Here is a 57671-nt window from a genome sequence, read left to right as displayed (position 1 = left end):
TCCGGGGCGTTGGACGAACAGGGGGTTACCAGGCGTCTACATAGCGGCGCGGCGGGATGTCGCGCGGGGCGGGTTCCAGCCCTGCCAGCAGCCAGCGGCGTGTCTCGGCGGGATCGATCACGGCGTCGATCTCCAGCCCGGCGGCGGCGTTGATCGCGTGGCCGCGCTCGTACATTTGCGCTACCAGCTGTTGATAGAGCGCGTCGCGCTCGGGGCCTTCGGGCAGCGCCTCCAGTTCCTTGCGGAAGCCKAGCCGCACGGCGCCCTCCAGCCCCATCCCGCCGAACTCGCCGGTGGGCCACGAGATGGTGAAGGCCGGCGCGCGGAAGCCGCCGGCTGCCATCGCCATCGCACCGAGTCCGTAGCCCTTGCGCAGCACCACGGCCATGAACGGCACGCGCAGCTTGGCGCCGAGCACGAACAGGCGGGACACGTGCCGCACCTGCGCGCGCGCCTCGATCTCGGGGCCGACCATGAACCCCGGCGTGTCGATCAGCGAGACGATGGGCAGCCCGTGGGTGTCGCACAGCTGCATGAAGCGCGCGGCCTTGTCGGCGGCGTCCACGTCGATAGCGCCGCCGAGGTGGCGCGGGTTGTTGGCGACGATGCCGACCGGGCGCCCCGCGATGCGCGCGAGCGCCGTATGCACGCCCGTGCCGTAGCCGGCGCGCAGTTCGAGCAGGCTGTCCACGTCCGCAATGCCCTGCATGGCCGCCCGCGTGTCGTAGACGCGCAGGCGGTTCTCGGGCACCACGCCGCGCAGCAGCAGCGGGTCGGGCGCCTGCCAGTCCTGCGTGCGGCCCTGGAACATCGACAGATAGTGCTTGGCGGCCTGCACGGCAGCGGCCTCGTTGTCGACGAGCAGGTCCACCACGCCGTTCTGGAACTGCACGGCAGCGGGGCCGATGTCCTCGGGGCGATACACCCCCAGCCCGCCGCCCTCGATCATCGCCGGGCCGGCCATGCCGATGTTGGCGTCGCGTGTGGCGATGATGACGTCGCAGCAGCCGAGCAGTGCGGCATTGCCGGCAAAGCAGCGGCCCGCCGCGATGCCGATCACCGGCACCTCGCCGCTCAGGCTGGCGAACGCCGCGAACGACGGCTGGTAGAGCCCGGCCACGGTCGGGAAATCGACATCGCCGGGCCGGCCGCCGCCGCCTTCGGCAAAGATCACCGTGGGCAGCTTCTGGTCCGCGGCGACTTGCAGGATGCGGTCAGTCTTGATGTGGTTGCGCTTGCCCTGCGTGCCGGCCAGCACGGTGGCGTCATAGGCCAGCACCGCGCAGCGGGCTGCCTCGGGTGCGAAGCGGGCGCCGTTGACGCGCCCCGTGCCGGTGATCAGGCCATCGGCAGGGGTGTTGGCGATCAGGTCCTCGGCGCTGCGCCGGCTGGCCTGCGCCGCCACCGCGTAGGCGCCGTACTCGACGAAGCTGTCGGCATCGCACAGGTCCGCCACGTTCTCGCGCGCGGTGCGCTGGGCACGGGCATGGCGCTTGGCCACGGCGTCCGGGCGGGCGGCGTCGGCGAGGAAGGCGTCGCGGTCGAACACGCGCTGCAGGTCTGGTCGTACGGCGCGCGGATCGGCGCCTGCGGTGCGGTGCTGCGCTGCACCGGTGGTCTCCATCGGCTCCAGCACCAGCAGGATCTGGTTCTCGGTGGTCTGCGCGCCGGCGCCGAGGCGCACGTCGATCACGCGGCCGGCGGCCTCGGCGACGATGGTGTGCTCCATCTTCATGGCGTCGAGGATGGCCACGGTCTGGCCCGGCTGCACGATGGCGTCCTCGTTGACGCGCATCTCGACCACACGGCCGTTCATCGGCGCGCGGATGGCGATGAGGCCTTCGCCGGGCGCTGCTTCACTGCCCGCAGCCAGCGCGCTGGCCGGTACGCCGGCGGGCTGGCCGCTGGTGGCATCGCGGGTGGCAGCCGTGGCAGCGATGCGCCTCGCGTGCTCCAGCAGTTCTGGCAGGATCGCCTCGAAATGGCGCGTATGCACGTGCTGGGTGGCGAAGTCCTCGCGCGCGACCAGCGCCCGCAACAGGTCGATATTGGTCGGCACGCCGTCGATGCGGAACTCGGCCAGCGCGCGGCGCAGTCGGCGCACGGCGTCGTCGAAGCGCGGCGCGGCGGCGGTGACGATGAGCTTGGCCAGCAGTGAGTCATAGCCCGGCGGCGGGGCATAGCCGGTGTAGCCGTGGGTATCCACGCGCACGTCCGGGCCGCTGGGCGGATCGAAGCGCTCGAGCCGGCCCTGCGCGGGCCGCGCGAGACCCTGGGCGTCGGTGGCCTCGGCGTTGATCCGTAGCTGGATGGCATAGCCGCGCGGGGCGGGCGGCGCCTGCGGATCGAGCCCCGCCTCGCGCAGCGAGCGGCCCTGCGCGAGGGCAAGCTGCGTCGCCACCAGATCCACGCCGGTGACCTGCTCGGTTATCGTGTGCTCGACCTGAAGGCGCGGGTTCGCTTCGATAAAGACGAAGCCGCGCGGCTCRCCGGCTTCCGTGGTCTCCACGAGGAACTCGAACGTSCCRAGGCTGCGATAGCCCACCTCGCGCGCCATTACGGTGGCGGCATGGAGGATGCGCTCGCGCAGGCCCGCCGTGAGCACCGGGCTCGGGGCGATCTCGACCAGCTTCTGGAAGCGCCGCTGCAGCGTGCAGTCGCGCTCGCCCAGCGCCACCACGTCTCGCCCATCGCCCACGATCTGCACTTCGATATGSCGCGCGCGCTCGACCAGCCGCTCCGCGTAGATCTCGTCCACGCCGAAGGCGCTGCGCGCTTCCGAGCGGCAGCGCGCGTAGGCTTCCGCGAGCGCCTCCGCCTCGCGCACGATGCGCATGCCGCGCCCGCCACCGCCGCCCACGGCTTTCAGCACGATCCCGTTGCCTTGCTGGGCGTGGAAGAACGCCGTGATGGCGTCAAGCGTGGCACCACCGGGCGTGGCGGGCATGACCGGCACGTCGCAGCGCGCCGCCAGTGCCARCGCGCGGCCCTTGTCGCCGAACAGCCCAAGCTGCTCGGGCGTGGGGCCGACGAAGACGATGCCCGCATCGGCGCACGCCTGCGCAAAGTCGGCCCGCTCGCTCAGGAAGCCGTAGCCGGGGTGAATCGCATCGGCGCCGGTGGCGCGCGCGGCGCCGAGCATCGCGTCGATATCGAGGTAGGCCGCCGGGCCGCTGCCCGGTAGYGCCACCGATTCGTCGGCCAGCATGCGGTGGCGGCACTGGGCGTCGTCGGCGGCGTAGACGGCCACCGTGGCGATGCCAAGATCCTGGGCCGCCCGTTGGACACGCAGCGCAATCTCGCCGCGATTTGCAATCAGAAGCTTCTTCACTGGCTGGATTCCCGAGGTTGACGACGTGGGATGCAAGCCAGACTGTAAGGGGCGGCGGCCACCGGTCACAACGTGAATCGGACACGCATGGCGCAAGTTTCATTACGGCCATGCACGGCCTGTATGACCGGTGCTGCGCTGCGGAACGGCGCTAGCCGTCCTGCATCATGCCCCGCGCCACGGTGGTGAAGTGCTGCACGTGGCGGTCATCGGCGCCCTCGCGCGTGGCCAGCGCAATGCCGATGCGCGCGGCGGGCCGGGGGCTCGACAGCCGCAGGAAGCGCACGCGCCGATTGGTGTAGCGGGCCGTCACGCCGGGCACCAGCGCCACGCCCAGGCCGCTTTCCACCAGACTGACCATGGTCTGCACCTGCACCGCCTCCTGCGTCACGCGCGGCACGAATCCGGCCTGCTGGCACAGCAGCATCGCCACGGCCTGCTGGTTGGGCACCTCGGCGCTSGGATGCATGATGAAGGGCTCGTCRGCCAGTGCCTTGAGCGCGATGGACTCCTGCGCGGCGAAGCGGCTGTCGGCCGGCACGGCGGCCACGAAGGTGTCTTCCTCCAGTGGCGTCAGCGTGAAGGGGCCGGCGCTCAGGATCGGGAAGCGCACGAGGCCGGCATCCACCTGSCCGCGTTCGAGCCGGTCCAGGATCGAGGCCGATGTCGACTCATGCAGGATCAGTTCGATGCCGGGATGCGCCGCGCGGAAGGCCGGAATCAGCCGGGGCAGCAGCGCGTAGGTAGCCGAGCCGATAAAGCCGACGCGCAGCGCGCCGCGCTCGCCATGTGCGGCGGAGAGCGCAGCCGCCCGGGCCTGATCGGCGTGGAACAGCGCGCGCCGGGCATCGGCCAGCGCCGCCTCGCCGGCCTGCGTGAGGCGCACGCCGCGCGTGGTGCGCACGAACAGCGGCGTGCCCAGATCCGCCTCCAGCTTGCGGATGGAGATCGAGAGCGGCGGCTGCGCCATATGCAGGCGCTCGGCCGCCCGGTGGAAGTTGCCGGTTTCGGCGAGCACGACGAATTGCTGGAGTTGGCGCAGGTCCATGGCGAGATGGTGATATCTAATCGATATCGGTTCCTAAAAAACTAATATTAGACGGAAAGGGTTCGCCAGCGGTAACCTCGTCACTCAAAGCCAAAAGATATAAGGAGACGCCCATGCTGCCGCTGTCAGGCATTCGCGTGGTAGACCTGTCCACGGTCGTGATGGGCCCGTACGCCAGCCAGTGGCTGGCCGACCTGGGCGCCGAGGTCATCAAGGTGGAGCCGCCCGAGGGGGATTCCACGCGTCGCACCGGCCCCGCCACCGAAGACGGCATGTCGGCCATCTTCCTGGGCGTGAACCGCAGCAAGAAGAGCGTGGTGCTGAACCTGAAGCTGCCCGCAGCGCAGGCCGCGCTGCACCGGCTGCTGGCCACGGCGGACGTCTTCATGCACAGCATGCGGCCGCAGAAGCTGGGCAAGCTCGATCTGGACCCCGCCAGCGTGATGGCGCGGCATCCGCAACTGGTCTATGTGAGCCTGCTGGGCTTTGCGGAGGATGGCCCCTACGGCGGGCGCCCCGCGTACGACGACATCATCCAGGGCCTGTCCGGCAATGCCGCGCTGATGGCCGCGCAGACCGGCACGGTGCGTTACTTCCCGACCATCGCAGCGGACAAGACCAGCGGGCTGGTGGCGGCGCTGTCGATCTCGGCGGCGCTCACCGGGCGCGCGCGGCAGGGCGGCAAGGGCTCGATGGTGGAAGTRCCGATGTTCGAGTCGATGGTGGCCTTCAATATGGTCGAGCAYCTCTACGGCCAGCATTTCGAGCCGCCGCGCGGCACCGCCGGCTATCCGCGCGTACTGGCGCCGCTGCGCCGGCCCTACCAGACCGCCGACGGCTACGTCTGCATGATGCCGTACACCGACGCGCACTGGCGCGACTTCTTCCGCAGCGCCGGTCGCGACGATCTGGCCGCCGACGCGCGCTTCACCGACATCGCGGCGCGTACGCGCCATATCGAAACCCTCTACGAAATCACCGGCGAACTGGTGAGGGAACGCTCCACGGACGACTGGATCGAGATCTGCGAGGGCCTCCAGATTCCTGTGGCGCGCGTGAACGACCTCGACGAGCTGATYGATGACCCGCACTTGAAAGCCACCGGCTTCTTCGAGCAGGTTAGCGATCCGTCGATGGGCACGCTGCGCTTTCCGGGCGCGCCGGTGCGCTTCGACGGCGAGCGCGCCCGTGCGGCGCTGCCGCCCCGGCTCGGCGAGCACACGCGCGCCGTGCTCGGCGAGGCTGGGCTGGACGCGCAGGACATCGACGCCCTGACGCGCGACGGCGCGGCGTTCGCAGCCAAGCCGCGCTGATACCCCCATTCCAAACAAGATCCACAAGGAGACGAACATGACCCAAGCACAGCCCAAGCGCCTCGGGCAGGGCTACTACTGGCAGGACATCGAGGTCGGGCAGGTTTTCGAGACCTTCCGCCGCACCGTGACGGAGACCGATCTGGTCAACTTCATCTCCACCACCGGCATGCTGGAGGCCATCTTCATCGAAGCCGGCTACGAGGGCGGTGCGATCCAGGGCCGMCCGGTGCCGGCCGCGCTGACCTACGCGCTGATCGAAGGCTTCATCCTGCAGACCATGATCCAGGGCACCGGGCTGGCGATGCTGGAACTGACGCAGAAGATCCACGGCCCGGTGGTGGTAGGCGACACGATCCGCGCCACCGTGACCGTGACCGGCATCCGCCCGACGTCGAAGAGCGGCCGCGCGGTGGTGGATTCGAGCATCGAGGTCTTCAACCAGCGCAACGAGCTGGTGATGACCTACACCGCGCGCCGCCTGCTGGCAGGGCGCTAGCCCGCCGGCGGCGGCCCCCACGCATACCCAGGAGGAGACAACATGCCAGTTCAGAGCAAAAATGCCAGGCATCACCCCACGCTGCGACGCGTCTGCGCCGTCGCCGCGCTGGTCTGCGCGCCGGTCGCCATGTCGGCGCACGCGGCGGAATTTCCCGATCATCCGATCAAGCTCGTGGTGCCGTTCCCGCCGGGCGGCCCGACCGACCTCGTCTCGCGCGTGATCGCCAAGAAGATGTCGGAAGACCTTGGCCAGCAGGTGGTGGTGGACAACCGCCCCGGCGCCAACGGCAATATCGGCGGCGAGATGGTCGCCAAGGCGCCCGCCGATGGCTACACGGTGCTGTACAACACCTCGTCCATCGCACTGAGTCCGGCGCTGTACAAGAAGCTGCCCTACGACGTGAAGCGCGACTTCGCGCCGGTGGCGATGACCGCCATGGTGCCGCTGGTGCTGGAGGTGAACGCGAAGGTGCCTGCGAACACCGTGGCCGAGTTCGTCAGCTGGCTCAAGGCCAACCCCGGCAAGATGACCTACGGGTCGGCCGGCAACGGTAATGTCACGCATCTGGCCGCTTTCCTGTTCCTGCAGGCCAACGGGCTGGACGCGGTCCACGCACCCTACAAGGGCAGCGCGCCGGCCCTGACCGACCTTGCCGGCGGRCAGGTGCAGTTCATGACGGACACGATCAACTCGTCGCTGCCATTCATCCGCGACAAGCGCATGAAGGCGCTGGCGGTGACCAGCCTCACGCGCAGCTCGCAACTGCCGGACGTGCCGACCGTGGCCGAAACCGTCATGCCGGGCTTCGAGGTGGGCGCCTGGCAGGGCATGATGGTGCCGGCCAAGACGCCGCCCGAGATCGTCAAGAAGCTCAATGCCGCCACGCTGAAGGCRCTGGCCGCGCCCGAGGTRCGYGCCAGCCTGGCCGCGCAGGGCGCCGAGCCGCGCGGGACCAGCCCCGAGGCCTACGGCAAGTACGTGGCCCAGGAGCTGGATCGCTGGCGCAAGGTGGTCAAGGATTCCGGCGTCACGCTGGACTGAAACAGGAGTTCGATGTGAGTGCGCTGTTCGCAACGTTCCAGCTCACGGCGCTGCCGCCGCAGGCTGCGGCCTTCCGTGCCGAGGTCAAGGCCTTYCTCGCCGAACATCTGCCCGCGCTGCCGCCCGATGTGCGCGCGCGCTCGTGGATGGGCTTCGACGCCAGCTTCAGCCGTGCGTTGGCGCGGCGCGGCTGGGTRGGGATCACGCTGCCGGCGGCCTACGGCGGCGCCGGRCTCGACGCCTTTTCGCGCTTCGTGCTCGTGGAGGARCTGCTGGCATGCGGCGCGCCGGTCTCCGCGCACTGGATCGCAGACCGGCAGAGCGGGCCGCTGATCCTGCGCTACGGCAACGACGCCCAGCGCGCCTTCTACCTGCCGCGTATCTGCCGCGGCGAGGCGTTCTTCTGCATCGGCATGAGCGAGCCGAACGCCGGCTCCGATCTCGCCAGCGTCAGCACGCGCGCGGTGCCGCTGCCGGAAGGCGGCTGGCGGCTGAACGGCCGCAAGATCTGGACGACCAATGCCGACCGCTGCCAGTACATGCTGGCGCTGGTGCGCACCTCGGGCGAGGTGGGCGACCGCCAGAAGGGCCTGTCGCAGGTCATCGTGGACCTTGCCGCSCCGGGCATCACGATCCGGCCGATCCACGACCTGGCTGGCGACGCGCATTTCTCGGAAGTGAGCTTCGAGGATGTGACCCTGCCGCCCGATGCGCTGGTGGGGCWGGAAGGCGCGGGCTGGGAGCAGGTSAACGCGGAGCTGGCTTTCGAGCGYAGTGGCCCGGAGCGGCTCTATTCGAGCGTGGTGCTGCTCGATGCATGGATTGCCGCGCTGCGCCGGCTGCCGTCGATCCGGCGCGACACGGTCACCGTCGGRCGGCTGGTCGGCCGGCTCGCCACGCTGCGCGCGATGTCGCTGGCGGTGACGGCGCGGCTCGCCGCMGGGGAAAGCCCGCTGGTGGAGGCCGCGCTGGTCAAGGACCTCGGCACCGAGCTGGAGCAGTCGGTGGGCGCGCTGGCCGAAGCGGCGCTCGGGGAGGATCCGGAACTGGCCGCCGACACGGCGCTGTATCGCACGGCGGCCTACGTCAGCCAGATTTCGCCGACCTATTCGCTGCGGGGCGGCACCCGCGAGATCCTGCGCGGCATGATCGCGCGCGGGCTTGGCCTGCGCTGAAGGAGTTTCGAGATGGATAACGCCTATTCCGACGCGCTGACGGCCCTGCTGCGCGACCACTGCACGCCGGCGCATGTGCGCGCCGTGGAAGCGGGGCAGGGCGCGGCGTCGCTGTGGAACGTGCTGCGCGACAGCGGCTTTGCGGACTGCCTGCTGCCCGAGGACGCCGGTGGCGCGGGGCTCTCGCTGGCGGACGTCGCCCCGCTGTTCTTTACGATGGGCTGGCACGCGATGCCGTTGCCGCTSGCGCAGACGATGTTCGCGCGGGCCGTGCTGCACCGGGCCGGCATCGAATTGCCGGAAGGGCCGATCGCGCTGGCGACGTTTGACGGCGCGCCGCGYACCCATGCGCCGGGTGGGGCGACTGCCGCGTGGTTCGTCGTGCAGGACGGCGGTCAGGGCGCGCTGGTCGCCCGCGAGGCAGCGGACGTATCCGAGACCGGCGTGCACGGCGACCTGACGGTCTCCATCGGCCGCTCCCCGTCAACRACCTTTCCGCTGGCGCCGGGGCTGCTGCGCACGTTGGGCGCCTGCCTGCACGCCGCGCAGATGGCCGGCGCGATGGCGCGCGTCTTCGACATGACCTTGCAGTACGCCAACGACCGCGCGCAGTTCGGGCGGCCTATTGGCAAGTTCCAGGCGATCCAGCATCAGGTCAGCGTGATGGCCGAGCAGGTGGCGGCGGCGCGCGTGGCRGCGCAGATCGCGTGCGCGTCGGACGACGCCTGGCCGGACCGCATGCGCGCAGCGGTGGGCAAGCTCAATGCCAGCGAGGCGGTGACCCCGGTGACCGGCAGCGCCCACGCCGTGCACGGGGCGATGGGCGTGACCGAGGAATACGACCTGCAACTGTTCACGCGCCGCCTGCACGCGTGGCGGCTGGCCGATGGCTCGGAGCGCTACTGGGGCCGGGAGATCGGCGAAGCGGCCTGCGCGGCGGATGCCGGCACGGTCGACCTGATCCGGTCGTGGAGTACCGACGCGGCTTGACCCCGGACTTCGCTTGAGGTGCCCGCCCTCTCCCCCGGCCCCTCTCCCGGAGGGAGAGGGGAGGAACACCGCCGGTTTGCTCCCCTCGCCCGCTTGCGGGAGAGGGGCCGGGGGAGAGGGGAGGAACACCGCCGGTTTGCTCCCCTCGCCCGCTTGCGGGAGAGGGGCCGGAGGGAGAGGGGAGGAACACCGCCGGTTTGCTCCCCTCGCCCGCTTGCGGGAGAGGGGCCGGGGGAGAGGGGCAGCGCGTCAAACTGACGGCACGGTCTCGCGCATCGACGCGCGCTGGTCGAATGTGGCGAACCATTGCGCCAGCGCTGGCGCCTGCGCGCGCCAGTCACGTTCCTGAAAGCGGAAGTCGAGATAGCCCAGCGCGCAGCCGATGGCGACATGCCCGAGCGATACGGCTGACTCGCGCAAGGTGGCCGCTTCGCCGTCGAGCACCGCCAGTGTCGCCGCCAGCTTGGCGGCCCAGGCGTCAAGGATGGGTGCCGATTGCTGCGCCGTCGGGCGTAGCCGCTCGTTGCGCCACAAGACCAGCAGATCGGTCAGCCCATGGCCGATGCCGTGCCAGCGCAGCGCGCGCAGGCGGGCCGCGCGCTCCTGCGGCACCAGCGCCGAGCCGGCAGCGAGGTATTCGCAGATCAGCGTCGATTCGGACAGCACGCCGCCGTCCTCCAGCACCAGCGTCGGGATCTTGTTGAGCGGGTTCACGCCCATCACGTCTGCGTTGCAGGCGGTCATGGCCACCACGGCGTCCGTGCAGCGGATGCGGTCGGCGATGCCCAGTTCGTGCGCGGTCACCATCACGCGCCGCACGAACGGCGAGCGGGGCGACCAGTACAGCGTCATCGTGCTCATGTCATTCTCCGTGGATGTTGTGTTCCTTGACCACGCGGCCCCACTTGGCGGTGTCGTTGCGGATCAGCGTGGTGAACTCGGCGGCGCTGCCAGGGGCGGGGACCAGACCAAGTTGTTCAAGGTTTGTGCGCACGCCGGGGTTGTCCAGCGTGCGGCGCAGGGCCTCGTTCACGCGCTTCACCACATCAGGCGGCGTGCCGGCTGGCCCCATCATCCCGTACCAGTTGCTGGCCTCTACGTTGGCGATGCCCAGCTCGCCGAGCGTCGGCACATCGGGCAGGAAGCCGAGCCGCTTCGGCGCCGCCACGCCAATCGGCCGCAGCCGCTTGCTGGTGATGAACGGCATCAGCCCGGACGCATCGCCAAAGAACGCATCCACCTGACCGCCGAGCGTGTCGGTGATGGCCGGTGCGGCGCCCTTGTAGGCCACGTGCAGGAAGTTCACGCGCGTGGCTGCCTTGAACAGCTCGATGGTCATATGCGGCATGCTGCCGACGCCGGTGGAGGCCAGGCTCGGCGGCTTGGCCGCCTGCTGCGCCTGCTTGACGAATGCCGCAGCGTTGGCGGCGGGCGCGTCGGGCTTCACGACCAGCACTTCGGGCGTGTTCACCACCAGCGAGATCGGCGTCAAGTCCTTCTGCGGGTTGTAGGGCAGGCTGGCGTAGAGCGACGGGTTGATGACGATGGCCCCGGCGCTGGTCAGGAACAGCACCGAGCCATCGGTGGGCGACTTCGCCACGAAGCTCGCCGCGATGGCACCGTTGGCGCCGGGGCGGTTGTCGATGACGACGGTCTGCTTRAGTTCGAGTTCCAGCTGGCGCGAGATGGCGCGCGCCAGCGAATCAGCAGGGCCGCCGGCCGGGAATGCGACAACGAGCCGCGTGATGGGCGCCGCGTGGGCGACGGGTGCAGTGGCAAGGGTGGCCAGCGTGGCCAGGGCCGCGAGCGCGAACGCCGGGGCAAGCATGCGGATGCGCATGGGGGTCTCCTCCAGATTGACAGGGTCGGTGGCGCGCGGGTCTAGCCGCCCACGGCGCCTTGCGTGTTGACGTACAGCGAATAGATCGACGTGCAGGACGCCATGAACAGCCGGTTGCGATGCCGCCCGCCGAAGCAGAGGTTGGCGCAGCGCTCGGGCAGCGAGATATGGCCGATGGCCTCGCCCTGTGGCGAGAACACGCGCACGCCGTCCAGGTCCGGCGTGCCCATGCCCCAGCCGCACCAGAGGTTGCCGTCCACGTCCACGCGGAAGCCGTCCGGCGTGCCGGGGCCGGCATCGACCAGCACGCGCGACTCGCCGAGCCGGCTGCCGTCGCCGCTGACCTGGAAGGCGCGGATGCGGCGCGGGCGGGCGCGCGATTCGATCACGTACAGCGTGGATTCGTCGGGCGAGAAGGCCAGGCCGTTCGGCCCGCTGACGTCGTCGGCCATCACGGTGGCGGTGCCGGTAGCGGGATCAAAGCGGTAGATGCGCTCCGGCTGCTCGGCTTGCGCGCGCTCGCCCTGGTAGTAGCCGGCGATGCCGAACGGCGGATCGGTGAACCAGATCGAGCCGTCGGACTTCACCACCACGTCATTGGGCGAGTTGAGCGGCTTGCCGTCGACGCTGTCAATCAGCACCGTGATGCGCCCGTCATACTCGGTGCGCGTGATGCGGCGGCCACCGTGCTCGCAGGTGATCAGGCGGCCCTGGCGGTCACGCGTGTTGCCGTTCGCATGGCCGGAGGGCGCGCGGAACACGCTTACCGCGCCGGTTTCTTCCTCCCACTTCATGATGCGGTTGTTCGGGATATCGCTCCAGAGCAGGTAGCGGCCATCGCCGAACCAGACCGGGCCTTCGTTCCAGCGCCCGCCGGTGGCAATACGCTCCACGGCGGCCAGCACCAGGCGGTAGTGCTCGAAGGCGGGCTGCAGGACCTGGACGGCGGCGTCCGGATAGCGGCCGATSGGCATGCGGTCGTTGTCGTGCATGGGGGTTCCTGTKTCAGGCATAGAGCCGGGCGGGGTTGTGGCGCAGCACGGCGTCGGCGGTGGCGGCGTCGCCGCACAGCGCGCGAATCCAGGCCAGCAGTTGCGCCTCGTCGGGCCGGGGATAGCGGATGTTCGGGTGCGGCCAGTCGGTGCCCCAGATCGCGCGGTCCGGCGCGGTGTCCAGCAGGGCGCGCGCYACGCGCACGGCATCGAGATAGGGCGCGATGCCGTCGGTGATGCGGTCAGGCCCGGAGAGCTTGATCCACAGGTGGGGCAGGGCGAGGGTCTCCTGGAGCCGCGCGAAGCTGGCATAGGCCACGCCGTCGCGCGCCTGCACGCGTGCCATGTGGTCGATCACGAGCGGTACGCCCAGCGGGGCCAGCACCGCGAGCGCGCCCAGTACATCGTCGATCTGGCCGTGTAGCAGCGCGTGCCAGCCGTACGGGCGAATCCGCTCCAGCACGGCGCGCATCTGGCCCATGTCCGGCGCGCCGCCGAGGTGGGACATCAGGCCGAGGCGGATGCCCCGTACACCGCGCGCCGCCATGTCGGCAAGCTGGGCTTCGTCGATATCGGGATCGATGGTCGCAATGCCGCGATAGGCCCCGTCGGTCGTATCCAGCGCGGCAAGCAGCGCGCTGTGATCGTTGCCATAGCAGGCGCCCTGCACGATCACGCCATGGGCGATGCCGAGCGCGGCGTGGATCGCCCGGATCTCGGCAAACGGCGCGGGCGGCGGCGTGTAGATGGGGTTGGGKGGCAGCGGATGGGCGTCGTAGGGGCCAAAGATATGGAAGTGGCAGTCCCAGATGCCCGAGGTGCTGGCGGCAGAAGTCGGCATATTGGTGTCAGTCGGAGCGCGCGCCGGTTTCCTTGACCACGCGGGTCCAGCGCGCATATTCGTTGCGGATCAGCGCGCCGTACTGCTCTGGCGTGCCGCCGGTGGCTTCGGCGCCCTGCGCGTGCAGCGCGGCGAGCGTGTCGGGGTCCTTCAATACGGCGGCCACCTCGCGGTGAATCCGTGTAACGACGGTAGTGGGCAGGCCGCGCGGCGCCACGATGCCCTGCCACGTGCCGGAGTCGAACCCGGGCGCGATGGTTTCGGCCAGCGTGGGCACATCGGGCAGCACGGAGACGCGCCGCGCCGTGGTGGCCGCAATCGCGCGCAGCCTGCCGTCCTGGATGAACGGCAGCGCGGCGTTGAGGCTGCCGGACATCATGAAGTCCAGCCGGCCGGAAAGCAGGTCTGGCAGCGCGGCGGCGTTGCCCTTGTAGGGGATATGGTTGAACTGCGTGCCCGTGCGCGCGGCAAACAGCACGCTGGTCAGGTGGTCGATGGTGCCGTTGCCGGACGAGCCGAAGCTCATCTGCCCGGGCCGCGCCTTCAGTTGTGCGAGGAAGTCCTTGGGCGTGCGGATCGGCGAGGCGGCGTTGACGATCACCACCAGCGGCACCGTGGCCACGTACGCCACCGGCGTGAAGATCTCGGTCGGATTCAGCGCGGGCTTCTGGAACAGCGCCGGCGAGATGGCGATCGACGAGCTGTTGTAGAGCAGCGTGTAGCCGTCCGCGGSGGACTTGGCGACCTGCTCCGCCGCGATATTGCCGCCCGCGCCGGGCCGGTTCTCGACCACGACCTGCTGGCCCAGCCGCTCGCCAAGCTTGCGCGCGATCACGCGGGCGATGATGTCGGTGGGGCCGCCCGGCGAGAACGCCACGACCATGCGGATCGGCTTGTCGGGGTAGGTGTCGGCCTGGGCGGCCTGCGCGAAAGAGGGAAGGCCGAGGCTGGCCGCCAGGAACGYGGCCAGCAGGATGCGTCGCCGGGAAGCGGCGGCGCGCGGTGTCGATGCCATGAGCGGGTGTCTCCTCTATCTGTTTTTATATGCGGCGCGTCTTGTCGCTCAGTCGCAGCGCACGCTCATCCCGCCATCGACGACGATCTCGGTGCCGGTGACGAAGCGTGCTTCGTCCGAGGCGAGGAACAGGGCTGCGTTGGCGGTGTCGCGCCCGTCGCCCATGAAACCGAGCGGGATGCGGGCCTGGCGCTGGGCCAGCAGGGCGTCCACGTTGCCGCCGGCGCGCTGGCCGGCCAGGCGGGCTTCGACCATCGGCGTATGCATCTGGCCGGGAATCACGGTGTTCACGCGTACGCGCTTCGGGGCGTACTGCACGGCCACCACGCGCGAAAACTGGATCACGGCGGCCTTGGCCGAGGCGTAGCCCACCTGCGCGGCGCCAGTCCAGCGGATGCCGGASGTGGACGCGGTGTTGACGATGGCGCCGCCGCCCTGTGCCTCCATGTGCGGCAGCACGGCCTTGCAGGTCAGGAACACGCTCTTGAGGTTGAAGTCGAGCTGGGCGTCCCAGGTCTCCTCGCTCAGTTCCACGGGGCCGCCCTTGGCCGAGCCGCCCACGTTGTTGACCAGCACGTCCACCCGGCCGAAGCGGGCGATACAGGCATCGACCATGGCGTTGACYGCGGCGGCGTCGGTCACGTCGCAGCAATGGGCTTCCACGTCGCCGTCGATGGCGCGCACGCGCTCCAGGGTTTCGGCCATGGCGTCGGCGCTCTTGTCGACGGCGAAGATGCGCGCGCCTTCCTCGGCAAACCGCACGGCAACGGCGCGGCCGTTGCCCCAGCCCGGGCCGACGCAGCCCGCGCCGGTCACGATGACGACTTTGCCTTCGAGTCTCTTGGACGATGTGGATGACATGTTTCGGGATTCCTGTTCAGAGCGGATCGAGTTCGCTGGGCGTGCCTTCGGGCGGCACCACCTCGAACGCGTTGATGGTCATCGAGATCAGCGTGTAGTAGCCGGCGAGGCCGACGAGGTCCACCACGCCGTCCTGGCCGAGCACGTCGATGGCGTGCTTGTAGAGCGTGTCGGGAATGCGGCGCGTCTGGTCGAGGCTCTGCATCACGGCATGGACCACGGCCTCGTCCTCGTTGGCGAAAGCCGGGGTGCGGCCGGTGCGGATGGCTTCGACCACCTCAGGCTGCACGCCGGCCTTCAGCGCCAACGGCTTGTGGGCGTACCACTCGTACTCGGCGCGCCAGGCGCGGGCCATGCAGAGGATGGCCAGCTCGGACAGGCGCGGCGGCAGGGAGGAGTCGTAGCGGCAGTACTGGCCCAGCGCCTGGGCGGTGGCGGCGAGCTGGGGGCGTTGCAGCCAGACCGCCAGCGGTCCGCGGACGCCACCGCGCGGGCCGCCGGCAATGGTGTCGTGCACGGCGCGCTGGGCAGGGGTCATGGCGTCCAGCGCCAGGKTGGGGATGCGGGGCATTGCGCCTGTCTCCGGAATTGTAGGGTTGTCTTGGAATCCGGCCATTGTGCAAATGGCGTTTGGATGCGTCCAATATATTTTTGGGAACAGACTGATTCCAAAATAGAATGACTGGCGCCGCTGTCCGGTGGCGCACGCAAGGGGGCGGGGAAGCATGAAAGCGACGATGGAGATTCGGGACCTGCGCATGTTCATGGCGCTGGCGGAGGAACTGCATTTCGGCCGCGCGGCGGAGCGGCTGCGCATCTCGCAGCCGCCGCTGACCAAGCACATCCAGCAGCTCGAGGAACAGCTTGGCGTGATGCTGTTCGACCGCAACAAGCGCAGTGTGCGGCTGACGCCGGCCGGCGCGGCGCTGGTGCAGGAGGCGCGGCGCATCCTGAATCAGGCCGAGGTGGCCTTGCAGGTGGTGCGGCGCGCACAGCAGGGCGAGACCGGCACGCTGCGCATCGGCTTCGTGGCGGCAGTGGTCTACATCGGCATCGAGGCGCTGTTCGCCCGGCTGCATCGCGAACTGGCGGGCGTGGAAACGGTGTGGGAGGAGATGGGCTCGTCAGAGCAGGTGGAGGCGCTGCGCAAGGACCGCATCGACCTGGGCTTCGCGCAGGTGCCGATGGGGGTGGGCGAGATGGCGGCGCACCTCGTGGCCAGTGTGCCGCTGGCGGCGGCGCTGCCCGCCACGCACCGGCTGGYCGGTCGGGCGAAGATCGATGTGGCGGCGCTGGCCGACGAGCCGTTCATCGTGATTCCCCGGGAGAGCGCGCCGGGCTACTTCGACCTGACGGCGGCCACCTGCCTGGCCGGCGGCTTCAGCCCGAACTTCCGCCACTACGCCAAGCACCTGCTGTCCGTCATCAGCCTGGTGGCGCTGGGCCGGGGCGTGGCGCTGGTGCCGCGCACGCTCGGCACGGCGGCGGTGCCCGGTGTGGTGCTCAAGCCGCTCACCGGGGCGCCGGCGCACGCGCAGTACTCGGCGATCTGGCATCCGGGGAACCCGTCGCCGGTGCTGGCGCGTGCGGTGGAWTTGCTGGGGGCGGGCGGCCTCAGATGATCGTATCGACCACGCCGCCATCCACCCGCAGCGCCGCGCCGGTGGTGGCCGATGCCTGCTTCGAGCACGCGTAGACGATGATATTGGCCACTTCCTCCACCGTGGCCGCGCGCTGGATCAGCGACGAGCTGCGGTGCGCCTTGACGAAGTCGGCCGCCACTTCCTCGGCGCTCTTGCCGGTCTTGGCAATCTCGTCCTTGAGCATTGCCTCCACCCCTTCGGACAGCGTCGGCCCCGGCAGCACCGCGTTGACCGTCACGCCGGTGCCCGCCAGCCGCTTGGCCAGCCCACGCGAGATGGCCAGCTGGGCGGTCTTGGTGACCCCATAGTGGATCATTTCCACCGGGATATTGATCCCGGACTCCGACGCGATGAACACGATCCGGCCCCATTTCCGGGTGGCCATGCCTTGGGCGTAGGCGCGCGAGAGCCGCACGCCGGTCAGCACGTTGACGTCGAAGAAGCGCGTCCATTCGCTGTCGGGGATGTCGAAGAAGTCCTGCGGCTGGAAGATGCCGAGGTTGTTCACGAGGATGTCGAGGTCGGGATGGGTGCCGACGAGCTTGTCGCACACCGCCGCATCGACCAGATCGCCGGCAAAGCCTACCGCCTGGGCGTCTGGCACGGCGGCTTTCAGCTTGGCCAGCGCCTGTTCCACGCTGGCGCTGCTGCGGCCGTTGACGATGACGCGCGCGCCGGCCTCGGCGAGCCCCTTGGCCGTGGCAAAGCCGATGCCGGCCGTGGAACCCGTGACGAGGGCGGTCTTGCCCGATAGATCGATCTTCATGGCGACTCCATTCAACTGGGTGGAAAGAAAGGAACGGGCCCCACGCGGGGCAACCCGACAAGTGTAGGAGGAAATGAAAAGGGCCGCGTTGCCGCGGCCCTTCCGTCACTGAGTCACTGGCTGTCCGGTATTAGTGGAACAGCTTCAGCGCCTGGGTGATGGTGTTGGACACCCCCCAGACCAGCGGCACCAGCACATAGAGCCAGAACACCGCCAGCAGACCCGTATTGGTCGGTTGCGCGTTGAGAGATTGGTTTTCCATGGATGACTCCGTTCTAGATACTTAGTGCGCGCCGCCCGCCACACCGGCCATGCCGGCCACGTCGGCGTCGCTCATGTGGTGCTTCTCGCTGACGCGCGAGACCAGCAGGTTGGCCAGGAAGCCGATAACCAGCAGGGCGGCCATGATGTGCAGCGTCATCGTGTACGCCGCGCCACCGGTCACGCCGTGCGCCACCTGGTATTCGCGGATGTAGTTCACCAGCACCGGACCGGCGATGCCGGCGGCGGCCCAGGCGGTCAGCAGACGGCCATGGATGCCGCCCACGTAGGCCGTGCCGAACATGTCGGCCAGGTAGGCCGGGATGGTGGCGAAGCCGCCGCCGTACATCGACATGATCACGCAGTAGGCCAGCACGAACAGCGCGATGCTGCCGGCGCCACCCAGTTGCGGCACCAGCCAGTACAGCACGGCACCCAGCGCGAAGAACACGAAATAGGTGTTCTTGCGGCCGATCCAGTCCGACGACGAGGCCCAGAAGAAGCGGCCGCCCATGTTGAACAGCGACAGCAGGCCCACGAAGCCCGCGGCGGCAGCCGGGGTGACCGAGCCCTTGAAGCTTTCCTGGATCATCAGCGAAGCCTGGCCGAGCACGCCGATGCCGGCGGTCACGTTCAGGAACAGCACCACCCACAGCAGGTAGAACTGGGGCGTCTTCAGCGCCTGGTCGATGTGCACGTGGTTACGCGTGATCATCTTGTTGGTGGTGACCGGCGGGGTCCAGCCAGCGGGCTTCCAGCCGGGCGGCGGGACGCGGATGGCCAGCGAGCCGATGGTCATCGAGATGAAATAGCCCACGCCCATGACCAGGAAGGTCTGGGTCACGCCGACCGAGGTGGYGCTCTTGAAGGTGTTCATCAGCGCCACGGACAGCGGCGCGGCGATCATCGCGCCGCCGCCGAAGCCCATGATGGCCATGCCGGTGGCCATGCCGCGGCGGTCCGGGAACCAGCGGATCAGCGTGGAGACCGGCGAGACATAGCCGAGGCCGAGCCCGATCCCTCCGAGCACGCCGTAGCCTAGGTARAGCAGCACGATCTGGTGCGTATAGACCCCGAGGGCCGAAATCAGGAAACCGCCGCCGAAGCAGCAGGCCGCCGTGAACATGGTCTTGCGCGGGCCCACGCGTTCCAGCCATTTGCCGGCGAAGGCGGCGGAAATGCCGAGGAAGAAAATGGCCAGCGAGAAAATCCAACCCAGCGTGGTCAGTTTCCAGTCGTCAGSCGCRGATTCGGWAATACCGATGACCTTGGAAAGGGGGGCATTGAATACCGAGAAAGCATAGGCCTGGCCAATGCAGAGGTGCACCGCCAGCGCGGCGGGCGGGACCATCCAACGGGAAAATCCCGGTTTGGCGTAGGTCGCTTCCTTGGAAAAGAACGGCGCTCGCCCGTAGGACGGGCTGCCACCATCGTTGATCACGCTGCTCATGTTGAACATTCTCCGGGACATGGGAATACCGGGTAGTTCGTCCCCACTGGCCTGGCGCGCCCGGCTGCTCTGGCGGCAGCGCGGTTGACCCCGTCACGCCCTGGACGAATTACCCCCAGAAATGTCGGTGCCCCCGGGCTTTGAGAGGGTTTGTGGCCCCGGGGCGGTCCGACAATTACTACACGGTGGAAACGGGGGCCGCACACACCGGACGTGCGTGCGCAACGGACCTGGGGGGGCCGGCATCGAGGGCGAAGGAAGGCGTGCTGCGTCCCGTTTCGAAATGACTCATTTGGATTTCCAGATTGGGGCGTGCAATATATGTCGCGAATAACATATATCACCGTGGAAAATATTATTCGCCGAACCTTATCCGCCCTTATTCAGGACTTCAATAGGCTAAAGATGACATATTCCCGTTGCGCGTGAATTGCGGGCGTTGATCGGGAATTGGACTGGATGGTGCCCTGGGGGCGTGGGATTTTTGCCACATGACCGGGCCACCCGGCAGTGCGGATGGCCCGGGTACATCAGGACATCAACCCAGCTTGACGCTGGTGGCATCCGCGGTCAGGTAACCGACGGCGGAGCCGAACTTGTCCTTGTAGTTGGCACGCACGAGCGGATCGAGCGTGGTCTTCACGCCGGCGGGCATGGTGCTGATGAATTCACCCGCGTGCTGGAAGTTGCTCATGATGTAGGTCCAGCCGTTGAGTTCGTCCACGGCGTGCAGGCCCGTCGACTCGCCGCCAGACGGCACCGACATCAGGCGGCTCAGCTTCTTCGTATCGATGTTGTACGCCCACAGGAAGTTGTTGGCGTGCTGGCCGCTGTCTTCGCCGATGAACAGCGTGCGCAGCTTTTCCGAGAACTTCAGGTTGTCCGGGTTGCCGATCGTTTCCGGATCCGCCGTGTTGCCCAGCGCGTCAGCGGCGATGTCCTTGCCGGCGATCAGCGCCTTGGTGTGCACCGGCACCCATTCGCTGCTGATGGCAGCGCCGCTGGTGTCRGTCTGGCCACCGGTCAGGTTGTGCTGCATCACCACGCCGGCCTTCAGCGCGGCCGGCACGCTGATGTTGCTGGCGGCGTTCCAGCCCTTGGCGTTGTTCAGCACCATCGAGTCCTGAACGTTCTGCAGGGCGGAATAGGCGATCTTGTCCTTGATGTTGACCGTGGTGCCTTCCATCTTGGTGAAGCCCATGCTGCCGCCGGCCAGGTAGGCGTAGCGGTGGGTTTCCAGGAACGCGGCGACGTGCTCCTTGCCCGGCACGACCTTGACCCATTGGGCAATGCCGTTCGCGAAGATCTTGGTGTAGCTGGCGTCCACCGGGTCCGCCCACTTCACGTCCATGATGTCCTGCGGACGGTGCGACTTGGCCATGGCTTCCACTTCGGCGCTGGTGGCGTGGCCGAGCTTGATCCAGGTCAGCGCGGCGCCAGCGGCGGCCGGATCGACCGAGAAGCCCGAACCCACCTTCGCCACGTACAGCGTGCCGGCGGACAGGTCCTTCTCCTTGTCGGCGATGAACATGAACATGGCGCTGTTGGTGGCGTCATCGCCCATCARCACGGTGCGGTTGTCCGGCATCACCTGCACGAGTTCGTGCGAGATGCGGCCCAGGCAGTAGTGCTTCTTGATCGAGCCYGTGCCGTCCGCGTTCACCGTGACTTCCGGCAGGTGGCCGTACAGGTACGGGTTCAGCGGAATGCTCGCGTTGCCGTACAGGTTGGTGGAGTACTTGGCGTACTGCGCGATCAGGGCGGCGTCCGTGGTCCACGGGTCCGGCTCGTACTCTTCGCTGGAAAGGTGGGTGTTCCACGGCGACAGGCTCGCGCCGCAGGTAATCCACAGGCCGTTGGCGCTGGAGGTGTCGACGTTGTGGTACTTGACCAGCGACAGCTTGCCGGTGGTCGGGTTCTGGTCGAGCGTGAGGATGGCGATCGGCGACGGCAGGCAGCCGTAGGTGCTCACGCCGGCCTGGTCGGCCGTGTTGTATTCGAACTGGACCACGGCGAACACGGTGTTGCCGGTCACGCCGGCCACCTTGGCGCCATCGATCTTCAGCAGCGACGTGCCGTCCGGCGAGTCGGAGAAGAACTGGCGTTCCTTGCCGGCCACCGAGACGTCCGTGATCGGCTGGTTATTGATGTTGACGTAGCCGCCGGCCAGGATCTTGCCGCCGTTGCCGTCAGGCACCTGGTCGCCGGTGATGAAGAACGGCTGGTAGGCCAGCTTGTAGGTCTGGCTGGTGCCGTCGCTCATGGTCACCTTGAGCGACGAGCCCACCGTGGTGGTGGACATCGCGGCCGGATCGGCCAGCGTCGGCGCGGCCATGCCCGTGAATTCGGCGGAGGCGAACGTCGCGGGGGTGGCGCCCGGCGTGGCGGGCGTGTTCGGCGTACCCGGCGTGGCAGCGTCGCTGTCGCCGCCGCAACCGGCCAGCAGGGAAATGGAACCCATGCCCAGCGGCAGCATCGGCGCGCCGGCGAGGAGTTTCAGGGCCTTGCGGCGCGATGCGTTGAGTTTGTCCAGCATTTTCTCGTCCTTTTTTGTGTGGTCGGCAACCCGATGGCAAGGCTCGCCATGTCGCCGAGTGGGAACGACCTCTAATCGTTCAGGCCGGACGCCATGCTATGAACGGAGTGTGACAAGGTGTTGAAAGCGCAATAACCATCACTTGATTGCGCACCCGGGGCGTCGCAAAAGTGCAAAAAAGGTGGGCGATCATGGTCGCCCCAAATGTCTCTCAACCTGGAGTGGCGGGTATGCATTGATGTACAGACATGATGTAACGAAACCGTCATTTGTGATCGCTAGTATCTGCCCCGGCAAGTCGCCGCCGGGACAACAGAAGCCCGGCGGTCTCCCTGACAACTGGAGGTCTCTACTCATGTCGTACATCACCGATAAGTTCCGCGCACCGCGCCGCGAAGCCCAGGGCTCGGTCACCGTGCCTGGCCAGACGCTGGAGGAAATCGTTGCCGCCAACCCCGAGCGCCGCAAGGTGCTGCGTGGCGGGCTGGGCCTGTCGCTGCTGTCGGCATTCGGCAGCGGCAGCCTGCTGGCGGCCTGTGGTGGCGATGATGATCCCGCTCCGGCTCCCGCGCCGGCGCCGGCTCCTGGACCCGGCGCGGCCCCAACGCCGACCCCGGTGCAGCCGCTGGACTACAGCATCAACTTCACGCCGGTGGCCGACAAGGTGACCGCCGACACCGTGACGCTGCCGACCAACTATTCATATACCGTGCTGTTCTCGGCGGGCGACCCGGTGGAAGCGGGCTCGGTGGGCTACACGGGCGCGTTCCAGTCGTCGGCCGAAACCGAGCGCCAGGCCGGCGGCAACCACGACGGCATGCACTACTTCGAGATCCCGGGCACGGACCCGCAGAAGGGCGGCCTGCTCGTGATGAATCACGAAGCCATGGATAGCGCCATCCTGTTCCCGGGCTCGTACAACGCCGGCACCGCCACGCCCGAGCAGAAGCGCCTGGCGCTGTCGTCCGTTGGCGTGTCCGTGATCGAGGTCGAATTCGTCGCCAACGCCTGGCAGGTCAAGAAGAATTCGACGTACAACAAGCGCTACACCGGCAACTCGCTGTATCGCGTCTCCGGCCCGGCCGCCAGCGTGGTGGGCGGTACCGTGGTCGGTACGCTGAACAACTGCTCCAGCGGCCACACGCCGTGGGGCACCTACCTGACCTGCGAAGAAACCACCGATAACTACCTGGACCCGACGCAAGCCGAGGAAGGCTACGGCTGGGTGGTGGAGATCGATCCGCTGCAGCAGATCTCGGGCATGCCGGTCAAGCGCACCGCCATGGGCCGCTTCGACCATGAGAACACCGCGTTCATGACCGATTCGAGCAATCGCGTGGCGTTCTACATGGGCGACGATGGCACGCCGGGCTGCATCTACAAGTTCATCCCGAGCGCCGCTTTCGACGCGACCAATCGCCTGAACAACGCCAGCCTGCTCGACAACGGCACGCTGTACGTGGCCAAGTTCAATGCCGACGGGTCGGGCGACTGGATCGAACTGACCCAGGGCAAGAATGGCCTCGTGGCGGGTGCCTCGGACCCCGGCAATTTCACGCAGTCGGTCGTGCCGCCGGCGCCGGTGGCAATCGACTTCAATACACAGGCCGACGTGCTGATCAACACCAAGGCCGCCGCGCGCGTGGCCGGCGGCACGCTGATGGACCGCCCGGAGTGGATCACGGTGGGCCTGGACCGGACGATCTACTGCACGCTGACCAACAACGGTGGCCGCCAGGTGACCGACGCGGCCAACCCGCGCGTGACCAACTCGCACGGCCACATCGTCCGCTGGAAGGAAACCGGCGATTCGCCGCTGGCGGTCAAGTTCACGTGGGAAATCCTGCTGCTGGCCGGCGACCCGTCCATCGCGGCGGCGAACCTGAAGGGCAACATGGTGGGCGACACGTTCTCGAGCCCGGACGGCATCCGCGTGGACCCGAAGGGCCGCCTGTGGGTGCAGACCGATGCGGGCACGGGGACCAGCGTGACCAACATCTTCGGCGCCAATTCGATGCACTACGTGGATCAGCTCACGCGCGAGGTGAAGCGCTTCCTGGTCGGCCCGCACGGCTGTGAAATCACCGGTCTCGCGTACACGCCGGATCTGACGACGTTCTTCGTGAACATCCAGCATCCGAACGACAAATGGCCGAGCGCCAGCCTCCCGGCACGCTCGTCCACGGTCGTCATCCGGCACAACGAAGGCAAGCCGATCGGCGCCTGATACAGGCGCACGGGCGGCATAGTGGGTGCCGCCCGATCGGCACATTGACACGCCGCGGTCCGCAGGGATCGCGGCGTTTTTTTAGGTTCGGCACGCTTAGAACTTGTGGCGAACCCCCACACGCGCCACCACCTGTCGCGTCGTGGACGACTGGCTTCCCGTTGCGCCGTCATAGACATCGGCCCGGGCACCACCTGCGGATTGCTGATAGATGCCCATCAGATAGACGTCGGTGCGCTTCGAGAAGTAGTAGTCCAGCAGTGCGTTGAGCTGATGGTACTTAGGGCTCCCGCCCGTGGCGTCGACCTTGGCCCGTGTAAAGGTGTATCCGAGCGTCGTCTGCAGGACTGGCGTGAAATAGTATCGACCCCAGATTTCGTAGTTGTCGAACTTCACGGTATTGCCGGTGACGCCGTTGGCATCGTCAAAGCTGACATGCGAGAAGTCCATGCCGATAAGGCCGGCCTGGCCGAACGAATAGGTGCCGCCGGCCGCGTACGTTTCCATGTTCGAGGGATTGCCGACATAGCCGAACGGCCCACGACCCGATACGCCAGGATTCGTCGTGCTGGGGGCCCAGTTGCCATCGGGAAACTGGGTCGCCGGGTTGCGTGCGTAGAAGTATGCGGCGCCAAGATAGACGGGGCCGCTGCCATAGCTGGCGCCCGCGCCGACCGTGCTGTTGCCGCGATAGTTGCCCGCCTGCTCGCCGAATGCGTAGAGTGCCTCGAAGGTAAGCCCGCCCAGCGGCGCGGTGACGTACTTGACGGCGTTACTGACGCGGAAACCGTTGTTGCTGTTGTCGATGTCACCCGCATGGGAGAAGAAGGCGCCGCTCGAGCCGTTCATCACAGCCGGCTGCACCAGGTCGGCAACGGGATCGTACTGGCGGCCGACAGTGACGGTACCGTATTTGCTGTCGGATAGCCCGACATACGCCTGCCGGCCGAAGATCAGGCCACCTTGTCCAAGCTTGCCGGTATCGACATTGAAGCCGCTTTCGAGTTGAAAGATCGCCCTGACGCCCTGGCCGAGATCTTCCGCGCCCTTTATCCCCCAGCGACTCCCCTGGGCCACGCCGCTCTGTACCTGCCAGAACTGGTGCCCGCCTGCATTGTTGGTAAAGGTGATGCCTGCGTCGATAATGCCATACAACGTCATGGCATTTTGCGCCGACACGGGGCTCGCCGCTGCACTCATTAATCCCAGTGCGATAAGCGACTTCTTCATATTATGGTCCTCCGAGATACTAGTGGAAAGGTATGCGCGCAAGCATCCGGGAGAGATGTACCATTATGGAGTGCCGTTCCATAATGGTGCAGGTGTTGTGGGCGGATGCACCGGATTTGAGCTTCTCTTTTCTCTTGAGCCTTGTCCGGAGAACGGTTATCCAGAAAATCTCGATGCCGTCTTGTGCGTGGCCGGATTTTTCACGTCCCCATATTCGCAGTCCACTCATTTACCTTCTTGATACAGAAGCGGAGCTTATAGGTGTATATCAGGGAAATTGAGGCATTTCGGGCGGTCATCACGTCGGGATCGACCGGCAAAGCGGCCCGGTTGCTTGGGGTGTCCCAGCCGGCCGTGAGCCAGGCCATCCGCAAGCTTGAGGAGTTGGCCGAATTGCGTCTGTTCGACCGGATTGGCGGCCGCCTGCAGCCGACCCAGGAAGCGCACGCGCTGATGACGGAGGTGGACAAGTTTTTCGTCGGCTACGAGGCTATCGAACACCGCATCCGAAGCCTGAGAATGTTCGGCGTCGGGCGGCTATCGGTGGCCTCGTACCCAGCCTTCGGCGTTTCCTTCGTGAGCCGGGCAATCGCCGCCTTCGCGCCGCAAAAGCGAGATGTGCGAATGTCTCTGCAGGTCGGCAGTTCGAAGGAGGTCTTCCAGCTCGTCTCCGCTGGCCTGGTTGATTTCGGGCTCATGAATGATGAGGTGGCGACCCAGAGTGTCGAACATTCGGTGTTTTCGACGTTTTCCGGCGTGGTTGCCATGTCGCCTGAACACCCGCTGCGCGTGCGGCGGGTGATTCAACTGGGCGACCTCGCTTCGGACGCCTTCATCGACATGAACCCGGAGGATCTGGGTAGGACTCGCCTCGAGAGCGCGCTGGTCGAACATGGCGTGACGCTCCGCCGTGTCATCGAGACGCCGCTCTCGGCGACTGCCTGTGAGTTGGCACTGGCGGGAGTTGGCCTGGCGCTGGTCAATCCGATTGCGGCGCTGGACTATATGGCGCGCGGACTTGTGGTCCGCCGCCTGGCAGTGGCGATCGATGCGCGCACGCTGCTCATCATGCGACCGGGGCGGCCGGTTTCCACGAACGGGCAGGAGTTCCTGAGGTACCTGCGCCTGCAACTTCAGTCTGAGACCGACAAAATCAACAGATATCTGGATGCCTAATCCCACCCCGGGCCGGAAAGCTTATCCAATACCCTGATGGGGATTCCACTGATTGCGATATTCCAGATAGCGAATATCTGGATTTTCCCGGGCGCAAGGCAAGGTGATATGGCTCATTGGCCAATAAGCCAGGCTTCTCGATTGAAAAGTCCCGCAGGTGGATGGATTTGAAATCGTGGTGAAAAATGCTGGCACATATTCACTGGCATTGAAAAATGAGCACGCCACCGGCCGACTACCGTAACCAACCTTTTGAGAGTCTTTCTCCTGGTGTATTCAGGGCGTCCACGATCGTATTCGATTCGTATGAAGATTTCGTTGCGCGAAAATCACGCCAGCCAGATGGATTCAGCTACGGGGTGACTGGTACCCCGACCCACCGCGAGCTGGAGGGCAGGATCGCGGCGCTGGAAGGCGCCAGCCACTGCGTCGTTGTTCCGTCTGGGCAGGCCGCGCTGGTCAGCGCGATCATGCCATTCGTCAAAAGCGGCGACCACATCCTGATTTCCGACGCGTGCTATGGCGGCCTGAAGGCCTTCGCGGGCGACTGGCTGGCCCGGCTCGGTGTGGATGTCGATGTCTATCCGGCCGACATCGGCAGCGACATCGCTTCCTACATCCTGCCGTCGACACGGATGATCTGCCTCGAGTCTCCGGGGACGGTGTCGATGGAAATGCCCGATGTACCGAAAATTGCCGCCGAGGCCCGGCGGCGCGGCATCCTCACCATGATGGACAACACCTGGGCGAGTCCGCTTGGGTTCCAGCCGCTCCTGCATGGTGTGGACATGAGTATCGAGGCCGCCACGAAGTTCTTCGGCGGGCATTCCGACCTGCTGATGGGTGCGATCAGCACGAACGACTTCACGCTGTACGAAAAACTGCGCGAGGCGCAAGCCACCCTGGGCCTTGCCGTGAGTGCGGACGACTGCTTTTTGGTGTCGCGCGGTCTGGAGACGTTCCCCTTGCGCTTCGCCGAGCAGGGCAGGCGCGCACTGGAGGTGGCGCAATGGATGCGGCACCACCCAGTTGTCGATCGCGTGCTGTTCGCTGCCTTGCCAGACGACCCCGGGCATACGATCTGGAAGCGGGACTTCACGGCTGCCGGGTGCCTATTCTCATTCGTGCTCAAACCTGCCCCGGAACAGGCGGTCGCAGCGTTCTTCAACGCGCTCAAGGTGTTTTCGATCGGTGCAAGCTGGGGCGGGACGCATAGTCTGATCGCGTTCTACCCGGCAGGGATCCAGAAGGCTCGCAGATTCCCACCCACCGACCAGCCGATCTTCCGCGTGTCCATTGGTCTTGAGGACACGCAGCGACTCATCGCCGACCTTGAGCACGGCTTCGAACAGTATGCTGGCCATCGGCCGGTCTGATTTCTCCCCCCCCCCCCCCACACACACTCACAGCAACAGGATAAAAAATGAAACGTTGGCCTCTGACAATGCGACTCAGGCAGGCACTCTTGGTGGGTGTGATGATGGGCCTATGGCCGGCCGCTCACGCTACCGATCTCCTTCCGAAGATCAAGGCAGACAACGTGCTGCGTGTGGCCAACACCCAAAGCAGCCCGCCGTGGAGCATGCTCGACGAGAAGAACCAGCCTGCCGGCTACGACGTCGAGATCGCCAAGGAAGTGGCACGGCGCATGGGTGTACAGAAGGTCGTGTTCATCGCCGACTCGGGAAAGAACTTCATCGAAGGCCTGAAGGCGGGTAAGTACGACGTGGTCATGAACGACCTGACCCCGACGGTCGAGCGCAGCAAGCAAGTGGACTTCGGCACGCCGTACGGTGCGGAGGACTTCCGGATCTTTGTGCGTGCCGACACTACGACCATCAAGGGACGTGGCGATCTCGGCGCGAAACGCGTCGGCGTGACAACGGGCTCCAGCAACGAATCCTGGGCACGCAAGCATCTCACGTCTTCCGAACTGCGCTCCTACGACAACGGCGGACTGCTGTTCAGCGATCTCGCCAACGGGCGCATCGATGCGGTGATCGTGTCGCATTTTGGCGGGCTGCGATACGCGACGGTCAACAAGCTTCCCCTGAAGGAGGTCGGCGAACCGCTGACCTACCAGCTCTCGGCGCCTGCGCTCGCGAAGAACCAGCCAGCCCTGGCGGCGGCGATCAACAAGGCAATTGGCGAGATGCTGGCGGATGGCACGGTCGACCGGCTGGCGAAGCGGTGGGTAAGTCATGACTATGACATGCGTGGTGCCATTGCCAGGGCAAACGAAGACAAGGAGTAAGTGATGGGCGAGCTATTCCTCCGTTCGCTGCCACTGCTCAAGGACGCCGTCCTGATGACGCTGTTCCTGGGGCTCGGCGCGTTCACGCTCGGGTCGATCCTCGGCCTGCTGCTGGCCCTCGCCCGGCTCTCCCGCTTCGTTGCACTGCGGGCATTGGCCTTCGCTTACGTGTCGGTTTTCCGGGGCACGCCGCTGCTCGTACAGATCCTGCTGCTCTATTTCGGATTGCCGCACTACGGTGTGACGCTCGACCCGATTCCCGCTGCACTGCTTGCACTCACGCTGTTTGCCGCGGCCTATCTGAGCGAGAACTTCCGGGCGGGTATCGGCGCGGTGGACAAGGGCCAATGGGAAGCCGCGATGTCGCTCGGCATGGGGTACTGGAAGGCCATGTCGCGCGTGATCCTGCCGCAGGGTCTTCGCATTGCCATTCCGCCCGTGGGCAGCCGCATGATCGCCCTGATCAAGGATACCTCGCTGGCGTCGACGATCACGGTGGTGGAATTGACCCGGGTCGCCGAGCAGGTCGGCGCGACCACCTTCCGGTACATGGAAATGTTCCTGATGGTCGGGCTTATCTATTGGGTAGTGAACCAGATCCTGACGATCCTGCAGACAGTGCTGGAAAGCAGGGCGTCGAAGCGTTATCTATGAACAATACGGAAGCAACAATCTGCGTACGTGGCCTGACCAAATCATTCGGTGGAACGCCGGTACTCCTTGGCGTCGACTTCAGCGTCGCCAAGGGCGAGGTCGTCGTGATCATGGGACCCTCCGGGTCTGGCAAGACCACGCTGTTGCGCTCGCTGAACTTTCTCGAGCAGCCCGACGCCGGATCCATACGGGTCTGCGGCACGGAAGTCGAGTGCTTTCCGAATCGGGAGCTCTCGCGCGAGAACAGGAAGCGGATCGCCGCGATCCGCCAGCGATCCGCGATGGTGTTTCAGTCGTTCAACCTCTTCCCGCATCGCACGGTTATCGAGAACGTGATCGAAGGCCCGGTGAGTGTCAAGAAGGTCGACCGCAAGGTGGCCATGACACGGGGAATGGCGCTGCTGGAGCGTGTAGGGTTGAGTGCCAAGGCCAATGAGTATCCGTCACGCCTGTCCGGTGGCCAGAAGCAGCGCGTGGCCATTGCACGCGGCCTGGCCATGGATCCCGATGTGATCCTGTTCGATGAGCCAACGTCCGCACTCGACCCCGTGCTCCGCGAGGATGTGCTCGTAGTCATGCGCGAACTGGCGCGGGAAGGCATGACGATGCTGGTGGTGACACACGAGGTGCGTTTCGCTCAGGACGTGGCTGACCGCGTCGTATTCATGGAAGGTGGCGTGGTAGTGGAAGATGCGCCTCCGCAGCAGTTCTTCCGCGGCAACGACAATCCTGGCGTGCAACGGTTTCTGAATCTCATTGCGAGTTGAGCCGGCGCTGGCCGCGACACGCGGGAGGAGATCGACCCGCCAGGCGCCGCCAGCTCAGGGCTTTCTCCCCTTGACCGCCCCTGCCTTCACCTTCCACCSCGAAAACACCACATCCAGACACTCCAAAGACGTACACGCATCCCGCTGCTTGCGGAACGCCGCCACATCCGCGTCCGTAATCTTCTGCTCCCGCAGCAACCGCTGCTGGTCCGCGAAGATCCGGCGGTAGCCCATGGATAGCAGCGCGTGGTCGCAGATCAGGCGGTGGGCGGGGAGGGCGGTGGCGGCCAGGGCGGGGTCGCAGTCGAGGTCGATGCCTTCGGCGTGGGCGGCGAGGGTGCCGGTGGCGAGGCTCAGGAAAATGGTCAGCCGGATCAGCGATCTACGGAAAATTCGATGCATATGACGATGGCGGCGCGTGCGTGCGCCGGCGCGCTGCGGGTTCCAAAGCGGCGATCGTAGCACCGCTGCGGGGGATGACCGCGGGCATCGGGGCGACGGTCTTAGGGGAACTACTACCCCGTCTGACCAGTCAATTGTTGCGTTCGGTTACAATGCTGTACCGCAGCAACGCCGGTACTGGTGCGTGTTCTGCAAGAACCCCAGCGCCGTCCCGGTGCGTGCCCCCAATCGCCCCAACGCCCATCGCGCCCCCGTTTTGAGACGTTTCATCCTCTTCGTGCTGACTGCCCTGTGCTTGTCCGCGCTGTCCTTTACGGCAGCGGCGGGTGCGCTCGCGGGCACGCCGAAGGTGGAGGCGGCCATGCCGGACTATGACGCGATGCTGGCAACCGGTGACGACCTCGCCCAGATCGTCCTGCCCGGCGATGCCGCGCTGGAGGCCGAGGCGCTGTTCGACAACGCGCCGCCGCCCGGCTACTGCAATATCTGGTCGGCCGATCTGCTCGACCCGCTGGACCTGCTCGATGAAATCGAGGAATCCAGCGCGCTGTTCGATCTCCCCGACATGAAACTGGCCCAGTCGATCGACGACGTGGCGCCCATCCTGCCGGGACGCTCCGCGTCCCAACCGGACGGCCTGTTCCGGCCGCCCAATCTCCTCGCCTGATCTCCCGGGCCACCCCGCGCGCTGTCTCTGACACGGTCGCCTCTGTCTTCATGGCATTGAGCGACTACTCTTAACCAGCCGTCCGTCGTCCCGTCCATTGCCCCTGAGCGCCCCCAAGCGTCCGTGATCCGAGCCGTCACGGCGTGATGCCATGCAGGTCCTCTCGCGCCCGCCGCAGCCGAGGACGCGCCTGGCCATCGTGGCGGCGTCGGGCAGTTGTATCGCTCGATTGATTCCGACATGACTATCAATAAAACGCTGACCTGGGTCGCGTCGCTATCGCTGGTAGCGGCGCCGGCAATGGCCGCGCAGCCTGTGCCCGGTGGCTCCGCCGCCGCGCCCAAGGTGGCGCAGTCCGCCACCACCAAGCCTGCCGCGCCGTCCGGCCCCGTGACGCTGCCGCGCGCCGCCTCACCGGCCACGATGGCCGCTGCCGACAGCTTCGACCTGCCTTACCTGCTCTCGCTGGCCCAGTCCACCAACAAGGGCGTGGAGGCCGCGCAGGCCAATGTCGATGCCGCGTCCGCGGCCATCAGCACCGCGCGGGCCTATCCGAATCCTCAGGTCGAAGTGATGTACGGTCGACTTCACGGCAAGGAGGCCGGTGTCGCCAGCGGCAACGCGCCGTCCTACGCCTTCGTCCAGAAGTTCGACTATCCGCAGCAGCGCAGCCTGCGCCAGGAGATGGCCGGACGCGGGTTCGAAGCCTCGCAGGCCGTGCGCCAGGGGTTCCGCAGCGACCTCTCCGCGCGCGTGAAGACCTCGTACTACCAGGTGCTGCGCCGCGAGACCGAGCTGGCCGCCGCGCAGGAAGACCTGTCCCTGATGCGCCAGATCCATTCCCGCGCCAAGGTGCGTGTGGACGTGGGCGAAGCGCCGCGCTACGAGCTGATCAAGGCCGAGACCGAACTGCTGGCCGCCCAGAAGACGCTCCAGACCACCGAGCTGCGCGTCGAGCAGGCCAAGACCGCGCTGCGCCAGCAGGTGGGCGGGGCGCTGCCGTCGAACTTCCGCCTGACCGGCACCCTGGGCAACGCGCCGGATGTGCCGAACCTGCCCGTGCTGCGCGACACCATGCAGGCCGGCAACGCGGAACTGGCCCAGCGCCGCATGGAGCTGGAGCGCGCCCGGCTGGGTGTGGACTACCAGCGCTCGCTGCGCTGGCCGGAAGTGGCCGTGCGTGCCAGCACGGATCGCCAGCCCGACAACAACGTGTCGCAGATCGGCCTGGTCATGACGATTCCGCTGTGGGACCGCCGCAGCGGCCCGGTGGGCGAGGCGGCGGCGCAGGCCACCCAGGCCCGCACCGCGCTGGAGGCGCGCGAGTTCGAGCTGAACCAGGAGCTGGAAACCGCCTACCGCCAGTACGAGATCACCCAGGCGCAGGTCACGGCGCTGGAGTCCGGCATCGTGCGCGAGGCCGAGTCCGCGCTGGGCGTGGCCGAGGCCGCCTACCGCTTCGGCGAGCGGGGCATTCTCGACTACCTGGACGCGCAGCGCGTGCTGCGCAACGCCCGCAGCGAACTGATTTCCGCGCAGTACGAACTCCAGGTTGCCGCCATCCAGATTGAAAAGCTTATGTCGACCGCCCCCGGCACCGCTGCCGGTGTCGCACCCGGTGCGCCCGGTGCACCCGCTGCGCCGTCGATGTCCGACTCCCCGAATCCGCCGACTCCGAACTGATCATGCGCCCCCATCATCCCTATCGTCCACGTGGCCTGCTTTCCCTGATCGCCGCCGCGGTCATGCTGATGGCCGTGGCCGGCTGCTCCGATAAACCCGAGCCGACCGCCGAGGCGCCCAAGTTGCCGCCCGGCATCGTCAAGCCCGAAGAGAACCTCCAGAAAACGCTGAAGGTGGCGCCCGTCGCCACGTCCCCGTTCAGCGAGATGCTGCGCGTGTCCGGCCGCATCGATTTCGACGAACAGCGCGTGTCGCGCATCGGCGCCAGCGTGACCGGCCGGGTGACCGACCTGTACGGCATCCTCGGCCAGGAGGTCAAGGCCGGCCAGGTGCTCGCCCGCCTGCACAGCAGCGAGCTGGGCGCCGCCCAGATGGCCTTCCTGAAGGCCGAGGCGCAGAGCACGCTGCAGGCCCGCAATGCCGAGCGCGCGCGCCAGCTGTTTGCCGCCGACGTGATCGGCCGCGCCGAACTGCAACGCCGCGAGAGCGAATACGCCATCGCCGCCGCCGAGATGCGCGCCTACCGCGACCAGCTGCGCGTGCTCGGCATGTCCGCGGCGTCGATYGCCACGCTGGCCAARAGCGGCAGCATCGACTCGTACTCGCCGGTCTACTCCAGCATCCAGGGCACCGTGGTGGAGCGCAACGTGGCCCAGGGCCAGGTGGTGCAGCCCGCCGACGCGCTCTACACCGTGGCCGACCTCTCGCACGTCTGGGTARTCGCCGAGGTGCCCGAGCAGCAGGCCGCCCAGGTGGCCGAGGGCCAGAGTGTCGATATCGATGTGCCGTCGGTGGCCAATGGCGCCGGCCGCATCACGGGCAAGCTGATCTACGTCGGCCGCACCGTGAACCCGCAGTCGCGCACGGTGCTGGTGCGCACGGAACTCGAGAACAAGGAAGGGCGCCTGAAGCCCGCCATGCTGGCCAGCATGCTGATTGCAGGCAAGCCGGTGGACCAGCTCGTGGTGCCGGAGTCCGCCGTGGTGCGCGATGGCAACGACGAGCAGGTCTACGTGGAGACCTCCCCGGGCCAGTACCGCATCACCAAGGTCAAGCTCGGCGCCGAGAGCGACGGCATGCGCGTGGTGCAGGGCGGCATCAAGCCGGGCGACCGCGTGGTCGTGGAGGGCGCGTTCCATCTGGACAATGAACGCAAGCGCCTGGAACAGGGGTAAGCGGCCATGATGACATCCCTAGTTGAAGCCGCTATCAAACAGCGGCTGGTGGTGTGCGTGATTGCCGTGGTGTTGTTCTTCTTCGGCCTGCGCGCTGCCAGCAAGCTGTCGGTCGATGCGTTCCCGGACGTGACCAACGTCCAGGTGCAGATCGCCACCGAAGCCACCGGGCGCTCGCCAGAGGAGGTGGAGCGCTTTGTCACGGTGCCCATCGAAATGTCGATGACCGGCCTGCCCGGCCTCGAGGAAATGCGCTCGCTGAACAAGGCGGGCCTGTCGCTGATCACGCTGGTGTTCACGGAGAAGACCGACGTCTACTTCGCGCGCCAGTTGGTGATGGAGCGGCTGATCGAGGTGGGCGGGCGCATGCCGGCGGACGTGACGCCGGTGCTCGGCCCCGTTTCCACGGGCCTGGGCGAGGTCTACCAGTACACGCTGGATCGCGCCGAYGAYGGCAACCGCGAACTGACGCAGGARGAGCTGGCCGAGCGCCGCATCGCCCAGGACTGGGTGGTGCGGCCGCTGCTGCGCTCGATCCCCGGCGTGGCGGAAATCAACTCGCAGGGCGGCTACGTGCGGCAGTACCAGGCACTGGTCAACCCGGAGCGGATGCGCCACTACGGGGTCAACATCCAGCAGGTCTACCAGGCGCTGGCGCGCAACAACGCCAACTCGGGCGGCGGCGTGCTGCCGCACTATGCCGAGCAGTACCTGATTCGCGGCGTGGGCCTGGCCAAGGGCGTGGACGACATCGGCAGCATCGTGCTGAAGGAGGTCAACGGCACGCCGGTCTACCTGCGCGACGTGGCGCAGGTGACCATCGGCCACGAGGTGCGACAGGGCGCGCTGGTCAAGAACGGCCAGACCGAGGCCGTGGGCGGCATCGTGATGATGATGCGCGGCGGCAACGCCAAGGAAGTGGTCAGCCGCGTGAAGGCCCGCGTGGCCGAGATCAACGACCGCGGCATGCTGCCCGGCAAGCTGCAGATCGTGCCGTACTACGACCGCAGCGAACTGGTGGACGCCGCGCTCTGGACCGTAACCAAGGTGCTGCTCGAAGGCGTGGTGCTGGTGGTGATCGTGCTGTTCCTGTTCCTTGGGGACGTGCGCTCGTCGGTGATTGTGCTGGCCACGCTGGTGCTCACGCCATTGATGACGTTCATCGTCATGAACAAGGTGGGGCTGTCGGCCAACCTGATGTCGCTCGGGGGGCTGGCCATCGCCATCGGCCTGATGGTGGATGGCTCCGTGGTGGTGGTGGAGAACGCGTTCGAGCGGCTGGGCCACGCCGAGAAATCGGGGCTGACCCGCACCGAGATCCTCGTCAAGGCGGTGCAGGAGGTGGCCACGCCGGTGATCGTGGGGGTAGGCATCATCATCCTGGTGTTCCTGCCGCTGATGACGCTGTCCGGCATGGAAGGCAAGATGTTCGCGCCGCTGGCTTTCACGATCTCGATTGCGCTGGCGATCTCGCTGTTCCTGTCGCTGACGCTGTCGCCGGTGCTGTCCGCCTACCTGCTCAAGGGCGGCGCCGAGCATGACACCAAGCTCATCGCGTTCATGAAGCGCAACTACCTGCGYATGCTGCACTGGGCGCTGCAGAACAGCAAGACCACCGTGCTGTCGGCGGTGGGGCTGTTCGTCGCGACGATCCTGATCGTGCCGCTGCTGGGTACCTCGTTCATCCCCGAGATGAAGGAGGGCTCCATCGTGCCCGCCATCGACCGTGTGCCGAACATCTCGCTGGAGGAGTCGATCAAGCTCGAGAAGATGGCCAACAAGCTGGTGCTGGAGGTGCCGGGCGTGAAGTCCGTGGTGTCCGGCGTGGGTCGGGGCGAGAGCCCGGCGGACCCGCAGGGCCAGAACGAGTCCACCCCCATCGCCAGCCTGAAGCCGCGCGACGAGTGGCCGGACGGCTGGACTCAGGACGACATCGCCAACGCCATCCGCGAGAAGCTCAAGGCCATTCCAGGCGTGCAGGTCGTGATGGCGCAGCCGATCTCGGACCGCGTGGACGAGATGGTCAGCGGCGTGCGTTCCGACGTGGCGGTGAAGATCTTCGGCGATGACCTTGACAAGCTGCGCGAGCTGGCCGGCGAGATCGCGCGCGTGGCGGGCGGCATCCAGGGCTCGCAGGACGTGCGGATCGAGCGGATCTCGGGCCAGCAATACCTGTCGATCGAGATCGACCGGCAGGCGATTGCGCGCTACGGGCTGAACGTGTCGGACATCCACGACATCATCGAGATTGCCATCGGCGGCAAGCGCGCCACGGACATCTTCGAGGGCGAGCGCCGCTTCGCGGCGGCGGTGCGCCTGCCCGAGGACTTCCGTGACAACGTGCAGGCCATTCGCCAGCTATTGGTGCCGGCGCCGGGCGGCGTGCAGGTGCCGCTGGAGTCCGTGGCCAAGATCGAGGTCAGCGACGGCCCGGCGCAGATCAGCCGCGAAATGGCCAAGCGCCGCGTGGTGGTGATGATCAACGTGAAGGACCGCGACCTGGGCGGCTTCGTGGCCGAACTCCAGAGCGCGGCCGAGAGCAAGGTCAAGCTGCCCGAGGGCTACTACTTCGAGTGGGGCGGCCAGTTCCAGAACATGGAGCGCGCCATGGGCCACCTGAAGATCATCGTGCCGATCACCATCGCCGCGATTTTCTTCCTGCTGTTCCTGCTGTTCAACTCGCTGCGCTTTGCCACGCTGATCATCACGGTGCTGCCGTTCGCGTCAATCGGCGGGATCATCGGGCTGTTCGTGACGGGCGAGTACCTGTCCGTGCCGGCGTCCGTGGGCTTTATCGCGCTGTGGGGCATGGCGGTGCTGAACGGGGTGGTGCTGGTGTCGTACATCCGCACGCTGCGCGAGTCGGGCATGTCGCTGCGCAACGCGGTGGTGCGCGGCGCTACGCAGCGTTTCCGCCCGGTGATGATGACCGCGACGATCGCCATGCTGGGCCTGGTGCCGTTCCTGTTCTCGACCGGACCSGGCTCCGAGGTGCAGCGTCCGCTGGCCGTGGTGGTGATTGGSGGCCTGATCACCTCCACGCTGCTGACGCTGGTGATGGTGCCGGTGCTGTACCGCTGGTTCGACGACAGCAAGCCGGAGCCGCGCGACATGTCGGTGTAGGCGCGGTATGACGTTGGCCCTGACGTTGACCCCTGACGTCGCAGTACAATGACGGCCGGCCGGCACGCCACGCGTGTCGGCCGTTTTTCGTTTTTCGGAGGGATTCCATGACGTTGCCGGTTTCACGGCAGGGGCGCCGCATGCTGGTGGCGCTGGCTGCTGCCACGCTCTCGACCTTCGCCTTCGCTACCGAGGCGCCCGTCAATATCGAACTGGGCCAGCGCGGCGGACGCCCCGAGGCACCCGAGGCACCCGTGGCCTGCATGGAGGCCGTCAAGGCCAGGCTGCCGAACCCCGACCGCTTCCGCTGGGTGCGCGGCACCACGCGGCGCGTGGCGGAGGACTTCTACAGCGTGGTCGGCAACGTCGAGTTCGTGAACCAGGCCGGCGAGACGCGCAAGGGCGACGCCCAGTGTGATGTCATGCGCGCGCCCGGCAACCAGTTCATCGTGCCGAAGGTACGGCTGCCCCAGTAAATACAAGGGTTTGCGAGCCGCCAAGATGACAATGCTGTCATCTTGGCGGCTTTTTCATTGGCGCGTCTTTACACGTACGGGACCATCTCCTAAGCTCTTGTGTACGCTGTACACAAATAGGCAGCGACATCATCGACTGAATCAAACCGATCAACAGGAGACCGTTGCAATGCAGACCGAAACGACCAACGAACACCGCTGGCTGCAGAAGCTGGTGGGCAAATGGATGGCCGAAGGCGAGGCGGTGATGGGGCCGGACACCCCGCCGCAGAAGTGGAAGATTCCCGAACAGGTGGGCGCCGTGGGCGACCTCTGGGTGCAGGGCCGCTCCGAGGGCGAGATGCCCGGCTGCGGGCAGGCCGTCACGGTGATGACGCTGGGCTATGACCCCACGCGCAAGCATTTCGTGGGCACCTTCATCGGGTCGATGATGACCCATATGTGGATCTACGAGGGTGACCTCGAGGCCGATGGCCGCACGCTGACGCTGCGCGCCGATGGCCCGACCTTCACGCCGGAAGGCAAGCTGGTGCCGGGCAAGACCTCGAAATTCCGCGACGTGATCGCCTTCCAGGACGATGACAACCGCACGCTGACCTCATTCATGCAGGGCGATGACGGCGAATGGATGCAGATCATGCAGGCGCGGTATCGGCGGGAGAAGTAGGGCGCGGGGAGGGGCGTCGAAGCCGGACGCCTCAGACCCGGTCCAGTTCGTCGCTGTTCCACCAGGCGTCCAGCAGGGGCTGGAAGCGGTTGTCGGGCGCGGGCGGTATGCGCGTGCTCTTGCGCGCGGGCGGCAGTTCGCGCCCCGTCAGCTGGTAGTAGACGGCAGCCGGCAGGGTGCCCGGGCCGTAGGGCACATGGTCGATCACGCTCATCTGCCGCGCGGCCTTCAGCGCCCGGGTGGTCTCCTCCGGGGACAAGCCGCTGGCGTCAGCCAGCGCGTCGCGGCGCAGCGGACCCTCGCGCTGCAAACCGGCGATCAGAAGATGCACACATTGACGTGTATTCCGTTTCATAGGGGCGCATTTTTCCGCACCTGCCCCGCGCTGCACAATCCGGATTGACATTTGTTTGCAATCCGCCACGTCGTTTCGTGGCAGTTGCCCCACTGTAGTGGGAGATGTGGGGCCTTTTGGGCCACTTTTCGCCCAACGAGGCGGCGCGCGTTCCACTTCGGCCATGCCCCTCTTGCGCCGGCGTCGATACTGTATAAACATACAGTAATCGTCAATCTTCCGATGGCGCACGCCCGCCGCGTGTGCCGAATTCATCACCATGACTGCGCCCCCGCACATCCTGCCTGCCGAGGAGGATGGTGCGTCTCCACTGCCTTCGCCTCCCGATCCCGTGCCCGATCACCGGGCCTCGGTGGCCGAACTCGAGCATCGCTACCCCGGSCTGTGGCGCGCCGGGCAACTGGGCCATGCCGGCCGGCTGCCCGTGTGCCCGAGCGGCTATGACGCGCTGGCGCAGGAGYTGCCCGGCGGGGGCTGGCCCGCTGGCGCGGTCACCGAACTGCTGCTCGCCCACGATGGCGTGGGCGAACTGCGSYTGCTGATGCCGGCGTTGCGCACGCTGGCCGCGGCGGGGCGGCGCCTGGCGTTCGTCAATCCGCCTTATCTGCCGAATGCCGCTGGGCTGGCGGGGCTGGCCGGCCTGCCTGCGCGACAGCTCTACTGGGTGCGGCCGCCGGCGGCCACCCCGCCGGCCTCGCGCCGCACGGACATGCTCTGGGCGGCCGAGCAGATGCTGCGCAGCCAGGCGTTCGGCGCSGTGCTGGTGTGGCTCGGCATCGCACGGCCCGAGGCGCTGCGCCGGCTTCAGGTGCTGGCCCAGGCCGGCGATACCGTGGTCTGGGTGCTGCGGCCCCTGCGCGTGCTCCAGGAATCGTCGCCGGCCGTGCTGCGGCTGGCGCTGTCGCCGTTGCCCGGCAACATGCTGTCGATTGCCTTCCACAAGCGCCGTGGCCCCGTGCGGGACGCGCCGCTGCAACTGTCGCTGGGCGGCATGGCGCACGTGCCCGCACGCGTCGCCACGCCCGTCAYTCCCACCGCTCCTGTCACTCCCACCGCGCCTTCCGTGGTGCCCCCTCATCATGCTGCCGACGTTCTGGATCGCGGTGCATCTGCCGCGCCTGCCGCTGGACGCGCTGCAACCGAGCTGGCCTGAGGCCGCCGGTGCGCCGTCCGTCCCCGCCTCCGGCACGCTGCAACAGGCGCTGCCCGTGGCGGTGATGGCGCACGAGCGCGTGGTGCTGGCCAACGGCCCGGCCGTGGCCCTCGGCGTGGCGTTCGGCATGCGGCGCGGCGGCGTGCAGGCGCTGTCGGCGGAGGTCGTGCAACTGGAGCGCAGCCTCCCGGCCGAAGAGGCGTTGATGACCGACGTGGCGCTGACGCTGCTCCACTTCACGCCGGCCGTGACGATCGACCCGGATGCCGAATCGGCCACCGTGATGCTCGACGTCACCGCCAGCCTGCGCCTGTTCGGCGGGCACCGCGCGCTGTGCCGTGCCATCCGCGCGCGGGTGCGGCAGCTCGGCACGTTCGCGCAACTGGGCTGCGGCACCACGGCGCAGGGCGCGGCCTGGCTCGCCCGGCAGCCGCTGCGCCGGACGCGGCGCGGGATCGTGCGGCCCGCGCGCCGCGCCATCCAGCCTGCCCGCATGACGCGCCTGCTCGATGCCCTGCCCGTGGCGTGCCTGCAGACGCTGGCCGATCCGGGCTGGCTCGAGGGCGTGGGCTGCCGCACGCTGGGGCAGGTGAGGCAGTTGCCGCGCGCGGGGCTGTCGCGCCGCATCGGCACGGCACTGCTGGCGCGGCTCGATCAGGCTTACGATCAGGCGCCGGCCGGCTTTGCATGGTTCGAGGCGCCGCCTGCCTTCGCGCAGCGGATGGAGCTGCCGGGGCGCATCGAAGCGGCCGACGGGGTGCTGGCCGGCGCGCAGCGGCTGCTGCTGGCGCTGTCCGGCTGGCTGGCGGCGCAGCAGGCCGGCGTTACGCGCTGCGTGCTGGTGCTGGAGCACGAGCGCTACCGGCTGGGCGAGGACATGGACAGCACGCTGGTGCCGCTGGGCCTGGCGCAGCCCAGCCGGGACCCGGTGCATCTTTCCAGGCTGCTGCGCGAGAAGCTCGACAAGGTGCGCTTCCACGCGCCCGTGGGCGGCCTGGCGCTGCGCGTGGAGGCGATGGAGACCTGCCTGCCGCAGAGCGATTCGTTGTTCCCGGAGCCCGGCGCGGCGCCGGCCGAACTGGGCCGGCTGATCGATACGCTGATGGCCCGCCTCGGCCGCGACAACGTGCTGCAGCCTCGCCCGCTGGCCGACCATCGCCCCGAATGCGCCAACCAGTGGGGCCCKGTGGACGAGCCGCCGCCCCGCGCGCCCGCCACCGGCACGCTGCCGCCCGAACGGCCGCTGTGGCTGCTGGAGGCGCCCCGGCCGCTGCGCGTGCAGCGGCACCGGCCCGTCTACGAAGGCCCGCTGGTCATGCTCACCCGCCCCGAGCGCATCGAAGCCGGCTGGTGGGATGGCGGACTGGCCACGCGCGACTATTTCATCGCCGAACGGGCGGACGGGCTGCGCTGCTGGGTCTATCGCGAGCGCCCCGGCCATCCCACCCGCAGCGGGCAGGAAGAGGGCGGCGAATACCGCTGGTTCCTGCACGGGCTGTTCGCCTGATTTCGCCTGAATATTCCTGACGTTTTCCCCATGCTGTCGTCGCTTCCTGGCCTCTCCTCGCTGCTGCCCTCGCTGCCCGATTACGCGGAGCTGCACTGTGTGTCGAACTTCACGTTCCTCACCGGCGCCTCGCATCCGCAGGAACTGATCGCGCGCGCATTCCAGCTCGGCTACAGCGGGCTGGCGCTGACCGACGAGTGCTCGGTGGCGGGCACGGCGCGCGCGCATCACGCCATCAAGGTGCTGCGCGAGGAGATGTGGGAGGCCGTGGCGCGCAGCGCCCGCCGGCTGGCGGCGGGGCAGGCGGACGGCGAGTTCGATGATGCCGAGCTGGTCCATGCCTTCACACCCGATGGAATGGAGGGGATGGACGATGTGGACGACATGGAGGAGGGCGACCCCGACGCCTTGCCGCTCATCGGCGACCACCCGGACGACGACCCCGATGCCGCCGCGCACCGCCACCGCGTGCTGGAGGCGCGCGCCGCCGCCGCCGATGCGTTCAACGTGATCCTCGGCAGCCGCTTCACGCTGACGGCCTCCCCCGGGCAGCCCCCCGAGCCCTATGCCATGCCCATGCCGCCCCCGCGCCTGCTGCTGCTGGCGCAGAACCGCGAGGGCTTCGGCAATCTCTGCGAGTTCATCACGCTGGGCCGCACGCGCGCGGAGAAGGGCAGCTATCTGCTGTATCCGTCCGACCTCGCCAGCCCCGAGCCGGATCAGGCGCACTTGCGCGGCATGCCCGATTGCCTCGCCATCCTGCTGCCCGACTACTGCGCCGATCCCGATGTGCTGCGCGCGCAGGCGCTGTGGTGCCGGGAGACGTTCGGCACGCGCGTGTGGATCGCGCTGGAACTGCTGCAGGGCCATGCCGAGGCGCTGCAYCGCACCCGGCTCCAGGCCGTGTCGGCGGAAACCGGCGTGCCGCTGGTGGCGGCGGGCGCCGTGACSATGCACGTGCGCTCACGCAAGCCGCTGGCCGACGTGCTGACCGCCATCCGGCTCGGCCAGCCGCTGCCCGCCTGCGGCATGGCGCTGGCGCCCAATGCCGAGGCGCACCTGCGCATGCGGCAGGTGGTGTCGCGGCTCTATCCGCGCGAGGCGCTGGCGCAGACGCTGAARATTGCCGATCAGTGCCGGTTCTCGCTGGACACGCTGCGCTACGAATACCCCGAGGAACTGGTGCCCGACGGCGAGACGCCGATCAGCTACCTGCGCAAGGAGGTGGAGCGGGGCAGCCGCGAGCGCTTTCCGCACGGCATGGAGCCCGAGTGGGAGGCGCAGCTTGAGGGCGAACTCGAACTGATCGAGGAAAAGCACTACGAGCCGTTCTTCCTGACCGTGCACGACATCGTGCGCTTCGCGCGCCAGCGCGGCATCCTGTGCCAGGGCCGGGGCTCGGCCGCCAACTCGCTGGTCTGCTACTGCCTGCATATCACCGAGGTGAGCCCGGAGCAGGCCAACCTGCTGTTCGGCCGATTCCTCTCGCGCGAGCGCGACGAGCCGCCCGATATCGACGTCGATTTCGAGCACCAGCGGCGCGAGGAGGTGATCCAGTACATCTACGAGAAGTACGGCCGGCATCGGGCCGCGCTGGCGGCGTCGCTGATCACCTATCGCTCCCGTAGCGCGCTGCGGGACGTGGGGCGCGCGCTCGGCATCGACCCGAGCGTGGTGGAGCAGGTGGTCAAGGGCCAGGCGTGGTGGGATGGCGGCACGGCGTTCCTGGAGCGCATTACGSGCTACGGCCTGGACCCCGACTCCCCGGCCGTGCGGCAATGGGCGAGCCTGACCGAGCAGCTGCGCGGCTTTCCGCGCCATCTGTCGCAGCACGTGGGCGGCTTCGTGATCGCGCGGCACAAGCTGTCGCGGCTGGTGCCGATCGAGAACGCGGCCATGGCCGACCGCAGCGTGATCCAGTGGGACAAGGACGACCTCGAATCGCTGGGGCTGCTCAAGGTGGATGTGCTCGCGCTCGGCATGCTCACCGCCATCCGGCGCGCGCTGGCGATGATCCCGAATCCCGAGCCCGAGCGGGCCGGGCTGCCGTGCCGCATGGAAGACCTGCCCGAGACCGACGACGCCACCTACGACATGATCTGCAAGGCGGATACCGTGGGTGTGTTCCAGATCGAGTCGCGCGCGCAGCAGTCGATGCTGCCGCGCCTGCAGCCGCGCAAATATTACGATCTCGTGGTGGAGGTGGCCATCGTGAGGCCGGGACCGATCCAGGGCGGCATGGTGCACCCCTACCTCAAGCGGCGCGAGGCGCTGCGCCGCACCGGCAAGCTGCCGACCTACTTCAACGACGTGATCCGCCGCGTGCTGGGCCGCACGCTGGGCGTGCCGATCTTCCAGGAGCAGGTGATGCAGCTCGCCATCGACGCGGCCGGTTTCACGCCGGGGCAGGCAGACCAACTGCGCCGCTCGATGGCGGCGTGGCGGCGGCGCGGCGATCTCAAGAAGCACCAGGATGCGCTGGTGCGCGCGCTGACCACGCGCGGCTATCCCGAGTCCTTCGCGCTGGCCATCTGCAAGCAGATCGAGGGGTTTGGCGAGTACGGCTTCCCGGAGAGCCACGCGGCGAGCTTCGCGAAGCTGGTCTACGTGAGCGCGTGGCTCAAGTGCCATCATCCCGATGCCTTCCTGTGCGGCCTGCTGAACAGCCACCCGATGGGCTTCTATTCGCCGTCGCAACTGGTGCAGGACGCGCGCCGGCATGACGTGGTGACGCAGCCCGTGGACGTGACCGTCAGCGGCTGGGAGAGCGCGCTGGAGGCCCGCCGCCCCGGCCAGCGCTACCGCGACGTGCGGCTGGGGCTGGGCCGCGTGCGCGGCATGCGCGAGGATGCCGCGCTGCGCATCGAGGCGGCGCGGGCCGAACGGCCGTTCGAGAGCGTGGAAGACCTGGCACGGCGCGCGGGGCTGGACAAGCACGACATCGACGTCCTGGCGGCGGCCGACGCGCTGGTGTCGCTGGCCGGCCACCGGCGCCAGGCGCGTTGGCTGGCGCGCGGCGCGGCGGTGCAGTCCGTGCACCGCGACCTGCTGCACGAGGCACCCCCGGCCGAAGCCGAGCTGCTGCTGCCCGAGCCGAAGATCGGCGAAGACGTGGCCGCCGACTACGCCAGCCTGGGGCTCTCCCTGAAATGCCACCCGCTGACCCTGCTGCGCCGCCGCCTGACGGCGCTCAAGTTCCTCACGGCGCAGCAGCTATCGCGGCTGGGCAACGGCCGCCGCGTGCGCGCGTGCGGCATCGTCACGGTGCGCCAGCGCCCCTCCACGGCCAACGGCACCATTTTTACCTCCATCGAGGACGAAACCGGGCCGATCAACGTGATCATCTGGCCCGACCTGGTGGAGCGGCAGCGCAAGGAGGTGCTCGGCGCCAAGCTGCTGGGCGTGATCGGCACCTGGCAAAGGCAGGGCGAGGTCAGGCACCTGGTGGCGCAGGAACTGGTCGACCTGAGCCCGCTGCTGGGCAAGCTGATGGCGGAGAGCCGGGATTTTCATTGAGGGATGGCCGGCGAGCATCGTATCCGTCGCCCGTAGCACCTACACTTAGGCAACCGCGCCGCGATCGGCCAGCACGATCTGCCCGGTTTTTCGGCTTTCCCCCACCTCAACGAGGAGATGCGTCATGGCAACATCGCCCAATCCGTTTACCGATTTCACCAAGTTGCTCGAACAGTACAAGCTGCCCGGCGTCGACATGACGGCGGTGATCGAAGCCCGGCGCAAGGATATCGACGCCATCACGGAGGCCAACAAGATTGCCTACGAAGGCATGCAGGCGCTGGTGCAAAAGCAGGCCGAGATCCTGAGCCAGAGCATGCAGGAGATTCAGGCCGCGGCCCAGAAGCTGACCGCAGGCGGCGATCCTGCCGCGGCCATGGCCCGGCAGGGCGAGTTCGTCCAGCAAGGCTTGCAGACGGCGTTCAACAACATGCGCGAACTGGCGGAAATGGCCCAGAAATCGCAAGCGGAAGCGCTGGCCGTGATGACCCAGCGCGCCGAGCAGAACATCGAAGAGGCCAAGCGGCTGATGAAAATGCCCGGGAAGTAAGCGACGGGTAACGACGATCCGGGCCCGGCCGGGGGTGCCCGCCCAGGCCCGCTCAGGCCCGCACCGGCAGCCGGGGCGTGAACCGCAGGTGCTGGATCTCGCCGCCCTTGCCCACCAGGATCGTGGCCTCGGGGATTTCCTCCCAGACGCCTTGCACGTCGATCAGGGGCTCGGACAGCACCAGAAAGGCGTCGTCGCCGGCGGCGATGATGCGCGGGTCTTCCGGATAGAGCGCCCGTAGCTGCCGGAACGAGGTGCTGTGGAACAGCGAGCGCGACGCGTTTTCGCTGGAATAGCGCACGGCCACGATCTGCTGGCCGTCCATGACGCAAACGGTCATGTTCAGCGGGTGCTCCACGTCGTGGCGATGCCCCACSTCCTCGATCAGGCCGGCCATCTGCTCCAGCGCGCCGCGCGGGTCGCGCTCCAGCCCGAACGTCAGCGCCAGGAAGAACATCACCTCGGAGTCGGTCGAACCCTCGATCCAGCGGAACAGATGCGGCGCCACCGCCATCATCAGGTCGCGCCGCACCAGCGGAAAGTCGCGGATCAGCCCGTTGTGGACGAACAGCCAGCGCCCGAAGCGGAACGGGTGACAGTTGGTTTCCTGGGTGGGCGTGCCGGTGGCCGCCCGGATATGAGCGACGAACAGSGGCGCCCGCACCGCCCGGGCGGCCTCGCGCAGGTTGGTGTCGCTCCACGCCGGGTGCAGGCCGCGATAGCGGAACGGCAACTCCGAATGCCGCCCGTACCAGCCCACGCCGAAGCCGTCGCCATTGGTCGTGGTGTGGCCCAGCCGGGAGTTCAGGCTCTGGTCGATCAGGGAGTGCTCGGGCTGGAACAACACAGCCTCGAGCGGGACGGAACGGCCGGAATAGGCCAGCCAGCGGCACATGGGGGCGTCTCCTGTGTGTGGGCTCTCCACTTCAGGATAGCAACTACGCGCGTGTTGTGACGGATGCGACCGATGGTAGTCGTGCTGCGGCGCAATATCGGGCCGCGTTAGGTCTTCTCCGGCATGGCCGACGAATGGTGGCTGGTGATCAGCCACTGCGTGCCGTCCCAGCGGTAGGTGTAGGTGTAGCGCGCCTTCACCGTGGCGCCGGTTCGGGCGAAGGTGAAGGTGTAGAGCCCGGCATCCACGGCGGTGTTGCAGCCGATTTCGATGGTGCGGAAGTCGATCTTGCCGGACGGCCCGCTCTGCAGGAAGTGGGTGAAGTAGTCCTCTTTCTCGGCCGGTGTCACGCGCGGCTTGTTGGACACCGTGGCCAGCAGGATCGATCGTTCCGCGTAGTTGGCCACCACCTTGCGGGGGTCGCCGGTCTGCAGGGAGCGGTTCCAGCGGTCGAACAGGGCCGAGATTTCCTGCTCGGAGGTCGCCTTGCAGTTCTCCGTGCGCGACGCCTGTGTGCTGCCGGGCGTACCCGGGCTCGTGGCGCAGCCGGCAAGCAGCAGGGCCAGCGCAGCAGCAATCTGGTAGCGCGCCATGACGGTCTCCTCAGGCCCGGGATTGAGCCTTGAATACTAGGCGTGGGCGCGGCAGGTAACGGCGCCGGGGCTGGCGAGTCTGTGCGGTAGCRCACGGATGGCGGGGGCGCCGGCCTTGACGTGGCGCGCTACARCTCCAGCACCAGCTTCCCGCCGCCCACCGCGCGCGAGCAGCAGGCCATCATCCGGCTGTTCGCCTCGCGTTCGCCGCGCGTGAGCACCACGTCGCGATGGTCGATCTGGCCCGCCAGCACGCGCACCTCGCAGGAGCCGCACAGGCCTTCCTCGCAATCGCTCTGCACGTCGATGTTGGCGCAGCGCAGCGCGGTGAGCAGCGTCTGGTGGGCGGGCACCTCCACTGTCAGGCCGGAATCCTTGAGTTCGACGGTGAACGGCTGTTCCCGCGACGGATCGAGCGTGCCGAGTGCCGAGACGAAGTGCTCCACGCGCAGCGCATCCTCCGGCCACGCGGCGCAGTGGTCTTCCAGCGCCGCGATCATGCGCGCCGGGCCGCAGGCGTAGATCTGCGTCTGCGGGTCGGGCGTGCCGAGCAGCGCGGCGAAGTCGGCGCGCTGGCCTTCGTCGCCCGCATGGACGTGCAGCCGGTTGCCATGCAGCGCGGCCAGTTCCTCGCGCAGGGCCATGCTGGCGCGCGAGCGGCCGCAGTAGTGGAACGTATAGTCGATGCCCAGGTCGCGGGCCCGCCGCGCCATCGCGCTGACCGGCGTCACGCCGATGCCGCCGGCGATGAAGATCGCCTTGCGGCAGCCCTCGTCGAGCCGGAAATGATTGCGCGGGCCACGAATGCGGAGCCGGTCTCCGGCGCGCAGCACGTCATGGACCCAGGCCGAGCCGCCCCGGCTATCGACCTCACGCAGCACGGCGATCTCGAAGGCGCCCGCGTCGGCCGGATCGCCGCACAGCGAATACTGGCGCGAAATCCCCGTATGGCCGCACTCCACGTCGATGTGCGCACCCGGCGCCCAGCGCGGCAGCACCTTGCCATCGGGCGCCACCAGCCGCAGCCGCACCACGTTGTCCGCCACGGGGTCGATCCGCTCTACCACCACAGTGCGGGCGATGGCTTGCCCGGAGGGCTCGCCAATCCGCACGGCGTCGCGCCAGGTCAGCACGGACGGATCGGTGCGCTCGGGATTGCGCGCCGGGTCCCATTCGACCCAGAGATGCTCCGGCCCCCGGAACGAGGTGTTCGGCACGTAGCTGAACGACTGCTCGGCCAGCCGCAGATGGGGCAGCCGGCGCGTCAGCTCCTCCAGAAAGACCTGCATCTCCATGCGCGCGAGGTTCTTGCCCATGCACTGGTGCGAGCCGTAGCCGAAGGTCAGCTGGTCGCTGGCATTGTCCCGGCGGATGTCGAACAGGTCCGCATCGGCGAAATGCCGTTCGTCGTGATTGGCGGACGAGGTGACGATCAGCAGCTTGCTGCCGGCCGGCAGGGCGATGCCGCCGACCTGCGCATCCCGCGTGACCAGCCTGCGCCAGGCCGCCACCGAGCCGTTGTGGCGCAGGCATTCCTCCACCGCATTGGGGATCAGCGCCGGGTCCGCGCAGATCTCGCGCCAGGCATCCGGGTGCTGGAGCAGCAGCTTGATCGCGTTGGCGGACGCATTGGCCGTGGTCTCGTGCGCCGCCACGATGCCCGCCATCATCATCGAATGGAGGTAGGAGTCGGTGACCACCTCGGGCAGCTCGCGCTGCTTGCGCAGGCCGTACTGCATCCAGCCGGGCGCGTCCGGGTTCTCGCGCATCTTGTCGAGGATCTTGCCGGCGAGCTGCCAGAAATTGCCTACCGCGTGCGCCACGGCCACCTGCTCCTCGGGCTTGGGGCGGCCCCAGGTGTTCACCGTATGGGCGATCGAATACTGGCGCAGCCGGTCCATGTCCTCTTCGGGCACGCCGAGGAAGTGCAGCGCCACGGTCAGGGGCACTTCCCAGAGCATCTGGTCGACCAGGTCAGCGCGTCCGCTGTCGATGAATCGATCGACGTATTCGCGCGTCAGTTGCCGCACCATCGGCTCATGGTGGGCCAGTTCGGCGGGCGTGAACGGCTCCATCAGCGCGCGGCGGCGCGGCATGTGGGCTGGCTCGTCCTCGTTGACCAGCGTGCGGTTCATCGCATAGCCRTAGGWGGCCAGCACCGCGTTGGCCKCGTCGCCCGTGGGCGTRATCTTCTCCAGGGCGATGGACGGGCTGAAGGTCAGGTTGTCCCGGAAGATCGCCTTGATGTCGTCATAGCGCGTAACCACCCAGTAGCCCAGCTTCGGGCTGTAGAACACCGGCTCCTGCTCGCGCGACCAGCGCACGTAGTCGGGCGGGTCCTGCTGGTAGCCGTCCTCGAACGGATCGAACGTGGCCGCGTGGGCGCTCACCGGGCAGCCGTTGGGCGCCCGCAGCGCGGTGTGGTCGATGGGACAACCGCCCGGACGGGCGGCGGCGGACGAGAAAGACGGGGGCGTGGCGGATGACGACATACWGCGAACCTCAGTTATCGAGCGTGATCTTCAGGTCGTGGATCAGCTTGGTCCAGCGCGCAATCTCGCTGCGCAGCAGCTCGCTGTATTGCGCCGGGGTGTTGCCGACCGGCTCCACGCCGAAATCGACCAGCTTCTTGTGGATAGCCGGCTCCTTGATGGCCGCCACCACCTGCTTGTTCAGCGTGGCGATCACCTCGGGCGGCGTGGCCGCCGGCACGACCATGCCGACCAGCGCGGCGGCTTCCACGTTCCGGTAGCCGAGTTCGGCGAAGGTCGGCACGTCCGGCAGTTGCGGCAGGCGCGTGGCGTTGGCCACGGCCAGCGGGCGCACCTTGCCGCCCTTGATGAAGCCGGCGCCGGCGGCGTAGTCGACCATCATCGCGGGAATCTGGCCGGCCGCCACGTCGGACAGCGCGGGCGCCGCACCGCGATACGGCGCGTGGGTCATGGTCAGCTGGGCCTCCACCTTGAGCAGTTCCATGGCCAGGTGGTGCGGGCTGCCGGCCCCGGCGGACCCGTAGTTCACGCCGCCCGGCGCGGCCTTGACCTGGGCGATGAACTCCTGCGCGGTCTTGGCGGTGGTGCCCGGCCCAACCACCAGGATCATCGGGAAGCGGCCCAGCAGCGTCACCGGCGCGAGGTCCTTGGCGGGGTTGTACGACAGCGTCTTGTAGAGCGCCGGGTTGAAGACCAGCGTGCCGTTATCGGCCGAGAGCACCGTGTAGCCATCGGCTGCCGCCCGCGCCGTCTCGGACGCGCCAATCGCCGTGTTGCCGCCCGGCTTGTTGTCCACCACCACGGGCTGGCCGACCTTGGCGGAGAGCCCCTGCCCGATGGTGCGGGCGAGGAAGTCCGAGCCGCCGCCAGCSGGGTAGGGCACGATCCAGCGGATCGGCTTGCTCGGATAGGCGTCGGCGGCGTGGGCCGAAGGGAAGGCAGCGGAAAACGCAAAGGTCAGGGATGCCGCGATGAGGCCGGCAGCGCGATGGCGGGGCATGGGTGCTTGTCTCCTTGGTATTTGGCCGGATAGTATGTGGCCTTGTTGTGCGTAAATCATATACGCAATGCGTAATCGTTGAATGGGGGTTAACCCAACGCCATGCCAGCCATACCCGACATTCCCGGGAGTCCTGAGCCCGAAGCCCGCCCCCGCGAACGCCGCCAGCGCGTGCAGGCCGCCGAGACCGGCATGGCCGTGCTCAAGGGGCTGGCGCGCCTGGGCGGCCGTGCCAGCCTGACGGCCATCGCGGCCCATATCGACGAAAGTCCGGCCAAGGTGCATCGCTACCTGGCGAGCCTGATCGAGGAAGGGCTGGTGGCGCAGGAGAGCGGCACGCAGCAGTACCACCTRGGGCTGGAGGCGCTCCAGATCGGGCTGGCCGCGATGCGGCAGTCCGACCCAATTCGGCTGGCCGAGGCGTCGCTGATCCGGCTGCGCGAGCGGCTGGAGATCACCTGTTTCATCTCGGTGATGGGCAACAAGGGGCCGACCATCGTCCGGTTCGAGGAACCGGCTCTGCCGGTGACCGTGAACGTGCGGGTGGGATCGGTGATGCCGCTGCTGTGGTCGGCCACGGGCCGCGTGTTCCTGGGTTTGCTCGACGACCAGCGCGTGCAGGCGCTGGCGGAGGCGGAACTGCAGGCGGCCACGCCGGAGCAGCGCGCGCTGCTTGACGCCCAGGACCCGCTCGGCCCGCTACGCGCGGCGGTGCGCGCCGATGGCTGCGCGGCCGTGCGCGATACCAATCTGAAGGGGATCAGCGCCGTGGCGGCGCCGGTGCGGGACTACACGGGGCGGGTGTGCGCGGTGCTGACCGCGCTGGGTGCCACGGGCGGCTTCGACCCATCGATCGACGGGCCGACCGGCCGCGCGGTGCGCGAGGAAGCGGCGGCGGTGAGCACCTTGCTGGGCTTCGCCGCCTGATTCCTGCCTGATTCCTGCGCCCGGGAAAGGGTCTTACTCGGGACGCTTGGGGATGTTCACCGCGCGCTGCACGGCGGGGCGGGCCAGGAAGGCGTCCAGCACACGGCGCACTTCGGTGAAGTCGTCGAATCCGACGAGGCTGCCGGCCTCGTAGAAACCGACCAGATTGCGCACCCACGGGAAGGTGGTCATGTCGGCAATCGTGTAGTCATCGCCCATGATCCACTGCCGGCCCTTGAGCCGCTCGTTGAGCACGCCCAGCAGCCGGCGCGACTCCGCGACGTAGCGGTCACGCGGCCGCTTGTCCTCGTAGTCCTTGCCGGCGAACTTGTGGAAGAAGCCGATCTGGCCAAACATCGGCCCGATGCCGCCCATCTGGAACATCACCCACTGAATCGTCTCGTAGCGGGCCGCCGGGTCCGTGGACATGAACCTGCCGGTCTTCTCGGCCAGGTAGATCAGGATCGCCCCCGACTCGAACAGCGCCAGCGGCTTGCCGCCCGGCCCATTCGGATCGAGGATCGCCGGGATCTTGTTGTTCGGGTTCAGCGACAGGAACTCGGGCGTGGTCTGGTCATCCTTGTCGAAACGCACCAGATGCGGCTCGTAGGGCAGGCCCAGCTCCTCCAGCATCAGCGAAACCTTGATGCCGTTGGGGGTGTTCAGCGAATACAACTGCAGGCGCTCGGGATGCTGCGCCGGCCACTTGCGGGTGATCGGGAAGGCGGACAAATCTGCTGCGGCCATGCACGGGCTCCTGTCGGAATCTTGGGAAGATCCGCGATRGTAAACCGGATGGCGGAATGCTGCCGGGGCGAATCCAGCGCACTCTAGAAAACAAAACAGGCCGCAAGAGCGGCCCGATCTGTTTCGCATGCTGCACAAGCGGAAAGGCTTTCACCCCTTCAACACGTCCCCGATCGCACTCGCCACCACCCCCACATTGCGCTCGTTCAGCCCCGCCACGCACATGCGGCCGGAACGGAGGATGTACACGCCGTGCTCGGCCTTCAGGCGTTCGACCTGATCGGCGGAGAGGCCGGTGTAGGTGAACATGCCGCGCTGGGTGATGTAGCGGGAGAGGGCCTCGCCGCTGACGTGGTCGCGCAGTTTGTCGTGGATGGCCTGGCGCATGTGGGCGATGCGCTCGCACATGGCGGCCAGTTCCTGCTCCCAGCTGGCGCGCAGGGCGGGCGTGGTCAGGACGCGGGCGACGACGCGGGCGCCGTGGGTGGGCGGGTTGCTGTAGTTGGCGCGCACGGCGCCGGTGAGCTGGCCCAGCACGCGGCTGGCTTCGTCGGCGCTCTGGCAGATCACGCTCAGGCCGCCGCAACGCTCGCCGTACAGCGAGAAGTTCTTCGAGAACGAGTTGGCCACCAGCGCCGGCACGTTCTGGCGGGCCAGTTCGCGCACGGCGAAGGCGTCGTCGTCGAGCCCCGCGCCAAAGCCCTGGTAGGCCATGTCCACGAAGGGCAGCAGCTTGCGCGCCTTGAGCACCGCGATGACCTGGCGCCACTGGTCCTGGTTCAGGTCCACGCCGGTCGGGTTGTGGCAGCAGGCGTGCAGCAGCACGATGCCACCTTGCGGAATGGCTTCGATGGCCGCGAGCATGGCGTCGAACTGCAGGCCGCCCGTGGCGGGGTCGTAGTACGGGTACGCATTGACCTGGAAGCCGGCGCGCTCGAAGACCACGCGGTGGTTCTCCCAGCTCGGGTCGCTGATCCACATCTGCGCGGTGGGGAAGTAGCGCTTCAGGAAGTCGGCGCCCACGCGCAGCGCGCCGGAGCCGCCCAGCGTTTGCACCGTGGCGACGCGGCCTTCGGCGCGGGCCGCGCAGTCTTCGCCGAACACCAGCGCCTGCACGGCCTGGCGGTAGCCGGGAATGCCGGCCATCGGCAGGTAGGGGCGCGGGCCCATGTCCGCGAGCAGCGCGGCTTCGGCTTCGGCCACGGCCTGCATCACCGGCAGGCGGCCTTCGCCGTCGAAATAGATGCCGATGCTCAGGTTGACCTTGTTGGTACGCGGGTCYTGCTGGAAGTCCTCGTTGAGCGAGAGGATCGGATCGCCCGGAAAGGCTTCGATGTGTTCGAACATGGGAAAGCTCTGGCTGTGTTTCAGGGGGCGGAGACTCATTGCGCCTGCACGCTCGGGGCGCGCAGCGCGGCGGCGGCGTTCTTTTGCCGGAGGCGATAGCTTACGCCAAGTACGCCAAGCCATACCGGAATCAGGTAGACCGAGATCCGCAGGCCGGGTGTCAGATACATCACATAAAGGATGCMGGCGAGGAAGGCGAGGGTCAGGTAGTTGGTCAGCGGATGGCCCAGGCTCTGGAAGCGCGTGGTCTGGCCGGCCAGGCGCTTGTCGCGGCGGAAYTTCAGGTGAATCAGGCTGATCATGGCCCAGTTGATGATCAGGGCCGATACCACCAGGCCCATCAGCAGCTCGAAGGCTTCGCCCGGCATGAAGTAGTTGATCAGCACGCAGGCGCCGGTGGCCAGCGCGGACACGCCCAGCGCGGCCAGCGGAATGCCGCGGCGGTTCACCTTCATCAGCGCCTTCGGCGCGTTGCCCTGCTGCGCCAGGCCCAGCAGCATGCGGCTGTTGCAGTAGACGCCGCTGTTATAGACCGACAGCGCCGCCGTCAGCACCACCAGGTTCAGCACATGGGCCACCGCCGCGCTATCCAGCGCGTGGAAGATCAGCACGAACGGGCTGCCGCCAGTGACCACCTTCTCCCACGGGTAGAGCGACAGCAGCACCGCCAGCGCGCCCACGTAGAAAATCAGGATGCGGTAGATCACCTGATTGGTGGCCTTGGGGATGCTCTTCTCGGGGTTGTCCGCCTCGGCGGCGGTAATGCCCACCAGTTCCAGGCCGCCGAACGAGAACATGATCACGGCCATCGCCATCACCAGGCCGCCCAGGCCGTTCGGGAAGAAGCCGCCGTGCTGCCACAGGTTGGCCACGGAGGCCTCCGGGCCCGCGCCGCCGGCCATCAGCAGATAGCCGCCAAAGCCGATCATGCCGACGATGGCCGCCACCTTGATGATCGAGAACCAGAATTCCATCTCGCCGAACGACTTCACGCTCGACAGGTTGATTACGTTGATCAGCACGAAGAACGCCAGCGCGGAGATCCACGTGGGCAGCTCCGGCCACCAGTACTGCACGTAGATGCCCACGGCCGACAGCTCGGCCATGCTCACCAGGATGTAGAGCACCCAGTAATTCCAGCCGGACATGAACCCGGCGAAGTGGCCGCAGTATTTATTGGCGAAGTAGCTGAAGGAGCCGGCGACGGGCTCGTCCACCACCATCTCGCCAAGCTGGCGCATGATGAAAAACGCGACGATGCCGGCCAGCGCGTAGCCGAGCAGCACGGCCGGGCCGGCCATCTTGATGGTCTGGGCGATGCCCAGGAACAGCCCGGTGCCGATGGCGCCACCAAGGGCAATCAGCTGGATGTGACGATTCTTCAGGCCACGCTGAAGCGTGCCGTCCTGTTGGGGGGCGTGCATGGGTTTGTGTCCTCTACCTATCTGGCCACTCTGGTGGAATGGCGATCACGTCTCTTTTGACCCGGGAGGTCGGACGCTATGAAAAGGCCGCCGGCGCGGGTAGCTCCGGCGGCGGGGAGGGGTCAGGCGTCCCGGGAGGACGCCGGACCAGGTGAAACAGGTGAAACGGGAAACGGAGGGAGGGTCAGACCTTGAGCGTGCCGCGCTCGATCTGGTCGCGCTCGAGCGATTCGAAGAGCGCCTTGAAGTTGCCTTCGCCGAAGCCTTCGTCGCCGGCACGCTGGATGTATTCGAAGAACACCGGGCCCAGCGCGGCCTTCGAGAAGATCTGGAGCAGCAGGCGGGGCTTGCCGCCCTCGGTGGTGCCGTCCAGCAGGATGCCGCGCGCCTTGAGCTGGTCCACCGGCTGGCCGTGGTCCGGCAGGCGGTTGGCCAGCGCGTCGTAGTAATAGTCGTTCGGCGCCGTCATCAGCTCCACGCCGGCCAGTTGCAGGTTGTCGATGACCTCGATCAGGTTGTCCGTCAGGAAGGCGATGTGCTGGATGCCCTCGCCATTGAACGCCATCAGGAATTCCTCGATCTGGCCGCTGCCCTTGGACGACTCCTCGTTCAGCGGAATGCGGATCTTGCCGTCCGGCGCCGTCATCGCCTTCGAGGTCAGGCCGGTGTACTCGCCCTGGATGTCGAAGTAGCGGATTTCGCGGAAGTTGAACAGGCGTTCGTAGAAGTTCGCCCAGTAAGCCATGCGGCCACGGTAGACGTTGTGCGTCAGGTGATCGATCAGGCGCAAGCCATGRCCCACCGGGCGGCGGTCCACACCGTCCAGGAATTCGAAGTCGATGTCATAGATCGACTTGCCGTCCTCGAAGCGGTCGATCAGGTACAGCGGTGCGCCGCCGATGCCCTTGATCGCGGGCAGGCGCAGCTCCATCGGGCCCGTGGCGATCTCGATCGGCTGGGCGCCCAGCATCAGCGCGCGGTTGTACGCCTTGTGGGAGTCCTTCACGCGGAAGGCCATGCCGCAGGCGCTCGGGCCGTGCTCGGCGGCGAAATAGGCGGCCTCGCTGTGTGGCTCGTTGTTGATGACGAAATTGATGTCGCCCTGGCGGTACAGCAGCACATCCTTGGAGCGGTGGCGGGCCACCAGCGAGAAGCCCATCTTTTCGAACAGGGGCTCCAGAACGTTCGGCGTCGGCGAAGCGAATTCGACGAACTCGAAGCCCATCAGCTGCATCGGGTTTTCAAAGAGATCGGCCATGGTGTGCTCTACAAGGAAGTGGGGGCAAGGGAGTCCAGCACGGGGCTGGCAATCGTATTTCAGCGACTTTCAAAGCCGTCCGAACTGGAATCGAGTGTATAACCCGCGCCAGTAAATAGGATTTCGTTCGGGACGCAGGGAAACCCTGAAATATGAGATAAGATTTCGCGAAATCGCGYTYYGAGGAAACGGAAATGCAGAATACCGAGCTAGACCGCACGGATCGCCGCTTGCTGGGGGTGCTGCAGGAGAACGGACGGGCCAGCAATCTGGAGCTGGCGGAGGCGATCAGCCTGTCTCCGGCGCAGACGCTGCGGCGTCACCGGCGCCTGGAGGAGAACGGCATCATCAAGCGCTACGAGGCGCGGCTGGACAGCACCGCGCTCGGCTTTGGCGTCACCGCGTTCATCCATGTGACGATGGAGCGCGGTCATATCCGCGACCTGTCGAAGTTCAAGGGGCTGGTGGCGGAACTCGCCCAGATCCAGGAGTGCTTCTCCGTCACCGGCGATATCGACTACGTGCTGAAGGTGGTGGCCAAGGAYCTGAAGTCGCTGTCCGACTTCCTGCTGGATACGCTGATGCGCATTCCCGGCGTGAGCGGGGTCAAGTCCAGCGTCTGCCTGGACGAGATCAAATGCACCAGCGCGATGCCGCTGGAGGCTTGATCGGTGTGATCAGTGCGTCACTGACGCGCCGTCGATCTGCGCCATCGCCTCGGCAATCGCCTGCGCGTCGGCAGGGCGCACCAGCCGGGCCACTTCCTGGCCATCGCGCAGGAACACCAGCGTCGGCCACAGCTTCACGCGGAACGCGCGGCCGAGCGGGCGCCCGCTGCCGTCTTCRACCTTGATRTGCCGGATGGMCGGATGCTTGCCGAACGCGGYCTCGATCAGCGGCTGGGCGCGCATGCAGAAGCCGCACCACGGCGCGCCGAACTCCAGCAGCGTGGCACCCGGCAGCGCGTCGATCTCCGCGCGGGTGGGCTCGGTGGCGGCAAAGGCCTTGGTCATGCTCATTCTTGGGTCTCCGTCGAGGCTTACCCCYTTYGGGGCAAGTAAGGGCAAGCGAGAACCGCGCCAGAGGCGCTGCCGTCATTCTGCCAGYGGCAGCGCCGSCGCGTGCRGCGTGCCRATRCCGGTTTTTGCCATCGGCGCGACAGATTTACGTGCCGGGGTGTCGATTTCCCACCACGYCGGCAGCAACGCCTGCACTTCCGGCCGGCCGAAGCGGTCGTCGATCAGCCACACCACGCCCCGATCCTCACGCGTGCGGATGACCCGCCCGGCGGCCTGCACCACCTTGCGCAGCCCCGGATACAGGTAGGCATAGGCGTAGCCGTCGCCAAACGCGGCTGCCATGCGCTCGCGCAACTGCTCGTTCACATCATTGACCTGCGGCAACCCCAGTGTGGCCACGAAGGCGCCGATCAGACGGTCGCCGGGCAGGTCCACGCCTTCCGAGAACACCCCGCCCAGCACCGCGAAGCCGATGCCGCGCCCGCCCGGCGCGAACTGGCCGAGGAACGCGGCCTGCCCCGCCTCGTCCATGCCGCGCGCCTGGGCCCAGATCGGAATCTCCGGATGCTGCGCGGCCAGCAGATCGGCAGCCTGGCGCAGGTAGTCGTGGCTGCTGAAGAAGGCGAGGTAGTTACCGGGYCGCCGCGCGTACTGGTCGGCCATCAACTGCACGATGGCCGGCAGCGAGCGCTGGCGCTGGGTATAGCGCGTGGAGATATGGCGGGCGATGTGCACGTCGAGCTGGTCCGCGTGGAAGGGCGAGGGCACCTCCACCCAGACCG

General features: G+C 67.4%; 50 protein-coding genes (1 of these 50 only partly in view). 24 read left to right on the top strand and 26 right to left on the bottom strand.

The genetic code is table 11. The annotated features are described in order from the left end of the window. Positions 1–25: 25 nt before the first annotated feature. Both AB4Z27_RS00500 and AB4Z27_RS00495 read right to left on the bottom strand, forming a co-directional pair. The gene (locus tag AB4Z27_RS00500) at positions 26–3331 is read right to left on the bottom strand and encodes a carboxyl transferase domain-containing protein (protein WP_441643736.1); all 3306 of its coding nucleotides are present in this window, start codon (positions 3329–3331) and stop codon (positions 26–28) included. A gap of 151 nt (positions 3332–3482) precedes the next feature. After that, positions 3483–4379 carry a LysR family transcriptional regulator gene (locus AB4Z27_RS00495; protein ID WP_092294676.1) on the bottom strand — a complete coding sequence of 299 codons (897 nt, stop codon included), beginning with the start codon at positions 4377–4379 and terminating at the stop codon, positions 3483–3485. A 113-nt stretch (positions 4380–4492) separates the two neighbouring features. On the opposite strand from AB4Z27_RS00495, the gene AB4Z27_RS00490 reads away from it, so the two are divergent. From AB4Z27_RS00490 to AB4Z27_RS00470, 5 genes are read left to right on the top strand one after another with little or no spacing between them, the layout of a single operon-like run. Then, the gene (locus AB4Z27_RS00490) at positions 4493–5692 is read left to right on the top strand and encodes a CaiB/BaiF CoA transferase family protein (protein WP_441643735.1); all 1200 of its coding nucleotides are present in this window, start codon (positions 4493–4495) and stop codon (positions 5690–5692) included. Positions 5693–5729: 37 nt separating this feature from the next. After that, positions 5730–6191: a MaoC family dehydratase gene (locus AB4Z27_RS00485; RefSeq protein WP_092294680.1), complete on the top strand. Its 462-nt coding sequence runs from the start codon at positions 5730–5732 to the stop codon at positions 6189–6191. Between the two features lie 42 nt (positions 6192–6233). Further along, complete coding sequence (locus AB4Z27_RS00480; RefSeq protein ID WP_441643734.1) at positions 6234–7235, top strand: Bug family tripartite tricarboxylate transporter substrate binding protein; 1002 nt, start codon at positions 6234–6236, stop codon at positions 7233–7235. A gap of 14 nt (positions 7236–7249) precedes the next feature. After that, positions 7250–8410, top strand: coding sequence for an acyl-CoA dehydrogenase family protein (locus AB4Z27_RS00475; RefSeq protein WP_441643733.1), 1161 nt, complete (start codon positions 7250–7252; stop codon positions 8408–8410). Between the two features lie 12 nt (positions 8411–8422). Then, entirely contained in the window at positions 8423–9400 is a 978-nt protein-coding gene (locus tag AB4Z27_RS00470) for an acyl-CoA dehydrogenase family protein (protein WP_441592796.1), read from the top strand. Between the two features lie 249 nt (positions 9401–9649). Here AB4Z27_RS00470 and AB4Z27_RS00465 read toward each other — a convergent pair whose 3' ends face one another. The 7 genes from AB4Z27_RS00465 to AB4Z27_RS00435 are packed head-to-tail and all read right to left on the bottom strand — an operon-like array spanning position 9650 to position 15520. Beyond that, complete coding sequence (locus AB4Z27_RS00465; protein ID WP_255370813.1) at positions 9650–10261, bottom strand: glutathione S-transferase family protein; 612 nt, start codon at positions 10259–10261, stop codon at positions 9650–9652. A gap of 1 nt (position 10262) precedes the next feature. After that, the gene (locus AB4Z27_RS00460) at positions 10263–11240 is read right to left on the bottom strand and encodes a Bug family tripartite tricarboxylate transporter substrate binding protein (protein WP_441643732.1); all 978 of its coding nucleotides are present in this window, start codon (positions 11238–11240) and stop codon (positions 10263–10265) included. A gap of 41 nt (positions 11241–11281) precedes the next feature. After that, positions 11282–12232, bottom strand: coding sequence for an SMP-30/gluconolactonase/LRE family protein (locus AB4Z27_RS00455; RefSeq protein WP_441643731.1), 951 nt, complete (start codon positions 12230–12232; stop codon positions 11282–11284). 13 nt (positions 12233–12245) lie between these two features. Next, a complete protein-coding gene (locus tag AB4Z27_RS00450; RefSeq protein WP_177219916.1) occupies positions 12246–13073 on the bottom strand; it encodes an amidohydrolase family protein in 828 nt (275 codons plus the stop codon). 7 nt (positions 13074–13080) lie between these two features. Next, positions 13081–14088 carry a Bug family tripartite tricarboxylate transporter substrate binding protein gene (locus AB4Z27_RS00445; protein ID WP_441643730.1) on the bottom strand — a complete coding sequence of 336 codons (1008 nt, stop codon included), beginning with the start codon at positions 14086–14088 and terminating at the stop codon, positions 13081–13083. Between the two features lie 48 nt (positions 14089–14136). Next, positions 14137–14949, bottom strand: coding sequence for an SDR family NAD(P)-dependent oxidoreductase (locus AB4Z27_RS00440; protein ID WP_441643729.1), 813 nt, complete (start codon positions 14947–14949; stop codon positions 14137–14139). A 16-nt stretch (positions 14950–14965) separates the two neighbouring features. Then, entirely contained in the window at positions 14966–15520 is a 555-nt protein-coding gene (locus AB4Z27_RS00435; RefSeq protein ID WP_441643728.1) for a carboxymuconolactone decarboxylase family protein, read from the bottom strand. A gap of 154 nt (positions 15521–15674) precedes the next feature. On the opposite strand from AB4Z27_RS00435, the gene AB4Z27_RS00430 reads away from it, so the two are divergent. Next, positions 15675–16571, top strand: a complete 897-nt coding sequence (locus tag AB4Z27_RS00430; RefSeq protein WP_441643727.1) for a LysR family transcriptional regulator — start codon at positions 15675–15677, stop codon at positions 16569–16571. Here AB4Z27_RS00430 and AB4Z27_RS00425 read toward each other — a convergent pair. The 4 genes from AB4Z27_RS00425 to AB4Z27_RS00410 form a co-directional block, all read right to left on the bottom strand. Beyond that, on the bottom strand, positions 16564–17358 hold the full coding sequence (locus AB4Z27_RS00425; protein ID WP_092294700.1) for an SDR family NAD(P)-dependent oxidoreductase: 795 nt from the start codon (positions 17356–17358) through the stop codon (positions 16564–16566). The two genes, AB4Z27_RS00430 and AB4Z27_RS00425, sit on opposite strands and share 8 nt — an antisense overlap. 130 nt (positions 17359–17488) lie before the next feature. Next, positions 17489–17620, bottom strand: a complete 132-nt coding sequence (locus AB4Z27_RS00420; RefSeq protein ID WP_092294702.1) for an MFS transporter small subunit — start codon at positions 17618–17620, stop codon at positions 17489–17491. A gap of 21 nt (positions 17621–17641) precedes the next feature. Further along, entirely contained in the window at positions 17642–19069 is a 1428-nt protein-coding gene (locus AB4Z27_RS00415; protein WP_441643726.1) for an L-lactate MFS transporter, read from the bottom strand. A gap of 538 nt (positions 19070–19607) precedes the next feature. Next, entirely contained in the window at positions 19608–21605 is a 1998-nt protein-coding gene (locus tag AB4Z27_RS00410; protein WP_092294704.1) for a PhoX family protein, read from the bottom strand. A 355-nt stretch (positions 21606–21960) separates the two neighbouring features. Between AB4Z27_RS00410 and AB4Z27_RS00405 the strand changes: the two genes are divergently transcribed. Further along, positions 21961–23832 carry a PhoX family protein gene (locus AB4Z27_RS00405; RefSeq protein ID WP_092294706.1) on the top strand — a complete coding sequence of 624 codons (1872 nt, stop codon included), beginning with the start codon at positions 21961–21963 and terminating at the stop codon, positions 23830–23832. A 96-nt stretch (positions 23833–23928) separates the two neighbouring features. On the opposite strand, the gene AB4Z27_RS00400 is transcribed toward AB4Z27_RS00405, so the two are convergent. Beyond that, positions 23929–25062 (bottom strand): porin, encoded by a 1134-nt coding sequence (locus AB4Z27_RS00400; RefSeq protein ID WP_092294708.1) that lies wholly within the window; start codon positions 25060–25062, stop codon positions 23929–23931. Positions 25063–25323: 261 nt separating this feature from the next. Here AB4Z27_RS00400 and AB4Z27_RS00395 point away from each other — a divergent pair, with 261 nt between their 5' ends. The 5 genes from AB4Z27_RS00395 (at position 25324) to AB4Z27_RS00375 (ending at position 29913) form a co-directional block, all read left to right on the top strand. After that, entirely contained in the window at positions 25324–26238 is a 915-nt protein-coding gene (locus tag AB4Z27_RS00395) for a LysR substrate-binding domain-containing protein (protein WP_441592789.1), read from the top strand. A 215-nt stretch (positions 26239–26453) separates the two neighbouring features. Beyond that, positions 26454–27614: a cystathionine beta-lyase gene (metC, locus tag AB4Z27_RS00390; protein WP_441643725.1), complete on the top strand. Its 1161-nt coding sequence runs from the start codon at positions 26454–26456 to the stop codon at positions 27612–27614. Between the two features lie 47 nt (positions 27615–27661). After that, positions 27662–28492 (top strand): transporter substrate-binding domain-containing protein, encoded by an 831-nt coding sequence (locus AB4Z27_RS00385; RefSeq protein ID WP_092294714.1) that lies wholly within the window; start codon positions 27662–27664, stop codon positions 28490–28492. Between the two features lie 3 nt (positions 28493–28495). Continuing rightward, the gene (locus tag AB4Z27_RS00380) at positions 28496–29146 is read left to right on the top strand and encodes an amino acid ABC transporter permease (RefSeq protein WP_092294716.1); all 651 of its coding nucleotides are present in this window, start codon (positions 28496–28498) and stop codon (positions 29144–29146) included. Continuing rightward, positions 29143–29913, top strand: a complete 771-nt coding sequence (locus AB4Z27_RS00375) for an amino acid ABC transporter ATP-binding protein (RefSeq protein WP_092294718.1) — start codon at positions 29143–29145, stop codon at positions 29911–29913. The genes AB4Z27_RS00380 and AB4Z27_RS00375 overlap by 4 nt, the downstream gene beginning before the upstream one ends. 54 nt (positions 29914–29967) lie before the next feature. On the opposite strand, the gene AB4Z27_RS00370 is transcribed toward AB4Z27_RS00375, so the two are convergent. After that, on the bottom strand, positions 29968–30315 hold the full coding sequence (locus tag AB4Z27_RS00370) for a hypothetical protein (protein WP_441643724.1): 348 nt from the start codon (positions 30313–30315) through the stop codon (positions 29968–29970). A gap of 256 nt (positions 30316–30571) precedes the next feature. Here AB4Z27_RS00370 and AB4Z27_RS00365 point away from each other — a divergent pair, with 256 nt between their 5' ends. The 6 genes from AB4Z27_RS00365 (at position 30572) to AB4Z27_RS00340 (ending at position 38106) form a co-directional block, all read left to right on the top strand. Then, positions 30572–30982, top strand: coding sequence for an auxiliary protein of the heavy metal cation-transporting efflux system HmyCBA (locus tag AB4Z27_RS00365; RefSeq protein WP_092294720.1), 411 nt, complete (start codon positions 30572–30574; stop codon positions 30980–30982). 240 nt (positions 30983–31222) lie between these two features. Then, the gene (locus tag AB4Z27_RS00360) at positions 31223–32665 is read left to right on the top strand and encodes a TolC family protein (protein WP_092295093.1); all 1443 of its coding nucleotides are present in this window, start codon (positions 31223–31225) and stop codon (positions 32663–32665) included. Between the two features lie 2 nt (positions 32666–32667). Continuing rightward, positions 32668–33840 (top strand): efflux RND transporter periplasmic adaptor subunit, encoded by a 1173-nt coding sequence (locus tag AB4Z27_RS00355; RefSeq protein ID WP_441643723.1) that lies wholly within the window; start codon positions 32668–32670, stop codon positions 33838–33840. A 6-nt stretch (positions 33841–33846) separates the two neighbouring features. Further along, positions 33847–36963 (top strand): efflux RND transporter permease subunit, encoded by a 3117-nt coding sequence (locus AB4Z27_RS00350; protein WP_092294724.1) that lies wholly within the window; start codon positions 33847–33849, stop codon positions 36961–36963. Between the two features lie 107 nt (positions 36964–37070). Then, the gene (locus AB4Z27_RS00345; RefSeq protein ID WP_143093892.1) at positions 37071–37439 is read left to right on the top strand and encodes a DUF2880 domain-containing protein; all 369 of its coding nucleotides are present in this window, start codon (positions 37071–37073) and stop codon (positions 37437–37439) included. Positions 37440–37608: 169 nt separating this feature from the next. After that, complete coding sequence (locus AB4Z27_RS00340) at positions 37609–38106, top strand: DUF1579 domain-containing protein (RefSeq protein WP_092294728.1); 498 nt, start codon at positions 37609–37611, stop codon at positions 38104–38106. Positions 38107–38137: 31 nt separating this feature from the next. On the opposite strand, the gene AB4Z27_RS00335 is transcribed toward AB4Z27_RS00340, so the two are convergent. Then, positions 38138–38437 (bottom strand): hypothetical protein, encoded by a 300-nt coding sequence (locus AB4Z27_RS00335; protein ID WP_255370816.1) that lies wholly within the window; start codon positions 38435–38437, stop codon positions 38138–38140. A 283-nt stretch (positions 38438–38720) separates the two neighbouring features. Between AB4Z27_RS00335 and imuA the strand changes: the two genes are divergently transcribed. From imuA to AB4Z27_RS00315, 4 genes are all read left to right on the top strand, one after another. Further along, the gene (gene imuA / locus AB4Z27_RS00330; protein WP_441643722.1) at positions 38721–39614 is read left to right on the top strand and encodes a translesion DNA synthesis-associated protein ImuA; all 894 of its coding nucleotides are present in this window, start codon (positions 38721–38723) and stop codon (positions 39612–39614) included. Next, positions 39541–41121 carry a Y-family DNA polymerase gene (locus AB4Z27_RS00325; RefSeq protein WP_092294732.1) on the top strand — a complete coding sequence of 527 codons (1581 nt, stop codon included), beginning with the start codon at positions 39541–39543 and terminating at the stop codon, positions 41119–41121. The genes imuA and AB4Z27_RS00325 overlap by 74 nt, the downstream gene beginning before the upstream one ends. Positions 41122–41151: 30 nt before the next feature. Next, entirely contained in the window at positions 41152–44637 is a 3486-nt protein-coding gene (locus AB4Z27_RS00320; RefSeq protein ID WP_441643721.1) for an error-prone DNA polymerase, read from the top strand. A 124-nt stretch (positions 44638–44761) separates the two neighbouring features. Beyond that, positions 44762–45187 carry a phasin family protein gene (locus AB4Z27_RS00315; RefSeq protein WP_092294736.1) on the top strand — a complete coding sequence of 142 codons (426 nt, stop codon included), beginning with the start codon at positions 44762–44764 and terminating at the stop codon, positions 45185–45187. Positions 45188–45239: 52 nt separating this feature from the next. Here the strand turns inward: AB4Z27_RS00315 and AB4Z27_RS00310 are convergent, their stop codons facing one another. The 4 genes from AB4Z27_RS00310 to AB4Z27_RS00295 all read right to left on the bottom strand — a co-directional run bounded on the left by AB4Z27_RS00310 (position 45240) and on the right by AB4Z27_RS00295 (position 50167). Continuing rightward, positions 45240–46082, bottom strand: coding sequence for a class II glutamine amidotransferase (locus tag AB4Z27_RS00310; RefSeq protein ID WP_441643720.1), 843 nt, complete (start codon positions 46080–46082; stop codon positions 45240–45242). A 107-nt stretch (positions 46083–46189) separates the two neighbouring features. Next, positions 46190–46675: a DUF4440 domain-containing protein gene (locus tag AB4Z27_RS00305; protein ID WP_092294740.1), complete on the bottom strand. Its 486-nt coding sequence runs from the start codon at positions 46673–46675 to the stop codon at positions 46190–46192. Between the two features lie 128 nt (positions 46676–46803). Beyond that, positions 46804–49167, bottom strand: a complete 2364-nt coding sequence (locus tag AB4Z27_RS00300; protein WP_441643719.1) for a cytochrome P450/oxidoreductase — start codon at positions 49165–49167, stop codon at positions 46804–46806. A 10-nt stretch (positions 49168–49177) separates the two neighbouring features. Beyond that, positions 49178–50167 (bottom strand): Bug family tripartite tricarboxylate transporter substrate binding protein, encoded by a 990-nt coding sequence (locus AB4Z27_RS00295; protein WP_092294743.1) that lies wholly within the window; start codon positions 50165–50167, stop codon positions 49178–49180. Between the two features lie 102 nt (positions 50168–50269). Between AB4Z27_RS00295 and AB4Z27_RS00290 the strand changes: the two genes are divergently transcribed. Continuing rightward, positions 50270–51094 carry an IclR family transcriptional regulator gene (locus AB4Z27_RS00290; RefSeq protein WP_441592782.1) on the top strand — a complete coding sequence of 275 codons (825 nt, stop codon included), beginning with the start codon at positions 50270–50272 and terminating at the stop codon, positions 51092–51094. 33 nt (positions 51095–51127) lie between these two features. Here AB4Z27_RS00290 and AB4Z27_RS00285 read toward each other — a convergent pair whose 3' ends face one another. From AB4Z27_RS00285 to hppD, 4 genes are all read right to left on the bottom strand, one after another. After that, positions 51128–51841, bottom strand: coding sequence for a glutathione S-transferase N-terminal domain-containing protein (locus AB4Z27_RS00285; RefSeq protein WP_441643718.1), 714 nt, complete (start codon positions 51839–51841; stop codon positions 51128–51130). 150 nt (positions 51842–51991) lie between these two features. Next, a complete protein-coding gene (locus AB4Z27_RS00280) occupies positions 51992–53188 on the bottom strand; it encodes an amino acid aminotransferase (protein WP_092294749.1) in 1197 nt (398 codons plus the stop codon). 35 nt (positions 53189–53223) lie between these two features. Further along, on the bottom strand, positions 53224–54612 hold the full coding sequence (locus tag AB4Z27_RS00275; protein WP_441643717.1) for an amino acid permease: 1389 nt from the start codon (positions 54610–54612) through the stop codon (positions 53224–53226). Between the two features lie 184 nt (positions 54613–54796). Further along, positions 54797–55870 (bottom strand): 4-hydroxyphenylpyruvate dioxygenase, encoded by a 1074-nt coding sequence (hppD, locus tag AB4Z27_RS00270; RefSeq protein ID WP_092294752.1) that lies wholly within the window; start codon positions 55868–55870, stop codon positions 54797–54799. A gap of 194 nt (positions 55871–56064) precedes the next feature. On the opposite strand from hppD, the gene AB4Z27_RS00265 reads away from it, so the two are divergent. Beyond that, positions 56065–56538, top strand: coding sequence for an Lrp/AsnC family transcriptional regulator (locus AB4Z27_RS00265; RefSeq protein ID WP_092294753.1), 474 nt, complete (start codon positions 56065–56067; stop codon positions 56536–56538). Positions 56539–56547: 9 nt separating this feature from the next. On the opposite strand, the gene AB4Z27_RS00260 is transcribed toward AB4Z27_RS00265, so the two are convergent. Next, positions 56548–56889, bottom strand: coding sequence for a thioredoxin family protein (locus AB4Z27_RS00260; protein WP_441643716.1), 342 nt, complete (start codon positions 56887–56889; stop codon positions 56548–56550). Between the two features lie 75 nt (positions 56890–56964). Further along, positions 56965–57671 carry the final stretch of an ATP-dependent DNA helicase gene (locus tag AB4Z27_RS00255; RefSeq protein WP_441643715.1) on the bottom strand. 1699 nt of this gene lie beyond the right edge of the window, so 707 of the gene's 2406 nt are visible here — the last part of the coding sequence; the start codon falls outside the window, past its right edge; it ends in the stop codon at positions 56965–56967.

Origin of the sequence: Cupriavidus sp. KB_39, assembly GCF_052114485.1 — a bacterium.
GTDB lineage: Bacteria > Pseudomonadota > Gammaproteobacteria > Burkholderiales > Burkholderiaceae > Cupriavidus.
The sequence above is the reverse complement of the archived record's forward strand: the minus strand, read 5'-3'. Positions and strand labels throughout refer to the sequence as shown.

Excerpts from the sequence above, each read along its gene's own strand:
- AB4Z27_RS00465 (WP_255370813.1), bottom strand. The coding sequence starts at position 10,261 with ATGAGCACGATGACGCTGTACTGGTCGCCCCGCTCGCCGTTCGTGCGG.
- AB4Z27_RS00425 (WP_092294700.1), bottom strand. The coding sequence starts at position 17,358 with ATGAAGATCGATCTATCGGGCAAGACCGCCCTCGTCACGGGTTCCACG.
- AB4Z27_RS00420 (WP_092294702.1), bottom strand. The coding sequence starts at position 17,620 with ATGGAAAACCAATCTCTCAACGCGCAACCGACCAATACGGGTCTGCTG.
- AB4Z27_RS00405 (WP_092294706.1), top strand. The coding sequence starts at position 21,961 with ATGTCGTACATCACCGATAAGTTCCGCGCACCGCGCCGCGAAGCCCAG.
- AB4Z27_RS00400 (WP_092294708.1), bottom strand. The coding sequence starts at position 25,062 with ATGAAGAAGTCGCTTATCGCACTGGGATTAATGAGTGCAGCGGCGAGC.
- metC (WP_441643725.1), top strand. The coding sequence starts at position 26,454 with ATGAGCACGCCACCGGCCGACTACCGTAACCAACCTTTTGAGAGTCTT.
- AB4Z27_RS00385 (WP_092294714.1), top strand. The coding sequence starts at position 27,662 with ATGAAACGTTGGCCTCTGACAATGCGACTCAGGCAGGCACTCTTGGTG.
- AB4Z27_RS00380 (WP_092294716.1), top strand. The coding sequence starts at position 28,496 with ATGGGCGAGCTATTCCTCCGTTCGCTGCCACTGCTCAAGGACGCCGTC.
- AB4Z27_RS00375 (WP_092294718.1), top strand. The coding sequence starts at position 29,143 with ATGAACAATACGGAAGCAACAATCTGCGTACGTGGCCTGACCAAATCA.
- AB4Z27_RS00360 (WP_092295093.1), top strand. The coding sequence starts at position 31,223 with ATGACTATCAATAAAACGCTGACCTGGGTCGCGTCGCTATCGCTGGTA.
- AB4Z27_RS00345 (WP_143093892.1), top strand. The coding sequence starts at position 37,071 with ATGACGTTGCCGGTTTCACGGCAGGGGCGCCGCATGCTGGTGGCGCTG.
- AB4Z27_RS00340 (WP_092294728.1), top strand. The coding sequence starts at position 37,609 with ATGCAGACCGAAACGACCAACGAACACCGCTGGCTGCAGAAGCTGGTG.
- AB4Z27_RS00315 (WP_092294736.1), top strand. The coding sequence starts at position 44,762 with ATGGCAACATCGCCCAATCCGTTTACCGATTTCACCAAGTTGCTCGAA.
- AB4Z27_RS00305 (WP_092294740.1), bottom strand. The coding sequence starts at position 46,675 with ATGGCGCGCTACCAGATTGCTGCTGCGCTGGCCCTGCTGCTTGCCGGC.
- AB4Z27_RS00285 (WP_441643718.1), bottom strand. The coding sequence starts at position 51,841 with ATGGCCGCAGCAGATTTGTCCGCCTTCCCGATCACCCGCAAGTGGCCG.